Origin of the sequence: Rathayibacter sp. RFBD1 (assembly GCF_002932915.1) — a bacterium.
GTDB lineage: Bacteria > Actinomycetota > Actinomycetes > Actinomycetales > Microbacteriaceae > Rathayibacter.
The window spans coordinates 55788-109400 of record NZ_PSWQ01000019.1; the positions used below are offsets into that span (position 1 = coordinate 55788).

Genomic DNA, 53613 nt, shown 5'->3' on the forward strand with positions numbered 1-53613 from the left:
CTCTCGGCCGCCGCCGACTCCTACTCGTCGGCGACTCCCGCGCCCACCTCCTCCGAGACCCCGGCGCCGAGTGACACGCCCGCCTCGACCGAGGCCCCCGCGTCGACCGAGACCCCCGCTCCCAGCGACGCCCCGGTCTCCACCGAGGCTCCGGCCTCCTCCGAGCCCACTCCGGCCGCCGCGGGCTGAGCCCCGGACGCGCAGGAGCCCCGCGCATGAAGAAGGCCCCGACCGCACACAGCGGTCGGGGCCTTCTTCTCTCCTGAGCCGACGACGGGACTTGAACCCGTAACCGCCCGATTACAAGTCGGGTGCGCTACCAATTGCGCCACGTCGGCAGGTGCGCTCGCGCGCCCGGCCACCCTATCGCGGGCCCCGGATCCGCCCGGATCGGGGCCCACCGCGTCTCACGGTTCGAGGATGCTGAGGTGCCGCTCTGCGGGAGCGGGACGCGTGGGGCCGCCGATCTTCCCGTCGGGACGGCCGACGTAGAGCCAGCCGAGCAGCTCCTCGCCCTTCTCGAGGCGATGCGCCTTCCGCACGGCCTTGTCGCGCGTGTAGGAGCCGGTGCGCCAGAAGACACCCCAGCCCGCCTCGTCGAGCAGCAGGCTCAGGAGGTGGGCGACGCCCGAGGCGACGGCCTCCTGCTCCCAGGCCGGCACCTTCGACTTCTTGACGCTCACCACGACGGCCAGCAGCAGGGAGGCGCGGTGCGTCTTCTCGATGTACTTCCGCGGGTCCTTCTTCGCCCCCGAGGCGACCGCGAAGCTGCGGCCGACCCGGTCGCGGGCGGCGCCGCGGATCTCGATGACCCGCCACGGGCGCAGCGAGCTGTGATCGGCGAGACGCGACGCCGCCGAGACGAACGCCGCGATCTCGTCGTGCCCCGGAGCCTCCGGCGTCACCTTCGAGCGCGATCGGCGCGCGAGGACGGCCTCGAGCACGGGGGAGGAGGACACGGTCACTCGCCCTCGGCCTGGAAGTTCAGGGCGATCGAGTTCATGCAGTAGCGGTCGCCGGTGGGCGTGCCGAAGCCGTCGGGGAAGACGTGTCCCAGGTGGGATCCGCAGTTCGCGCAGCGGACCTCGGTGCGGACCATGCCGAGGGTGCTGTCCTCGATCAGCTGGACCGCGTCCGGGTTCACGGACTCGTAGAAGCTCGGCCAGCCGCAGCCGGAGTCGAACTTGGTGCCGCTCTTGAAGAGCTCGGCGCTGCAGGCGGCACAGGTGTAGAGGCCGGAGCGGTGCTCGTCGAGCAGCTCGCCGGTCCACGGGCGCTCGGTGGCCGCTTCGCGCAGGACCGCGTACTGGTCGCGGTCGAGCTCCTCGCGCCACTCGGCGTCGGACTTGTTCACGGAATACGACGACATGGGTCTCCCTCGGAATCCTCGTCAGTGTACGGGGGCGGTCGCGCCCCTCCACCTGGTCCAACCCCCGGGGCGACGGCTCCATTCCGCCTCCGCGGGCTGTGGAGGAGACTCCCCGCCTCCATGCCGCGACGCGGTCACGAGCCGTTCGGAGCGCCTCCCCGGCGGTGGCATCGCGCCTGCCTACCCTGGGGGGATGAGCAGGACGACGGACCCGAGGCCGGGCACCGGTCTGTCCGAGCGCGAGCTGCGGGTGCTCGCCTTCGAGCGCGAGTGGACGGCCCGCTCCGGGGACAAGGACGACGCGATCCGCTCCCAGTTCGGACTGTCGGCCGCCCGCTACTATCAGGTGCTCAGCGCGGTGCTCGCCTCTCCGGCCGCCCTCGCGCACGACCCGATGCTCGTCACGCGGCTGCAGCGCATCCGCGACCAGCGCGCCGGCGCCCGCGCCTCGCGACGCCTCGGGCGCCTCGAGTAGACGAGCTGCTCGAGTCCACCAACGGAAGGCCGGCCGTACCCCCGATGTCGAACACGCACCCGAGAGACCGCTTCGACGAGGTCCCGGCGACGGAGGCGCGCGTCGGCGCCCACCGCCGGCCGCCGGCCCCTCACGCCCGCGCGGTCGCCCTCGCCTGGGCCGCGCTCGCCACCGGAGTCATCGTCCTGCTCGGCTTCATCGGGCTGCTGGTCATCGACGACCGGGTGCAGTTCACGGACGTCTTCACTCCGCCGACCGCGACCGCGGAGGCGACCCCGACCGCCGCCGCGACGCTCGATCCCGAGCTCGCCGTCGCCGTCCTCAACGGCACCGCCACCGTCGGACTCGCCGCCAGCGCCGGCGACACCCTGACGACGGCCGGATGGAGCGTCCCGACCGTCGCGAACGCGAACACCGAGGACATCGCCGCCACGACCGTCTACTTCAGCGACCCGGCGCTCGAGGGAGCGGCCCTCGGTCTCGTCGACTCGCTCGGAACGGGGACCGTCCTGCTCTCGCAGGACTTCGTCGAGACGGGCTCCGTCGTCGTGGTCCTGGGGGCCGATTACGCCTCCGAGCAGGGCTGATCGGGGCCCTCTGTTACGGGCACGTTTCCTCCGTGTTGAATCCCGGGCAACTCTTCCCCGCGAGGCCCTTTCCAGCCCCTCCCGGGGCCGATAGCCGGATTAGTATTCCTGACCAGGCACCAGCACATCGCTCGTGCCGCGGGCATCACAGCACTGGGGAGTACAGAGATGGCGAACGGAACCGTCAAGTGGTTCAACGCTGAGAAGGGCTACGGCTTCATCACGGTCGACGGCGGCGGACAGGACGTCTTCGTCCACTACTCCGCGATCGACATGTCGGGGTACAAGGTCCTCGAGGAGGGGCAGCAGGTCGCGTTCGAGGTCGGCACGGGGTCGAAGGGCCCCCAGGCCGAATCGGTCCGCCCGGCCTGACCGCCGAGCCTCCCGGGAGCCGTCGTCCGCCTCGTGCGGGCGGCGGCTCCTTCGTGTCGGAGCGCGTGCCGGTCGCTTGCACTCGTCCACCGCGAGTGCCAGAATCGACCTTGGCACTCGCTCCGGTCGAGTGCCAGCACAGACATTTCACGACGTCCGGGAGGGACGAGAAACACACATGGCCAAGATCATTGCTTTTGACGAAGAAGCCCGCCGCGGCCTCGAGCGTGGACTCAACACTCTGGCCGACGCGGTCAAGGTGACCCTCGGCCCGCGCGGCCGCAACGTCGTCCTCGAGAAGAAGTGGGGCGCTCCCACCATCACGAACGACGGCGTCTCCATCGCCAAGGAGATCGAACTCGACGAGCCGTACGAGAAGATCGGCGCCGAGCTCGTCAAGGAGGTCGCCAAGAAGACCGACGACGTCGCCGGCGACGGAACCACCACCGCGACCGTCCTCGCTCAGGCGCTCGTCCGCGAGGGCCTGCGCAACGTCGCGGCCGGCGCCGACCCGATCAGCCTCAAGAAGGGCATCGAGAAGGCCGTCAAGGCCGTCACCGCCGAGCTCATCGCCGGCGCGAAGGCGATCGAGACCAAGGAGGAGATCGCGGCGACCGCCTCCATCTCCGCCGCGGACCCCGAGATCGGCGCGATCATCGCCGAGGCGATCGACAAGGTCGGCAAGGAGGGAGTCGTCACCGTCGAGGAGTCGAACACCTTCGGCACCGAGCTCGAGCTCACCGAGGGCATGCGCTTCGACAAGGGCTACCTGTCGCAGTACTTCGTGACCGACCCCGACCGCCAGGAGGCGGTGTTCGAGGACCCCTACATCCTCATCGTCAACTCCAAGGTCTCGAACATCAAGGACCTGCTCCCGGTCGTCGACAAGGTGATCCAGGCGGGCAAGCAGCTGCTGATCATCGCCGAGGACGTCGACGGCGAGGCGCTGGCGACCCTGGTCGTCAACAAGATCCGCGGCATCTTCAAGTCGGTCGCCGTCAAGGCCCCCGGCTTCGGCGACCGCCGCAAGGCGCAGCTCCAGGACATCGCGATCCTCACCGGCGGCCAGGTCATCTCCGAGGAGGTCGGCCTCAAGCTCGAGAACGTCACCCTCGACCTGCTCGGCTCGGCCCGCAAGGTCGTCATCACCAAGGACGAGACCACGATCGTCGAGGGTGCCGGCGACGCCGAGGCCATCGCCGGCCGCGTCGCGCAGATCCGCGGCGAGATCGAGAACACCGACAGCGACTACGACCGCGAGAAGCTCCAGGAGCGCCTCGCGAAGCTCGCCGGCGGCGTCGCGGTCATCAAGGCCGGAGCGGCGACCGAGGTCGAGCTCAAGGAGCGCAAGCACCGCATCGAGGACGCCGTCCGCAACGCGAAGGCCGCCGTCGAGGAGGGCATCGTCGCCGGTGGTGGCGTCGCCCTCATCCAGGCCGGCAAGCTCGCCTTCGAGAAGCTCGAGCTCGTCGGAGACGAGGCGACCGGCGCGAACATCGTCAAGGTCGCCATCGACGCCCCGCTCAAGCAGATCGCCCTCAACGCGGGCATGGAGCCCGGCGTCGTCGCTGCGAAGGTCCGCGAGCTGCCCACCGGACACGGCCTCAACGCCGCGACCGGCGAGTACGTCGACCTCATCGCCGCGGGCATCATCGACCCGGTCAAGGTCACGCGCTCCGCTCTGCAGAACGCGGCGTCGATCGCCGGTCTCTTCCTCACCACGGAGGCCGTCGTCGCCGACAAGCCCGAGAAGAACCCGGTCGCCGCGGGCGGCGACCCCACCGGAGGCATGGACTTCTAGTCCGGCCCCCCACCACGCAGAAGGCGGTTCCCCTCCGGGGGAGCCGCCTTCGGCGTTTGCGGAGGCATCTGAGCGAGCAGCAGGCGACCGAACCGGCAGGTGGTCCTGGATCCGCTCCGCGACCGCGACGGCGGTCCTCCTGCGGTGGCACCGCCCTCCGCGCCGCCTCGGTCTCCTCAGCGGACACCGGCACCAGAAGCGCGTGGAGTGCGCCGGTGCGGGTCGCGACGTCCGGGGTCGGGGCGGAGATGTCGTCGGCCGAACGGATGCGGACGCGACTCCGCAGGATCCGGCGACGCGGCACCCGTCGAGCGTCGGGTCTCATCTCCAGCGGTCCGGGCGGGCTCGCCGCCCGTTGGTCCCCAAGAGGAGAGAGTGAGCCGTGCGCGGCCGTGCGGGCCGGGTCGGCGAGGTCACGGTCGCTCGAGCGGATCGATCTGTGCCGCTCGCGGACGTCGACGGGAGACCTCGGACCGAAGGGGCCCCCGAGGTAAGACGGACCGCGGTGCGGATCAGACCGAGGCGGGGGAGGTCTCGCCGTTCTGGCCGACCGTGAGCAGCGGCAGCGCGACGCGGAACGTCGCGCCTCCGCCCGGCGTCTCGACGACGTCCACGCGGCCCTTGTGCGCGGCGACGATCGAGGACACGATCGCCAGCCCGAGGCCGCTGCCGCCGGTCTCGCGGGTCCGCGAGGTGTCCGCACGCCAGAAGCGCTGGAAGATCTTCTCGCGGATCTGCGGCGGGATGCCCTCGCCGTGATCGATGACCTCCAGGAGTGCGAGGCGGCGGGAGCGGTCGACGGCGACGCCGATCTCGATCGGAGTGTCCTCGGGCGTGTAGCGGACGGCGTTGCCGATCAGGTTCGTCAGGACCTGGCGGATCTTGTTCTCCTCCGCCATCACCATCGCCGGCACGCCCGGCTCCTCGGGGGCGGTGGCGGTGCCGGCGGCGATCTCCTCGGCGTTGACCCGTCGCGGACGCCGGCGGAATCGGGCGAGCCTCGCTCCTGCAGCGGCGATCGGGCCGGTGAGCCCGGGGTTCGTCAGCTCCATGGTCTGCGTGGCGGAGGCGCCGGCCTCGTCGGGCTCGAGCGCGGGCGTCTCCACGGGGGTGTCGTCGCGGGTCTCGACGCCGAAGTCGCGGTCGGGCCAGGAGGCCATCGCGTCCATCGCGGCGTCGCGGGCGAGCGGCATCAGATCGACGGGCGCGAGTGCGAGAGGCTTCGTCTCGTCGAGGCGGGCGAGCTCGAGGAGGTCCTCGACCAGGCCGCCCATCCGGATCGCCTCCTTCTCGATGCGCTCCATCGCCTGGCCGACGGCCTCGGGCGTCTGCAGAGCGCCCATCCGGTACAGCTCGGCGTAGCCGCGGACGGAGACCAGCGGGGTGCGCAGCTCGTGGCTGGCGTCGCCGACGAAGCGGCGCATCTGGTCGATCGTGCGGGCGCGGTCGCGGAAGGCGGAGTCGATCCGCCCGAGCATCGCGTTCAGGGAGCGGTTGAGGCGCCCGACCTCGGTGTTGGGCGTCGTGCCGTCCAGACGCTGGCTGAAGTCGCCGTCCGCGATGGCGGCGGCGGTCTGCTCGACCTCGCGCAGCGGGGCGAAGGTGGTGGTGACCAGCAGGCGGGTGAGGAGTGCGCCGATCACGACGATCGCGACTCCGAAGCCGAGGAAGATCGTGAGGTACGTCGTCATGATGACGTCGACGCTGCGGGTCGACACCGCGAGCAGGAGCGTCTGGTACTCGGTGCCCCTCGTGAACACCGTCGACATGACGTGGTACTCGACCTTGCCGTTGGAGCTCCAGATCTCCATCGGCTTGTCGCCGCCCTGCAGCGCCTGCTCGAGGGTGAAGGTCTGCGGGAAGGCAGGATCGGCCGCGCCGGACGCGTTCGTGTTGTCGAGCGTGCCGTACTGGTCGTAGACGGCGCCGAAGTCGGCCTTGGACTCATCGATCGCGGCGAGGTCGTTGACGGAGAGGTCGCTCGCCGTCCGCTGGACCTGGTCGGCCAGCTGCGCGTCGAGCTGGGCGACGAGCTGCGGCTTCAGCATCGTCATCGTCCCGATCCCCGAGACGAGGAGTCCCAGCGTGAGCAGGAGGACCGTGACCGCGGTGATCTTGGTGCGCAACGAGATGGAGTTCCACCGCTCGGCCAGACCCTGGTGCATGGCGGTGGAACTCCCTCGGGATCGGCGGGCGCCGCGCCTCCGGCGGGAGGTGGCGCCGAGGTGGCGGAGGCTAGGCCTTCGCGACCTTCAGCATGTATCCGAATCCTCGCTTGGTCTGGATGAGCGATTCCTCCGAATGCGTGTCGAGCTTACGTCGCAGGTACGAGATGTAGGACTCGACGATGCCCGCATCGCCGTTGAAGTCGTACTCCCAGACGTGGTCGAGGATCTGCGCCTTGCTGAGCACCCGGTTCGGGTTGAGCATCAGGTAGCGGAGCAGCTTGAACTCGGTGGGGCTGAGCTCCACCGGCTCGTCGCCGACGAGGACCTCGTGCGTGTCCTGGTCCATCGTCAGCTCGCCGGCCCGGATGACCGCGTCCTCCTCGGCGTGCATGGTGCGGCGGAGGATCGCCTTGATGCGCGCGACGATCTCGTCGAGGCTGAACGGCTTCGTGACGTAGTCGTCACCGCCGACGGTGAGGCCCGTGATCTTGTCCTCGGTGTCGTCCTTCGCCGTGAGGAAGAGGATGGGGGAGGTGTACCCGGCCGAGCGGAGGCGCTTGGTCACGCCGAACCCGTTCATGTCGGGGAGCATCACGTCGAGGATGATCAGGTCCGGCTCCTCCTCGAGGACCGCCGAGATGGCCTGGGCCCCGTTGCCGACCGCACGCACGGCGAAGCCGGCGAAGCGGAGGCTCGTGGTGAGCAGGTCTCTGATGTTGGGCTCGTCGTCGACGATGAGAATGCGGGGTCCGTCCATGCAGGACAGTATCTGGCCGTCGGCTGTACGGAGTCTGGGAGTCGGTTGTCCGGGCGCTCGGTGTCGGCTCGGCGGCGGGGAACGCCGGATCGGAGGCGGTGCGGCAGGAGGAGAGCGCGTCCGATCAGGACTGCGCGCGGCGGCGCCGGACCCCCACGATGAGCATCGCGATCATCATGAGGAACGCGATGGGCAGGCCCACCAGCGGCACGGCGAAGACGAACTGCCAGAACGGGCCGGCGTACTCGCGGATCCCGAGCGCGGGGGCGACCAGGATCGCGAGGAACGCGAGGACCGTCACGACGATGATCGCGATGAACATGTAGGCGAGCGTGCGCTCCGCGCGTCCGACGCCCGCCGGCTCCTGTGGCTTCACCCGTCAAGGATAGGGCGGCCCCGGTCGACTAAACTGATGGCTGCTTCATTTCCAGGAGGGGTCTGCATGCCTACCGGCAAGGTCAAGTTCTACGACGAGGAGAAGGGCTTCGGCTTCATCAGCACTGATGACGGCCAGGAGGTCTTCCTGCACGCTTCCGCGCTGCCCTCCGGGACCGCGGTCAAGGCCGGCACCCGACTCGAGTTCGGCATCGCCGACGGCAAGCGCGGGGCGCAGGCGCTCTCGGCGCGCGTCCTCGACGCCCCGCCGAGCCTGGTGAAGCTCAACCGGAAGTCCGCGGACGACATGTCCGTGATCGTGGAGGACACGGTCAAGCTGCTCGACGGGATCGGCGCGGGGCTCAAGCGCGGCCGCTACCCCGACAAGGCGCACGGGCGCACGATCGCGGCGCTCCTGCGCCGGGTTGCGGACGAGCTGGATGCCTGACGCCGACGGCACGACCGACGAGCAGGGCCCGGTCGAGGAGACCGTCGCCGCTCCGACCCCGGAGGACGCTCGCGTGGAGCAGTCCTCGGGAGAGGGCGACTCCGGCGAGCCGGACACGACTCCTGCCGAGGAGGACTCCTCCGCCGAGGACGCGAGCGGAGCCGACGAGGAGATCGCCGCTGACGAGGCGGCTCCTGTCGACGAGGCACCCTCCGGCGAGGGTGAGAGCGACGCCGCCCTCCCGGTGACCGAGGCTCCTGGCGAGGACTCCGCCTCTGCGGAGGAGACTCCTCCGGCCGACGATGTCGCCGCTGAGGCGGGGGCTCCCGGCGCGGACACGGCTTCTGCTGCAGTGCCGACTCCTGCTGAGGACGCGGCCCTTGCTGACGATGCGGTTCCTGCTGACGACGCGGGAACACCTGAGGGCTCGGCTCCTGCTCAGGACATGGCTCCTGCTGACGACTTGACTCCTGCTGAGGATGCGGCTCCTGCTGAGGACGGGGCTCCTGCTGAGGATGCGACTTCTGCCGAGGATTCCGGCCCCGTCGCCGACGACCGTTCCGAGGCCGACGACGACGCTTCCCCGGGGGAGGCGGACGAGGCCGCTGCGGACGAGGCTCCCGAGCCCGTCTACGAGGCGGACGCCGTGCTCGCGGGGTCTCTCGATGTCGCTCGCGCCGCGCTCGCCGAGATCGCCCCCGAGGGGACGATCGGCGAGCTGGTCACGACTCTGGCGCAGGGCGAGCACGTCGTGTCGCTGCAGTTCGCGAACCTCATGCGCGGGTACCCGGGTTGGCTGTGGACGGCGACGCTCTCCCGGATCGACGAGAACGAGGACGTGAACGTCCTGGAGGTCGAGCTGCTGCCGGGCGAGGGCGCGGTCCTCGCTCCGGACTGGGTGCCGTGGTCCGTGCGTCTGGCCGATTACCAGACCGCGCAGGACGCGCTCGGCGAGGAGGTCGAGGACGCGGACGACGACGAGCTCGAGGACGCCGAGGAAGACGACCTCGACGACGAGTCGGACGACGACTCCGACGAGGACGAGGACGCAGGCGACGACGACGACTCGGATGACGACGACGACTCGGAGGACGATTCCGACGACGACGACTCGGACGATGAGGACTCGGACGAGGACGACTCCGACGACCCGGACGATGACTCCGACGACGAGGACTCCGACGACGTCGAGCACGAGCCCGCTCCCGCCCCGACGACCCGTCGCCGTCGACGTCGCCGCTGATCCGGTCCGGCGCCGCCCGATGAGCATCGACTCCGACACCCGCATCGCCTATCCCGACGGCGCCGTGCGCTCCTCCGGGCGCGTGCAGCACGTGGGCCGGCTGGAGGACGGCCGCTGGGCGGTCGTCCTCGATGCGACCTCCGCTCACCCCGTCGACCCGACCTGGCCCGACCAGGGGCCCGACCGCGGCGCGCTGGTCGTGGCGGGGGAGCGGCATCCCCTCATCGACTGCCGCATCGGGGCGTGGCAGGGCGGCGAGCTGCACGTCGGCGAGCGGCTCCCGGCGCGGCTCGGCACTCCGGAGTGGAGCTTCGTCGTCGTCCACATCGTCGACGACGCCTCCTCACTCCACGTGGACGACGAGGTCGACGTCGAGGTCGACGCGGAGCACCGGCACGAGCTCTCCCGTGGGCACACCGCCTGCCACCTCGCCTCCCTCGCCCTGAACGCCGCTCTGGCCTCGTTCTGGTCGAAGCCGGCGCGCACCGACGCTCTCGGGAACCCGGACTTCGACCAGGCGGCGATCCAGACCTCGCGGATCCGCGAGTCCGGCTCCACCGACGTCTACCGCCTCGGCAAGTCCCTCCGACGCAGCGGAATGGACACCGCCCGCCTACTGGCGGAGATCCTCGAGGTGCAGGAGCGGGTGAACGCCCTCCTCGCCGAGTGGATCGCCTCGGACGCGGAAGTGTTCATCGAGCGCGGTGACGACCTCCTCAGCACGCGGCGGACATGGCGTTGCACCCTCCCCGCGGGGGACGCCGCGATCGCGTGCGGCGGCACCCACGTCGAGCGCCTCGGCGAGTTCACCGGCCTGCGCGTCCGTCTCGAGCCCGAGGCCGACGGCACCGGACTCCGGATGGAGACCGACGCGGTCTAGCGTCGGTTGCGGCTGTAGAACAGCCCGATCGTGCCGAGGACCAGTCCGATCACGACGGTCGACAGAACGACCGGCTCGATGACGGCTCCGACGGCCGTCGCCACGAGCACGGCCACGAGCGCGACCGCCCAGACGACGCACCCGACCAGCAGAGCCGTCGCGTCGTCGCTCGCGTAGGGCGGCGGCGCGGGCCGCCGCTCCTCCTCGCGCAGCCACAGCCGCATGGCGTGCCTCAGACCGCCAGGCGCTCGAGGACGTGGTCGATGCAGCCGAGCAGCGAGCGGACGTCGTCCGGCTCGATCGCGACGAACGTCGCCACGCGCAGCTGGTTGCGGCCGAGCTTGCGGTACGGCTCCGTGTCGACGATCCCGTTCGCGCGGAGGATCTTCGCGACGAGAGCGGCATCGACGGAGGCGTCGAAGTCGACGGTCGCGACGACCTGGGAGCGGTGCTCGGGCACCTCGACGAACGGGGTGGCGAGGCTCGAGGCCTCGGCCCAGTCGTAGATCGCGGAGGAGGACTCGGCCGTGCGCGCCGACGCCCAGGCCAGGCCGCCCGAGGCGTTCATCCACTCGAGCTGCGACTCCATCAGCAGGAGGGTCGAGAGCGCCGGAGTGTTCAGCGTCTGGTTCAGGCGCGAGTTGTCGACGGCGTTCTTGAGGCTGAGGAACTCGGGGATGTAGCGGCCGCTCGCCGCGATGCGCTCGATCCGCTCGATCGCGGCGGGGGAGAAGAGGCCGAACCAGAGTCCGCCGTCGGAGGCGAAGTTCTTCTGCGGGGCGAAGTAGTAGACGTCGGCCTCGGCGATGTCGACGTCGATGCCGCCCGCCGCGCTGGTGGCGTCGATGACGGTGAGCGCGCCCTCGTCGCCGCGGACCCGGCGGACCGGGGCCATCACTCCGGTGCTCGTCTCGTTGTGGGGCCACGCGTACACGTCGATCCCCTCGACGATCTCGACCTCGCTCCGGGACCCCGCGGTGGCGGAGACGACATGGGCCGGCTCGAGGAACGGCGCGGAGGCGGCGGCCGCGAACTTCTGTCCGAACTCGCCGAACGTGAGGTTCTCGGCGCGGCGCTCGATGAGGGAGAAGGCCGCGGCGTCCCAGAAGGCGGTCGAGCCGCCGTTGCCCAGCAGGACCTCGTATCCCTCGGGGATGCGGAACAGCGAGGCGAGGTGCTCGCGCACGCGCCCGACGAGGTCCTTGACGGGCGCCTGGCGGTGCGAGGTCCCGAGGAGGTGCGCGCCCTGCGTCGCGAGGTGGGCGAGCTGGTCGTGCCGCACCTTGGACGGGCCGCAGCCGAACCGTCCGTCGTGGGGGAGCAGCTCGCGAGGAATGGTGAGGTCCGGCATGCGTTAATACTAGGGTTCCCGGCCCGCACCCCTCCTCCGAGCGACGGAGGCCTGAGTCGCGCCGCAGCGCCGATGCTGCGTCGTGGCGACCACTAGGGTGGAGCGCGCCGAGACGGGAAGGCTGAGATGACGGATCTGATCGACACCACCGAGATGTACCTGCGCACCATCCTCGAGCTCGAGGAGGAGAACATCATCCCGCTGCGCGCGCGCATCTCGGAGCGGCTCAGCCACTCCGGGCCGACCGTGTCGCAGACCGTCGGTCGCATGGAGCGCGACGGCCTCGTCGTCGTCTCGGGCGACCGCCACCTCGAGCTCACCTCCGACGGCCGCCGCAAGGCGATCCACGTCATGCGCAAGCACCGCCTCGCCGAGCGGCTCCTCCACGACGTCATCAAGCTCGACTGGGAGTTCGTGCACGAGGAGGCCTGCCGCTGGGAGCACGTGATGAGCGAGCAGGTCGAGCGCCGTCTCCTCGAGATGCTCGACCACCCGACGGAGTCGCCCTACGGCAATCCGATCCCGGGCCTGGACGAGCTCGGCGACACCCCCGCCTCCCGCTTCGCCGACGGCGTCATCAGCCTGCCGCGCTTCGTCGCGGGGTCGAGCGAGCCCCGCCGCGGCGTCGTCCGGCGCCTCGGCGAGCCGGCGCAGGTCGATCCGGAGCTCCTCCTCCAGCTCAAGCAGGCCGGGGTCGTCCCCGGTGCCGAGGGCGAGTTCTCAGCCCTCAACGGCTACGTGCTCGCTCGCATCGACGGCGCCGAGGCGGGCATCGAGCTGCCGAACGAGGTCGCGGCGCACATCTTCCTCGTCGTCTGACCCGCGTCTCCCTGGGAGCGGCCCGTACGGGCCCTTACCGCATCAGGTGATCGGAGGCGAACGGGAGAGCGGTCTCTTCCCGCCGAGAAGGTGACAAATCGGTAACGGTCGCTTACGCTCTGTGGAGCCCTGCGGCCGAGCCTCGGTCCCAGGGCGCGGGATCCGACGCCCCCACACCCGTCTCGGATCCTGTGCACACCGATGCTTCGTGCATGAGACGGGACAGCTGCCTGGGCTGAGGGGACGTCGGAGGATCTCCCCCTTGCCCCAGAACCCCCTCACCCCGAACGAGGACGCCGGCTCACCCGACCGGTTCCGCTCCAACCACCCCGACCGCTCCGGCGACGCGACCTTCGAGAACCGGCCCCCGGTCATCCGCGCCCGGATCCACGGGGACGCACCCGTCTCCCGTCGCGCCGTTCCCGCAGCTCCTGCCCGCCGCGCGGACATCACCGACTTCGTGCCGTCGCCGGCCGGGACCCCGCGCAAGCGCCGAGGCCGTGTCGTCGGCAAGGTCGCGATGGTCGGCTTCGCCGGCGCGCTGGTCGCGACCATGGCGCTCCCCGCCTACGCCTTCACTCCGGGCAGTCAGGACGACGGCCTGTTCGCGGCGTCGCGAGCCGATCTCCTCCGCCAGGGCTCCGCGCAGACCGTCGCCGTCGACGGCGGAGTGGTGCAGGCCGCGATCGCTCGAGACGGCTTCTCGGCCGAGGCGGCGCCCCCGCCGCCCGCACCGGAGCCCGAGCCCGTCGTGGTCGCCGAGCCCGTTGTCGACACGAGCGACGTCGCCGAGGCGCGCGCCGAGACCGCCGAGGAGTTCAACTCCTACTCCGGCGCCTCGGCCAGCGAGATCGCGGCCGCCGCCCCGACCACCAGCTACAGCCTCTCGGCGGTGTTCAACACGGCGATGCAGTACCAGGGCGTGCCCTACGTCTTCGGCGGAGCCGACCCGAGCGGCTTCGACTGCTCCGGCTTCGTGATGTACGTCTTCGCCCAGTACGGCATCTCGATGCCCCACTCGGCCGCGGGCCAGGGCGCCATGGGCACCCCCGTCTCGCTCGCCGACGCGCAGCCCGGCGACCTCGTCATCATGGACGGCCACGACGGCTTCTACGCGGGCAACGGCAACATCCTGCACGCGCCGTACGAGGGCGCGAGCGTCCGCGTGCAGCCGCTGTGGACCTCCGACTACCGGATCGTGCGCATCAACGGCTGACCCGGTCTGTCCGCTCGAGAGCCCGTCCCCTCCTGGAGGGGGCGGGCTCTCGTCGTCCCGCCGTGTGAACGCCGCGTGACGAATCCGGACCGACCCCTGGTGTTCCGGGCGTGAAGGGTTAACCTGAACCCCAGTCCGTTCGCGTGGCGAGCGGATCGATTCGTCGAGGGACGGAGTGCCGGGATGGCCGAGCGGAGCGGGCGCCACAGCGTGGGGCTGCGCTCGTGCGTGCGGCCGGCCGATTCGATACGCGCGCGGGTCCTCACCGCGGCGGTGCACTCCTCCGACACGCGGATACGACTCCACGTCATCGCGCGGCACTCCGCCGCGGCCTCGCAGGGCGCCGTCATCACGACGGCGCCCTTGCTCGTGGTCGCGGCGCCTTCGCGCGACGGCGTGCGACAGCACGGAGGTCACTGATGCGCACTCTGGTTCTCAACGCCGGCTACGAGCCGCTCGCGGTGGTGTCGTTCAAGCGGGCACTGGTCCTGCTGATGACGGAGAAGGCGACCGTGATCGCCGCGGACGAGGGCAATCCGGTGCACAGCGCGCACGGCGACCACGTGCGGCCCTCGGTGATCGTGCTGACCCGGTACGTGCGCATCCCGAGCGGCCGGAGTGTGCCGGTATCGCGCCGGGGCGTGCTCCGCCGGGACAACCACCGCTGCGGCTACTGCGGTCAGCACGCGGCGACGATCGACCACATCCAGCCCAAGTCGCGCGGGGGCCGGGACACGTGGGAGAACCTCGTCGCCTGCTGCCAGCGCTGCAACAACGTCAAGAGCGACCGAACCCCGCACGAGATGGGATGGCGTCTGCGCACCGTCCCCCGGATGCCGCGCGCCGGCTCCTGGCTCGTGCGCGGCGCGGAGCGGACGCAGCCCGACTGGGACGACTACCTGGCTCCCGCCGCCTGACGGGCCGCGGTCGCGTCGCTGGCGGCGTTGTCGTCGGGCGCGATCGCCGGTATCGCTTCCTCCTCCGCCTTGCCAGCGCCTGACGGGCCGCGGTCGCGCCGCTGGCGGCGTTGTCGTCGGGCGCGATACCGCCGGTATCGCTTCCTCCTCCGCCTTGCCAGCGACACGACCGCGACCCGTCAGGAGAGGGGCGTGGGGTGCGGCCCAGCGTTACTCGTTGTCGTTGCCGGTGCTCTGGCTGGCGTTGCCGGAGCGCTCGCCGGCCCAGGTCCAGTTCGCGACCTCGGGGATGTCCTCGCCGTGCTCGCGGGTGTAGGCGCGGGCGCGGATGCGGGCGTCCTGCATCTCCTGGCGGAGACCGGCGGCGCGGGCGCCGAGGCCGGGGGTCCGGTCGATGACGTCGATCACCAGCGAGTAGCGGTCGAGGTCGTTGAGCATCACCATGTCGAACGGAGTGGTGGTGGTGCCGTTCTCCTTGTATCCGCGCACGTGCAGGTTGCCGTGGCCGGTCCGCTTGTAGGTCAGGCGGTGGATGAGCCACGGATAGCCGTGGTACGCGAACACGATCGGGCGGTCGGGGGTGAAGACCGCATCGAACTCGCGGTCGGAGAGGCCGTGCGGGTGCTCCGACTCCGACATCAGACGCATCAGATCGACCACGTTGACCGTGCGGATCGCGAGGTCCGGCAGCTTCTCGCGGAGGATGCTCACCGCCGCGAGGGTCTCGAGGGTCGGCACGTCGCCCGCGCAGGCGAGCACGACGTCCGGGGACTCGCCCTGCCGCTCGCTGCTCGCCCACTCCAGGATGCCGAGTCCGCGCGTGCAGTGGGCGACCGCCTCCGCCATCGTGAGCCACTGGGGCGAGGGCTGCTTGCCGGCGACGACCACGTTGACGTAGTCCACGCTCCGGAGGCAGTGGTCGTAGGTCGAGAGGAGCGTGTTCGCGTCGAAGGGCAGGTAGACGCGCACGACCTCGGGCTTCTTGTTGACGACGTGGTCGATGAAGCCGGGGTCCTGGTGGCTGAAGCCGTTGTGGTCCTGGCGCCAGACGTGGCTCGAGAGCAGGTAGTTGAGGCTCGCGATCGGGCGGCGCCACTCGATGTCGCGGGTGCCGTCCAGCCACTTCGCGTGCTGGTTGAACATCGAGTCGATGATGTGGATGAACGCCTCATAGCAGGTGAAGAGCCCGTGGCGGCCGGTGAGCAGGTAGCCCTCCAGCCAGCCCTGGCACTGGTGCTCCGAGAGCACCTCCATGACCCGCCCGGCGCGAGCCAGGTGGTCGTCGAGGGGGCTGAGCTCGGCGTCCCACTGCTTGTCGGTGGCGGCGTAGACGGACTGCAGCCGGTTGCTCGCGACCTCGTCCGGCCCGAAGAGGCGGAAGTTGGTCGGGTTGGCGCGGATGACGTCGGCGAGCCATTCGCCGAGCACCTTCGTCGCCTCCGCGACGGTGCCACCCGGCTGCTCGACGACGACCTCGTAGCGGCGGAAGTCGGGCAGGTCGAGGGTCTGCCGCAGCAGCCCGCCGTTCGCGTGCGGGGTCGCGCTCATCCGCAGCTCGCCCTCGGGGGCCAGCGAGCGGACGCGGTCGACCACGCCGCCCTCCTCGGTGAAGAGCTCCTCGGGCCGGTAGGAGCGGAGCCAGTCCTCGAGGAGGCGGGTGTGCGCCTCGGTGTCGCGGGCGTTGGGCAGCGGGACCTGGTGCGAGCGGTAGGTGCCCTCCACCTGGACGCCGTCGATCTCGGTCGGGCAGGTCCAGCCCTTCGGGGTCTTCAGCACGATCATCGGCCAGGCCGGGCGTGAGAGGTCGCCGGCGGCGGCGCGCTCCTTGATCGCCGCGATGCGGTCGAGCACCGTGTCCAGGACGTCGGCGAACCGCTCGTGCACGCGCATCGGGTCCTCGCCGTCGAAGCCGCCCTCGACGAGGAACGGCTCGTGGCCGTACCCGCGGAGGAGGCTGTCGAGCTCCTCCTGCGGGATGCGGGCGAGGACGGTCGGGTTCGCGATCTTCCAGCCGTTGAGGTGCAGGATCGGCAGGACGACGCCGTCGGTGAGCGGGTTCACGAACTTGTTGGAGTGCCAGCTGGTGGCGAGCGGGCCGGTCTCGGCCTCGCCGTCGCCGACGACCGCCGCGACCAGGAGGTCCGGGTTGTCGAAGGCCGCTCCGTACGCGTGGCTCAGCGCGTACCCGAGCTCTCCGCCCTCGTGGATGCTGCCCGGAGTCTCGGGGGCGGCGTGGCTGGGGATGCCCCCGGGGAAGCTGAACTGGCGGAAGAGGCGGCGCAGCCCCTCCTCCGACTCGTCGATGTGGGAGTAGATCTCGCTGTAGGTGCCGTCGAGGTAGGCGTTGGCGACCATGCCCGGTCCGCCGTGGCCGGGGCCGGTGATGTAGAGGGTCGGCTGGCGGCGCTCGCGGATCGCGCGGTTCAGGTGCGCGTAGATCAGGTTGAGGCCGGGGGTGGTGCCCCAGTGGCCGAGCAGGCGGGGCTTGATGTCCTCGCGGCTCAGCGGGGTCTTCAGGAGCGGGTTCGCGAGCAGGTAGATCTGCCCGACCGCGAGGTAGTTCGCGGCGCGCCACCAGGCGTCGACCGTGTCGATGGTGTCCTGGGTCAGCTCGGCGTCGGCGGGTCGCGCGATCCAGCTGTGCTCGGGGACGGGCAGGAGGGACGGAGCGGGGGAGTCGGCCATGTGCCCACGCTGGCATCCGGACGCCCGGGGCGGAAGGGCCTTGCAGGCCCGGTTCCGGAGGGGGTCAGCCGCGCGGCGTCGCCCGGCGGAGGACCAGCGAGCCGACCGCCGTCAGGAGCGCGGCGGGGACGAGGAGCAGAGCGGCGGCTCCGGCGGTGCCCGCGCTCTCGAGGACGTCCACCACGACCGGCCGGCCGCCGGCGAGAGCGACGACGACGACCACCGCGAGTGCCGCCGCTCCGAGGACGAGGAGGAAGGCCGTCACTCCGCGCTCCCGCCAGCGGAGGAAGACCGCGCCCGCTGCTCCGCCGAGGGCGAAGGCGGTGAGGAGCGAGCAGAGCAGGACGACGAAGCGCTCGAGCCACGGGCCGTCGAGGGGAGAGGCGAGGAAGAGCGCGCCGCCCAGCCCCCAGCCCCCGGTCGCCTCCTCGATCGCCCCGAGGGCCACGACGATCGCGGACCAGAGCACGGACAGTGCCGCGAAGGCGAGGGCGCTGCCGAGGACGTGGTCGCGTCGGGTCGCTCCGTAGCTCAGCGCCAGCCCGAAGGTGGCTGTCGTGGCCTGGATGGAGCCGATGAAGAGAAAGACGACGATCAGCATCCCCGGCCCCACGAGGAGGATGCCGGAGTCGCCGCCGCCCCGCTCGGCCCCGATCCCGCGGAGGACGAGCCACCAGATCACGAGGTTGCCGGCGAGGACGGCGAGCAGGACGAGCAGTGGCCAGCCGAGGACCGTCCCGGGGTGGGCGAGGTGGAGTCTCAGAACGGAGAGGATCCTCCGCGAGGAGGCGGAGCTGCGGGCGGGGGCGGTCATGGTCGGTCCTCTCGGATCGGTGGCGGTGGTGTCAGCTGCTGCGCGGGGTGGCGCGGCGGAGGATCGCCCAGCCCGCGACTCCGGCGATCGCGGTCGGGATGAGCGAGAGGGAGTAGCCGCCCGCGTATCCGACGCTGCCGAAGAAGGAGCCGACGGCGGGCCAGTTCTCGGTGAGCGTGAGGAGGGTGATCACGGCCAGCAGGAGGGCGCCGAGGATCCCGAAGAAGAGGAGCATCCCGCGCTGGCGCCAGCGCACGTAGACCGCCGCCGTCGCCGCTCCGATGAAGAAGAAGAAGAGCAGGGCGCAGAGCACCGCGACGGCCTGCTCGCCCACGGAGTCCCCGCCGAAGTAGATCGAGCGGAAGAAGCTGCCGCCGAAGCCCCAGCCGTCGGTCGCCCGCTCCACGATCCCGAGGACCACGAAGACGCCGGTGTAGAAGACCGAGAGGGCGACGAAGGTGAGGGCCGTGCCGAGGGAGAAGTCGCGGCGGGTGGCGCCGTAGCCGAGGGCGAGGCCGAAGGTGACGTTCACCGACTGGACGGCCACGACCATCATGTAGACGAAGAGGAAGAAGGACGCGCCGGAGTAGGTCATCCCCTCCTGCGCCTCGAGGCGCTCGCCGGAGTCGAGCCCGCGGAGGATCAGCCACCAGACGACCAGGTTGCCCGACAGGATGACGGCCGTGATGATCAGCGGCGTGTAGAGGATGGTGGCGGGGTTCGCGAAGTGCAGGCGGACGATGCTGCCGAGGCGGCCGGCGGCGGTGTCGTGGCGCGCGGGGGCGCCGGTGAGGGCGGTCATTCCGAGGCCTTCCCGGTGGTGAGCTGGACGACGAGCTGCTGGAGGGGGACGGACTCGAGCTCGAGCCCGTGGCGGGCGGCGGAGGCGCGGCCCGCGTCGTCGAGCCGGGGGAGCGTGGCCGAGGCGCGGCTGCCGAGAGCGGAGCGGGCTATGACCTCGCGGCCGGCGGTGAACGACTCGACGGCCTGCCGGGGTCCGATGACCGTTGCCGCAGCACCCCGCAGCTCCTCCGCGTCACTGTCGACGACGAGGCGGCCCTGATCGATGACGAGGACGTGCTCGAGCAGACTGCTGACCTCGTCGATGAGGTGGGTGGAGAGGACGACCGTGCGCGGGTGCTCGGCGAAGTCCTGGAGGAGGCGGTCGTAGAACAGCTGCCGGGCGACGGCGTCCAGCCCCAGGTACGGCTCGTCGAAGAACGTGAGCGGGGCGCGGGAGGCCAGGCCGACGATCACTCCGATCGCCGAGAGCTGTCCGCGGGAGAGCTTCTTGATCTTGCGGTCGACCGGGAGGCGGAAGTCCTCGACGAGCTCGCGGGCGAACGCCTCGTCCCAGCCGTCGAAGAACCAGGGAGCGCTGCGCAGGACGTGCTTCACCTTGAAGTCGTCCGGGTACTTCTGGCTCTCCTTGATGAAGCAGGTGCGGGAGAGGACGGCGGCGTTCTCCACCGGCGACTGCCCGAAGACGCGGATCTCGCCCGAGCTGGCGAACTCCTGGCCGGTGAGCAGCGACATCAGCGTCGTCTTGCCCGCGCCGTTGCGGCCGAGGAGGCCGTGGATGCGGTTCTCCTCCAGCGCGAAGCCGACGCCGTCGACGGCGCGCATGCGTCCGTAGTGCTTGGTGAGGTCGTGGACCTCGATGACCGCGCTCATCGCGATCCCCCTTCTGTGATCATGTCGGCGAGCTGCTCGGTGCTGAGGCCGAGCTTGGCGGCCTCGGCGAGCAGCGGAGCGACGAACTGGTCGCGGAACTGCGTGCGGCGCTTCTCGACCAGCCGGTCGCGCGCCCCCTCGGCGACGAACATGCCGATCCCCCTCTTCTTGTAGAGCACCCCGTCGTCGACGAGCAGGTTCACGCCCTTGCCGGCGGTGGCCGGGTTTATGCGGTGGAACGCGGCGAACTCGTTGGTCGACGGGACCTGCGACTCCTCCGGCAGTGCGCCGTCGATGATGTCGTTCTCGATCTGCTCGGCGATCTGCAGGAAGAGCGGGCGGGAGTCGTCCACGCGGGCTCCTTCGGTGCTGGGTTGGGTGGTTAGTTGGTGTTGTAACTAACCATGGAGGCGGGAGGCGTCCGTGTCAAGAGGTGCGTGCCGCTCGGTCAGCGCGACGAGGCCCGCGGCGTGCTTCGCTGGCGTTGTGGTGAGGCCCTGTCGTCGCTTCGCGGGGGGCGGGGCACGGCGGGTACACTGGCTCGGCCAGCCTCTGTAGCTCAATGGAAGAGCGACTCCGTCCTAAGGAGCAGGTTGGGGGTTCGAGTCCCTCCAGGGGCACCACCACTAAAAGTCCTCTGACCAGCCTTTTCGTCCCGGCATCAGGGAGCCCTGACTCAGGTTTGTGCCGAACGGTGTGCCTAAGCGCCCGCCATGATGGCTGCGAGCCGATCAACGGCGTCTCTCTGCGCCCGGATCGCAGACCTCACTCACGGCCGCCTCGTCGGCGATGTCCGAACTCCAGCCGACGCCCTGATTGTTGGCCCGGAGGACGACTGGAGTGCCGTCATGGTGCCTCGGCTCGTCGCGGCCGGCGCCGACCTAGAGCGAGTTCACCGTTTCGAGGTGCGGACGACCTATGAAGGCGGGGAGTCATCGACGAGCTCGCCGGTCATGCCTCTTGACGTCGACCGACTACGCGAGGCGATCGAGGTCACGAAGGCCGGACTAGTGATGCTCGACCCTGCAGGCAGCAGCCAAGGCCCAGTTCGACGCGACCGGCAGCACCGAGGGATACCGCGCCGCCCTCGAGGCCAGCCGCCAGGCTGTGTACAACCGCGCCCTCGCTCTCACCGGGAACGCCGACGCAGCGCAGGCCCTCGCGGACAACATCGCGGCAATCCCATCCGAGACAGATTGGAAGGTGATCGCGCAGACGGCGGCGGCTCAGGCCCAGCTTGAGACGTTCATCGACCGCAACTCCGGCCGCACGATCACCGTCAACACGGTGCTCAACGAGCGAGTCGCGGGCTTCAACTCTGCTGGTGGCATCACGTCCGCGAACGGCAATCTCGTCGCCTACGCGAACGGCGGCTTCGCTCCGGGGATCTACGCCGGCCGTCCTGGCGCGATCCACAAGTTCGCCGAGCCGGAGACCCGGTGGGAGGCGTACATCTCCGGGAAGCCTGGGCAAGAGACGCGGAACCTTGCGATATGGGAGGCCGCAGGAGAACGTCTCGGAGCGTTCTCCGCCCCGCTCTATGCCCGCCTGGCCGCGTCAGGGACAGCGTTCGCGGACGGAGGCATGGCCAACTACGAGTGGGCGAAGGCGTACCAAGAGCAGCAGAGCTTCGACCCGCGCGCCCTCTCGCCGATGTCGACGCACTACTCAACAACCACGGTCGACAACAGCAAGACCGTGGCACCGACCGTCTCACTCGGATCAGGGAACACGTTTTACAGCTACGACCCCGAAGAGATCGCGCGGAGGCAGTCGAGGGAGCTGCGCCGGTCGATGACGCTCGCGGGCTTCTGAGGCCCCTGGGGCAGGTCCACCCTCAGCGGCCTGCCCCAGGACCCACCACCGTCAGCACCACCCTCCGCGGTGTGGTGTACCCGAACGCGAAAGTGAAGGAGAATACGAGGATGGTTGAACAGGTCGTCATGCGTTCCGTGGACGGGGGTGAGCCACGGATCGAGACTCAAAACAACCCGCAACTGCTTCCTCCGATCTCCTTCGAGGACGTGCCACACGGAGTCGTCGTGCCGCGGTTCGGTTCACAAGACCTGTTGCGGATAGCGAAGTATGCGCTCGACAACGGCTTGCTTGTCGACGAACTCGTGATCGCAGACGCGTCTCAGTCCCAGTTGCCCGACGACGAGAACGTTGGATATTCGGAAGCGATTCTTCAGGCTCTTCGAAAAGACGGCGCGCAAGCAGCGGAACAGTATATGCGAGAGAACCTGCCTCACTACGCGGTGATTACCGTAAATCTCACACTGCCCAACTTTCGGTCGTTCAGTCTCCGTCGCCACGGCGTGGCGCTTGCTGAGAAGGGCGTCTCGGTGGCGACCTTTCTCTCGGACGCATGGCGTTCTGTGCATTTCACGTGACACCAGTAAAAGAGTCGGTTGTTCGCGCGCTAGAACTAGGCCTCATCTACATCACAACTGCGTGGCTCCTCCCGTACTTCGAGAAGGAAATTGCGGATCTTGACGACTGGGTCAGTTCAGGGATTCTGGGAATTGCCATCGCGCTCGTATGCGAACTCACACTGCAGTCACTCTTTGGAAGGCCCTATCTCTCGGTTTCGTGGGTGCAACCCGGAAATCCGCACCAGTTGTCGGAGTTATTGATGCAGGTAGATCCCGCTCGATTAGAGGGGGGGCGCTTCCAAATCGAAGTAGCGGCGCGAGCTAACGGGTTCGCTCAGCGTCGCCTTCTGTCGTCATTGTCCAAGAAAGGCTTCCGGCTAAACGTGGCGCTAGCTGATGCGCCGGTCTTCAGTACGGTTGACTATTCGCCTCGAGATGAAAACGACCGGGCTCTAGCAGTGGTGAACTCGGGCAACGGTTTTGATATGCAACTGAGGCACCCACCCAGCAAGGAGGCCTGGATTTACGTCGAGGGCACACTCACGGCGAGGTCCGCGCCGACAGCGAACGTCTTCGCGATCGACTATGAGTTGAGTGCGGAGGGGCGCTGGTATAGCTCTCTCTCAAGGGTAGTTCGGATCGATGCAGAAGTCCGCAAGTTGAAAATGTACATGTAGGGGGCACCATGCCAACATTCACCTCCAAGCGCCTCAATGTCTTGCCGGCATCGGCCATAGCACGCACCGATCTAGCGACTCTGCTCCGAGCTATGAGCGCGCAGCCTCCGAGTCACTCCAGCTTGCGAGGCGGCTGGGCAAGCACGGTCGACTTGCAGTCGAATCTAGGTGTGCTGAACGCTGCACCACCGCCTTCTGTGCCGGAAATCGTGCCTGCTACTGCTCAGTATCCAGAGCGATTGCTCGCGCGGTACTACTACTTCGTGGAGAACGCGAAAGCTCGTGAGGCTCGCCCCACCGCATCCGCGCAAGAAATTAGTGTCTTGCAGGCAATTGACGTTCTGATTAGTGCGGAGGGGCCCAATAAATTTCTGGTTCTTTTCTCGTCGCGCACGATGGCCGAGCTTGCGCCCAAGATATTCAAAAGCCTTCGACAGCTCTTCCTGGAAGCCGATGAAGACGCGTTACTTACGACGCGGACGTCCTCGCTCGACTTCGACCAGCCGGATCTATTCCTATGGTTGGCGAGGAGAGCAAGGGATAATCCCTCTCTCGATGGCGACACTGAACTTCGCATGATTGAGGCGATGAGTGGCCAGGATCATTCCTCTCGCCTGACAGTCATTAGCAATGGGGTTGACTTCGATCGACCAGCATTTCTCACTGCCGTGGCAGAGGTAGAGCAGCTTGGGCCAGCAAAGATCGCAATGGTCGACACTCGACTTGACGCTCGCCTACACTTGGAGCTGTGGCCGAATGGAAGCTTCAGTGTGATCACCTCGAAAACGCACTATCGCAATATAGTTGATAGCCGGACGGAGCGACTGCAGTCTGTCTTTGACCTCGCTTACACAATCATCCCTAAAGTGGTGTCGATATATAGAGGGGATGAAGAGTGGCAGCGTTCGGGTAGAAGTCAGGAGATTCTAGCTGCTGCCCGTGCCTTAATTGAGAGGTACCAACGCATGTACCCGGATATTGTCTTGTAAGCCCTAGCAGGGGCTTTCGACGCCGACTAAAGGCCGCCGCTACGGCCATCAATTGAGTACGGGCACGCACACGGCACGAGGAGACCTGAATGACCAGTCCGAAGACCGTGCATGTCTGGCTCCCTTCCGGGAGGTCGCTGTGTGACCTCCACGATCTGCCCGATGAGCCCCGCGGTGAGAATGAGATCCGAGCAGCGAGAGCGGAGAATGCTGCCGCACCCGCGTGCGGGTCTTGCGCAGTACTCATCGCCGCCCTCTACCAGGACGTACGGCGCGACGTCGCTGCGCGTGATGCCGTGTGGCCAGCCAAAATCGAACAAGCGATTACCAGGCTCCAAGGTACCGGGTGGGATCAGACGGGGATTGTCGATCAGCTAGTGACGCTGGCTGACGGCGCGGCGTCAACGGTGACCGGGATCTGGGGACAACCGCCGGCCAGCCTCGATTTTGAGTCGATAGCTGCGCGTCGCGCGGCGCTGAAGAAGTACCTGTAGAGGCCTCCAGTTCTCTGTGTCCATGGCGACCCTCAACCTCTGCCCCTGGGGACCAGCTTCGACCCGAACCACCTCGCTGGCCCTCGAGACGTAACGGTGTATGAACAGGCCTACCGTGACCCCCCCCTCCGAAGAGGTCTCCGGGCTGATGGCGTAGAGGGGTGGCGAGGTCATGATCAACCCCGCGACCGAGCGGCACATCTACGGGAACGACCAGCGTGGGCGGGTGGCCGGCGGTGATGGATCGCGTCGTCCAATACGATCACGGGCATGGCTACAGAGTGGGAGTGGGTCCCGTACGTGTCCGGCGGCGTTGGTGCGGTAACGGGCCTTTACGGCACGTGGCGAGCTCACCGCAACAGCCGCGAGGCGCAGATACTCCGGGGCAAGTGGCGGTTCGAGCCGCAGATGACAGACAGAAGCTCCTACCTGCTGCGGAACCTCATGCTGCGCAGTGTGACTGCGGTAAAGGTCTCCGCGCCCAAGGGCTGCACCGTCCTTGAGAACATCGGAGATCGAGTTGTGAGCCCCGGTGAGGCCGTGCAGATCAACGTCCTCATCTTTCCCCAGTCGGCCCCTGGTCCTCTAATGGTCGAGTGAACCGAGCGAGTGCTAGGTCGAACAAGACGTCGAGTCTGGCGCGATCAGTTACCTGCCCCAGTGGCGCCGATGCTCTACTAGAACAGGGCACCCGATTCCTCTCAATCGACGACAGTGAGGACGCCGTCCGTGCCGCGGTCCGGGTGGTACGACCACGACATCTCGAGGTTGTCCCACTCGTCACTCTGGCGCCCGTCCATCGATGTGGTCTGCTCAAGGTGAGAGATGACCGCTTGCGGGGCTTTCGTCGCGCTCAGGATGCACTCGAGCTCGGAGTATGTGAGGCCAGCGAGGTCGTCTTCGCCTTCGCTGTCGATCGTCAGCGTCTGATCTCCGTCTGAGAGCTCGGCTCCCTCCGGGTTTCTGACGCATGCACGGAACGCCGTCGCTAGGATCGCGTCCGCTTTTGACTCGGCCTCGGTGGATGCCGCCGCAGACGCTTCGTCCTGCTTCGCCTCGTTCGACGCGGCGATGCCGGCAACGATCCCGCCGACAAGCAAGCCACCGAGCGCGAAGCCCGCTCCGGCGCCGATCCACACGGACGGCCAACTAAGACGCGATCGCGGAGTCGGCCTCGAGGTCGGCGGCAGAAGAGGAGTCTCGGTCACCCCCTCACCGTAGCGATCCGGCGCGTGTCAGTGGTCCCAACAACCATCGGCGCATGTCGCACCACTGGACGCCGCTCTCCATGGTTTCCCGCTCCGTCCGCCCCCTCGAGTGGCGGATGGGCGACAAGCGCGAGGAGCTCGGCTGGATTCGTCTCGTCGAGTACCAGGGCCGACCGACGTTCGTGTGCGTCACGCGAGACGAGTGGATCGTCGGGTGTGGGGACACGCTGCAAGACGCTGCAGAGGCGTTCCTGACATGGAAGCGCAGCAGAAAGTAAGTGCTCGTCTGCGTTGCTAAGGAAACCAGATGAGCCATATCTGGACTAATTCCGGCCACTTATGGACGTGTTTTCTATCCGTGCGGGCAGATAATACGCCCATACGGAGAGGGCAGCCTCTTTTCCAACTCCTGACTCAAGGTTCGATCAGTCATGCTCTACAGGTGACTGAGAGTGAGCGCTTAGATGTCGGAACCCCACGCCTTTACGGGTCAGTGCACTTCGCACGAACGAGTGGGCTCTGGACGGCGACTGTGGACCTTCCGCCAGTGGACGGCAAGCGACGCAGGAAGACCGGACGCAGCAAGAACGAGGCGGTCGCCAGGGAGGCGCTCCGCGTCATGTCGGAGCAGATCGCGTCCGATCGCCTCGCCCGGAAGCTAGCTGCAGCGCGGGCGGCCGTAGCCGCAACGGACCTGCCCTGGACGGTCGCAACATGGTCCGCGCATTGGCTCCGGTCGATCGCCGGACGCCGTATAAAGCCGATGACGTACTCCGCCTACGAGGGTGCCATCCGGCTGCATGTGGTCCCTGTGATCGGGGACGTCCCTCTCGCGGCCGTGGCGCCCTCCCACCTTGGGCTGGTCGAGACGGTGATGCTCGACCGTGGACTTTCGTCTAGCAGCGCACTCCACACGCACCGGGTGCTCGCTATCTGCTTCGGTGACGCAGTCCGTGAGGAGATGTTGGAGCGAAACCCGACTGAACGTATGCGGCCCCCGAGAAAGGCGCCGGGGTCTCTTGCGGCCCTGACTACACGCGAGGCCCGCCGAGTCTTCCACGAACTCAGCGCTCGTCCCGATGGAGCGCTGTGGCTGACGTCCCTTCTTACGGGGGCGCGTCGTGGTGAAGTGCTCGGCCTCGAGCTCGGCCGAGTGGGGGAGGTGCTCGAGCTGTCGTGGCAGTTGCAGCGCTTCCCCTGGCTTCACGGCTGTGAGTCCCGCACCTGCAGAACCGCCCGACGAGGAACCGACCGCCTCGAGCGGCACGTCGACTTTCCCGCAACCATTGAGCACCGTCACATTTACGGAGCGCTGTATCTCACTCGGCCGAAATCAGTAGCCGGCGTGCGTCTCGTTCCCCTCGTCGAGCCCCTCCGAGGGATCGTGCTCAAGCACATCCGCAGCAGCCCCATCCCGCGCAACGGACTCGTGTTCGTCAACGAGCTCGGCAACCCGATCGACCCCGACTGGATGTCCCACCGTTGGACCACCCTGCGCAAGGAACTGGGCATCACGGGCAACGTTCGGCTGCACGGCCTTCGTCACGCCGCGGTCGACATGCTCTACGAAGCTGGCGTTGCTGAGGATGCCATCGTTGAGCTCCTTGGACACTCCACCAACCGCATGACCCGCAGCTACAAGGCAGGCCCCTCCGTAGCTCGCCTGCGAGCCGCCATGGAGCAAGTATCGGAGCTGTACGAGTGACCTGCGGCCGGCCCGTGTCGCGCCCTCGACGCGCAGCAAGCTGTCGGTTTACCGCCGGTAAGTCCGCGCTGCCGTCGCGCAGCAAGCTGTCGACTTAGGCCCCCTAAGTCTGGGACGGCCCGCGCGGAGCAAGCTATAGACATACCCGGGGTAAGTCGGCTTGGTCCCCTCCGACGGACGCCGTCGGGTTCGGTTGCACCTGGGCGGAGGGGCGGACGAGTTCAGCCGCGGACCACGTCGCAGACGTCAATCCAGCGGACCAGCATGCTGAGCGCGGCGAGTTGCTCGAATGCATCCTGCCGCGGTAGCTCGTCAGTGGAGTGTGTGCGGGGATTACGGATGGCGAGGAAGCAGCCGGCAGCAAACTGGCGGAGCCCGCTACGCATCGCTTTCACGGTGAGATCATCGTCCGGCCCGCGCCACTTCAAGCGAGGGCTTCCTGCCGAGGCTGCGCCCTCGCCGAATACCTGATTCATGAGAGCGACGTCAGAGACGTCGTGGCGTGCCACGCGGGCCTGGACGTCAGCGTTGACGAACGTAGCCGCCCGTTGAACGGCTGCTGCATAGTGGCCGTCAGACCAGAGTGCCGCTGCTGAGCCCCACACCAAGGGATGGAGTGCGTCGGCAGCCATCCGCGGCGAGGACGAGCCGAGCTGGGCACGGGTTTCCGCTTCCGTCGCCAAGCGGCCGAGGGAATACTGCACGGTCTGACGGCCCTGCTTGAGGTCGTAGTAATGCTTCCCCGCGTAGACGACCAAGGCGGGAGCTTCCGGCAGCTGCAGGACGCGCTGCACAACCCGCTTTGTCTGGTCCTCCACGGCCAGGAGGGCGTCAAGCGAGGGGCCGGGGACCGCAAACACCTGCCTATCGCCCATTGCTGAGTTGACCAGCCCGATCCAGCGATCCAGGACGCTGCGAGCCCATTCCTCATCCATACGGTCAGCGTAGGTCCGGAAGGACGGCCGGCGATGCTCCGCTTCGTGTGCTAAACCGTGTGCCTCCGAAAACGTCCGTCGGGGTAGTGCGACGTTGTCGGACGTACTGGTGGACCAATAGGCGGCCCTACATAAAGCGCCTCAAGGTACCTGTCGGTGTGCTACTGACGGTAGCAGCGAGAGAGTTCGAGTCCCTCCAGGGGCACCACAGTGTCGTCACCAAGACCCTTGCCAGAGAAAAACGCCGAGACGGCGCCGATCTCGGCTTCCAGGAAGCTGCTGAGGCTCCGAGCACCACTCTTTCGAGTGGTGCTTTTTTCGTGTGCTGCGAGCTGAACGGCGGTTGAGACGGTCGTGGCGAAGGGTTCGTTCAACTCGACGGTGATGGTCTCGTTCGCGTGAACGAGAACACGCGCCAGGAAGACCTGATTGACGAGCTTCTTAACGTGGTCGGGTGCCCCGCCGTAAGCGCTGGCACACTCCGCGGTCGACGCACGCCGGGCGAACGGCCCTGATAGTGGCTGGTCCTGCGTGCGGAAGCTTCGGTGCCCCGGGCTGCCGGCCCTTGCTGCCGCCCGTGTCGGGAAGCAGGGCCTGCGCTAGCGTCGCTCCATGACCACACGTGAGTTGCGCGGCGAGCTCGCCGCGTTCGTCGCCGAGCGGGAGTGGGCGCAGTTCCACTCGGAGGAGAACCTGGCGAAGAGCATCGCCATCGAGGCGGGGGAACTGCTCGAATGCTTCCAGTGGGGCCCCGACGCCGACCGGGATGCCGTCCGATCCGAGCTGGCGGACGTCCTCACCTATTGCCTGCTGCTCGCGGACAGGATCGGCGCCGACCCCGAGGACCTGGTGCGGTCGAAGCTCGTGCGGACGCGCGAGAAGTACCCGGTGGACAGGGCTCGGGGAAGCAGCGCCCGGTATGACGCCCTCTGACATCGAGCGGATCGTCTTCGACGGGCCGTCCGTCAAGGTCTGGGCGATGACGGACGACCGCCGCTCGAACTGGCCGGTCGTCTACGTCCTGGACGAGAGCAAGCGCCGCGCGAGGCGTCTTCCGCGGGTCTACGTCGGAGAGACGAGGAGCGCGGCGAGCCGGCTGCGGCAGCACCTGGGCTCGATCGACAAGGTAGATCTCCAGACGGCGCGCGTGATCGTCGATCCGAGGTTCAACAAGTCGGTCTGCCTCGATCTCGAGTCCTTCCTGATCAAGCTGCTCTTCGCGGAAGGTCGATTCGCCGTCCTCAATCGCAATGAGGGAATCGTCGACTCCGACTACTACGACCGGGCGGCCTACCAGGACCGTTTCGCCGAGATCTTCGAGCAGCTGCGCCTGGAAGGCCTGTTCACTCGGAGCATCGCCGAGATCGAGAACAGCGACCTGTTCAAACTTTCACCCTTCAAGACGCTCACCTCCGAGCAGGCGGCGGTGGTCGTCGGAATCGTTGACGCGCTCGTCGAGGACCTCGGGAAGCAGACGCGGTCCACGTCGATCGTTCAGGGAGAGCCGGGGACGGGCAAGACGATCGTCGCCGTCTACCTCCTCAAGCTCCTCGCGGACGTCCGGCTGTTCGCGGAGAGGATAGACAGAGCCGAGGAGGCTCCCGGCGAGGACCGGCTGGACGACCTCGTCGAGGGCGACTCCGTCTTCTCGGACTTCTTCTTCGCCGACACCCGCGAACTGCTGCGCGGGCTGCGGGTCGGGATCGTCGTGCCGCAGCAGTCTCTGCGCTCCTCGATCAAGAAGGTCTTCGCCAAGACCACAGGGCTCGACGAGAAGATGGTGCTCACTCCCTTCCAGGTCGGTGAGGACCCGGGACGCTGGGACCTCCTCGTCGTCGACGAGTCGCACCGCCTCAATCAGCGGGCCAACCAGCCGTCGGGCTCCCTCAACAAGAAGTTCACGGACATCACCACTGCGCTGTTCGGCTCCGACGATCACGCCCGGACTCAGCTCGACTGGATCCGCGCGAAGAGCGATCACCAGATCCTCCTTCTCGACGCGGCGCAGTCGGTCCGACCGGCAGACCTTCCGCGGCCCGCGATCGACGCGTTGATCCGATCCGCTCAGGAGGACGGCCGCCTGCACCGTCTGACCTCGCAGATGCGAGTGCGCGCCGGAACGGACTACGTCGGCTGGGTGCGCGCCGTCCTCGATCCGACGGCAGCAGACCTCCCCCGGCGACCGGACCTCGGCGAGTACGACCTCCGCTTCTACGACGACTTCGGAGCCCTGCGGCGCGACCTGCGGCAGCGGGAGGAGGAGACCGGTCTGGCGCGGCTGGTCGCCGGCTACGCGTGGCGCTGGACGTCGCGGAAGGATCCGTCAGCCGCCGACATCGAGATCCAGGGAGAGCGGCTCCGCTGGAACAGCACGCAGGTCGACTGGATCGCGTCGCCCGGCTCCGCCGATGAGATGGGCTCGATCCACACCGTGCAGGGGTACGACCTGAACTACGCGGGCGTGGTCATCGGCCCGGACCTGAGGTGGGACAGCGAGAAGGGCCGGCTGAGGGTCTCCCGCTCGGATTACCACGATAAGAAGGGCAAGGAGAACAACCCGGGACGGATGGGCCGCGACTACACCGACGACGAGCTCCTGCAGTACATCGTCAACATCTACGCGGTGCTGCTGACCCGCGGGATGCTCGGCACGTACGTGTACGTCTGCGACGACGCCCTCCGGGAAAGACTCCGGACGGCCTTCGGCCGACCGCTCACGGCCTTCTGAGGGCGTCTCGCGGGCCATCGCTCAGGCGGCGCCGTCATGATCGAGGCTGGTACTCGACGGAAGGTTCTCTGTGAGCATGTTCAAGCGCGTTCTCGGCATGGCGTCGAAGGCGCTCGATTCGAAGAGCGGCTCGGGGTCGTCCTCGAGCGGGACGACCGATTGGCGCGACATGGTGCGCTCCGCCGCCGACAAGGTGACTGGCGACTCGCGGAGCGGGCAGGCCCAGCCGCCTCAGCAGTACGGCTCACCGCGGCGACCCTCCGCGCGCCCGCAGGACGCCCGGCCCGGGCAGCAGCCGGTGGTCACGCAGGAGGACCGCGCGGCGATCGCGCGCTACGACTACCTCCTCCGCACCGCCGACCCGGAGCAGCTCGAGCAGGTGCACCGGGACGCGTTCGCGAAGCTGACGACGGCGCAGCGCACACAGGTCGAGGCGCGGCTCCGCGACGAGCTGCCCGCGAACGAGCAGCCGCGGTCGTCCGCACCCGAGGACCTGGCGCGCGCGGCGACGCGCGGCGAGGCGAACGACCCGGGGTTCCTCAAGAAGATGTTCTCGAAGCCGGGGACCCGCGGCGCCCTCGCGGGTGCCGGCGTCGGAGCGGCGGCGGGCATCGGGCTCGGCGCGGCGGGCGGACTGCTCGCGGCGGTCGCGGGCGGTGCCGTGATCAGCAGCGTCGCCGGTCCGCTGCTCGCGCAGGCGTCCGGCCTCGGCGTGGACTTCGAGAACCTCGCCGGCGGGTTCGGCGATCTGGGCGACTTCGGTGACATCACGGGCGGCGCGGGAGAGTTCGTCTCCGGTGCGGGTGAGCACGTGTCCGGGCTGGGGGAGCAGGTGTCGGAGTTCGGCTCCGACTTCAAGTTGCCGGGGCTCGGCGACCTCGGGAACCTCTTCGACCGCTAGACGGACGGGACCGGAGCGCGCCTGCGGAGGAGCGGCGACGCGATCGCGAGTGCCGCGCCGACGACGAGCAGCACGGCCCCCACGATCGCGACGGCGGTCGTCGACCAGTCGGGGAGGTCGACAACCGTCGTGCCGTCGAGCAGCGTCCATTCGCAGGCCGCGCCCAGCGGCCACCACGACCAGAAGCCGCGGACCAGGTCGCCTGCCTCGGGCGGGACGCCGCCCAGGCTGACGCTGCACACGTCGTCGAAGCCCTGACGGTCGATGTTCGCGAACTGCAGAGGCACGAGCGCGAGGGCCGCGAGTCCGGCGACGGCGAGGGCGAGGCCGGCGAGCAGGGCGAGACGCGCGGCGGTCAGGCGCTTCCTCGCCGGCGTCGAGGCGGGGGCGGGAGGCGTCTCGGTCATCGTCCGATGGTGGCACGCGTTCGTGGGGAGCAGGCGTGTGCGCGGGATCGGCGCCGAACAGCGCGGAGGCACGGGGCGGATGCGTCGGAGCCGCTCCTCGACCGCAGGCGCCACGGACGTCGGCCGACACAGCGGCGACGGGGAGCCCTCGGCGTCGTACCCTCGACTGCATGGGGTTCGTCTTCTCGCTGGTGATCATCGTCCTGACCGTGCTCGCGCTGGTCGACGTCGTACGGCAGCCGGACAACGTCATCAAGAACCTGCCCAAGATCGTGTGGATCCTGCTGATCTTCTTCCTCCCGCTCATCGGCGTCTCGCTGTGGTTCCTGCTCGGGCACGACTGGAAGCGCGGCGACCGCGGATCCTTCGTGCCGGGCGGCCGAGTGCCCCGCCGCCGGAAGCAGGCGCCGCCGCCGATGGTGGTGCGGCCGGCTCCGAAGAGCACCGAGGAGCAGCTCGCCGACCTCGAGCGCGAGGAGGCGCACTACGCGCGGCTCGCCGAGGAGCAGCGTCGCCGCCGCGAGGGTGAGCGACCGCTCGACGCGTGAGCGGCCGCTCCGGAGGCCGCTACTTCGAGAAGTTCGACGCCGCCCACTGGATCGAGGCGATCTTCGCCTGACCCGCGACGCTCGGGTGGAAGTAGTCGGTGGTCCCGATCAGGCCCTTGGTGACCGGGGTCGCGGTGAGCGCTCCGCCGTCCCAGTCGCAGAGCTGACCGGCAGCGCTGCACGCCGTCTGCAGCGCGGTGTTGTACTGCGTCGTCCGCGTCTTCGCGGCAGCGGCGGAGGCGGCAGCGGCGGTGCTGCTGAGCCTGCGGCCGGTGGAGCTGACGCCGCGCGTGGTCCGGCAGAGGTCGCCGCCCGCCCAGACGAGCGCGCCGACTCCGGTCTTGACGACCGACCACTCGGAGGCCACGTTCGGCATCGACGAGAGGACGATGCGGGCGGAGGGCCACGTGGTGCGGATCTTCGTGATCGCGGCGGAGGCTCCGGTGCGGAACGTGCTCGCCGGGGTCATCGTGTAGCCGTCGGAGGCGACGCGGTTGTCGGGAGAGCAGAGGTCGTTGCCGCCGATGAGCAGGGTGACGACGTCCGGCCGCACGCCGGCGGCGATCGCGGCGTCGATCCGCGAGGGGACCTGCGCGACGACGTCGCCGGTGGTGGCGAAGTTCGCGGTCGTGACGGTGGTGCCGGGGAGCGCGGTCCGCAGGCGGGAGGCGAAGGAGTTCACCGAGGAGCTGGTGCCGGTGGACCAGTTGTTGCGGGGGCAGTCCACGAAGGAGCCGCAGGTCCCGTAGGCCTGGGTGATGGAGTCGCCGAGGCTCAGCACCGAGAGGGTGGCGGGAGTGGCGGCGGCGGCGGCCTGCGCCGGGAGCAGCGCGGCGGCTAGGGCGAGCGCGGCTCCGACTGCGAGGGCGCGGACGCGGCGGCTCGGGGTCGGCGGGCGGGAGGAGGAGAGGCTCATGGGGGACCGTTCTCGAGGGGGAGGACGGTGGGGGAGCCGTCGGTGCTGACGCTAGGGGAGCGGCGCCCCGGATGACCCCGAACGGGTGACCCCAGAACGGGCCGGATGTGCGCGACGGCAGCGGATCCGGTCGTCCGGCGGGCGGAACCGACTGGAAGGCGAGCGTCCTCTCAGCCTCCCGCCACCGGCACGATCCGCAGCCGGCTCATCGCCCAGACCAGCGCACCCGACGCGAGGAACGCGACCGCGATCCCGACGACGAACACCGACACCTGCCCGTACCCGGTCGCGGGATCCAGGAACGGATAGGGCACCCAGCCGTCCGTCGCTCCGCGGATCAGCACCACGACGAGCCAGACGATCGGGTAGACCACGACCAGCCAGAGCCTCCGCCACGGCAGCGGAGGGCGATCCGCGAGCAGCAGCCAGTCGAGCAGTCCGTAGACGGGGAACAGCACGTGCATGACGGTGTTGGCCCACGGCAGCGCCACTCCGCCCGCCACATCGGTGAGGAGGGTGTTGTAGACGAGGCCGACGACGATGATGTAGCCGGTGAAGGCACCCCGCACCAGTACGAGCCCGCCGGGCGCGGGACGGCGGCGGAGCGCGAGCACGGCGGTGGCTCCGAGCACGACGGCCAGCACGATGTTGCTCTGGATGGTGAAGAAGCCGAAGAAGTTCAACGGGTTGAGCGGCGCCCGAGAGGCGGCGTCGACGGCCGTCGCGATCACGGCTGCCAGGACGGCGGCGGCCACGAGGAGGCGGAGGAGCGCGACCGGCACGCGGGCCGACTCCGCCCGGGAGGAGGGAGCGGGCGGCGTCATCGCTCGAGCGTAGCGCCGGAGCGCCTACCCTGTCCCCGTGCTCACGATCGGTGTCGACCTCGCTGCGGAGCCGGTGCGCACCGCTCTCGCCGCCCTCGAGTTCTCCGGCGGTCGGGCCGTCGTCCGCTCGCTCGCCCTCGGCGCCGAGGACGCGATGATCGTCGAGGCGTCACGGGACGCGGCGGTCATCGGGATCGACTGCGCGTTCGGCTGGCCGGTGGAGTTCGCGGCGTTCGTCTCCGCGCACACGCGGCGGGAGGTCTCGCCGCGGACGCTCGCGGGACGCGACTGGCGCCGCCGCCTCGCGTACCGCGAGACGGACCGGGTGGCGCGCGAGGTCACGGGTCGGTGGCCGCTCAGCGTCTCGACCGACCGGCTCGGGATGACCGCGATGCGCTGCGCGGAGCTGCTCGACGCCTTCGCCGCGAGCGGGGAGGACGTCGACCGCTCCGGGCGCGGACGGCTCGTCGAGGCGTACCCGGCGGCGGCGCTGCGGCTCTGGGGAGTGGACACCACGGGGTACAAGACGCGACCGGAGGCCGTGGCGCTCGCCGTGGAGTCGCTGCGACGGGCCGCGCCCTGGCTCGATGTGCCGGCGCCCGCGCTCGCGCTGATGAGCCGCTCCGACGACGCGTTCGACGCCGTCGTCGCCGCTCTCAACGCCCGCGCCCACGCCCTGGGCGCGACCATGCCGGTGCCTCCCGAACTGCAGGAGGCGGCGGAGGCCGAGGGGTGGATCGCGGTCCCGACCGGATCGCTCGCGGAGCTCGCGGGCTGATCCGGCCGTCTCGACGGGTGTGCGCTCAGGCCGGGATCTTCGCCCCCAGCAGGCCGGCGGCGACCTCGGCGGCCCGCTCGGCCTCCTCGACGGTCGAGAAGGGTCCGGTGGGGACGAGGGAGGGCGCGGTGGTCAGTCGGGCGTCGATCTCGAGTCGGAACCGGGGCAGCTCCGCCCCGGGAACGACGACGATCCTGACTCCGTTCCGGCTCCATCGCGCGGGTTGGATAGAAGAAATCTGTGTCATGGTGCTCTCCGCTTTCGCGATCATCCGCACGGGTGGCTGACGCCTCGACCGTGCACGCTTCACGCTACGTCCGGTGCCCGTCTCTCCGAACGGGCTTGACCTCTCAGGCTCGTCGGGCGTAGCGCGTCACTGCAGTCGGTCGAGGGTGTCGCTGATCCGCCGCAGGCACTCGATGAGGACCGACACCTGCGCGGCGTCCAGGTCGGCGAGCACCTCGCCCTCGGCGGCGACGAGATTCCGCATCGCCTCGTCGACCCGCTTCGTGCCCCGCGGGGTGAGCGAGACGATCTTGCTGCGCGAGTCGGCGGCGTTCTGCTCGCGGACCACGAGCCCGCGGGCCCCGAGGCGGTCGACGCGGCTGGCGAGGTTGCCGCTGGACAGCGCGAGGTGCGTGGCCAGGGCCGAGGGCGTCATCCCGCCCTCCCCGCGCTGCCGCAGCAGCGAGAGGAGCTCGAACTCCCACGGGGCGAGATCGCTGACGGCGAAGGACTGCCGCCGCACCTCCTGCACGCGCGGGCTGAGGCGGCGGAGGCGGGAGACGACGTCCAGAGGCGCGAGATCGAGGTCGGGCAGGGCCCCGGCCCACGCGTCGATCACCAGATCGACATCGTCGTCTTCGCGCATGCCCCGATTATCCCCGGACGGCGCGGGCGCCGACGACGGGTGGTCCGGGGAGGCCGGCGGGCCTAGCCTGTGCGGACGACGGGCGGACCGGTCAGGCGCGGGCGGCCCGGACGTAGGCGACGATCGCGTTGGCGTGGCCGTGGCCCAGGCCGTGCTCGGTCTTCAGCCAGGTGACGACCTGCATGTGCGGCTCGGAGCGCAGCCGCTCGTCGGCGAGATCGAGCCAGTCCTGGACGGGACGGCCGTAGGTCTTCTCGATGCTCGGGAAGTACGAGGCCGGTCCCTTCGGCTTCGCGCCGTCGGCGGGCGGTTCGGGAGCGAGCACACGGTCGGTCATGCGGTCACGATAGCGAGCCGCGGTCAGGTCGTGTAGGCCGAGGGGTCGAACCGGCCGAGCTCCTCGCGGAAGGCGAAGGCGAAGTCGGGCCAGAGCAGCGTGAGTCGCCGGTTGTCGTCCAGGTACCAGCTCTCGCAGCCGCCGTTGGTCCAGACGGTGTCGGCGCTGAGGGCGTCGAGGCGGGCGACGGAGGCGGCCTCGGCCTCGGCGGTGACCTCGAGCCGGTCGGCGCCGGAGACCGCGAGGTGGTCGAGCGCGGCGAGCACGTAGGCGATCTGCGTCTCGATCATGTGCACCGCGGAGTTGTGGCCGAGGCTCGCGTTGGGGCCGTTGACGACGAAGAGGCTCGGGAACCCGTGGACCGCGGTCGACTCGTAGGCGACCATGCCGTCGGCCCAGCGGTCGGCGAGGAGGACGCCGCCGCGGCCGCGGATGCGCCGGGCGAAGGGCGGCCGCGTGGAGTGGAAGCCGGTCGCGAAGACGAGCACGTCGACCCTGTGCGGGACGCCGTCGTCGCCGAGCGCGGCGCCCTCCTCGATGCGCCGGAGCGGACCGGGGACGACGCGGACGTGCGGCTGCGCGAGAGCGGGGTAGTAGTCGTCCGAGAGGAGCACGCGCTTGCAGCCGATCTCGTAGTCCGGAGTCAGCACGGCGCGGAGCGCGGGATCGATGATCTGCGCCTCGAGGTGGCCGAGCGCCTCCGCCCGCAGCCGGTCGATGGCCTCGGGCACGGCGACGCGGCCGGCGAAGCCGAGCTCGGCGCGCCAGAACAGCTCCTCGCGGAGCCTCGCCAGGGCCCCGGGCGCGCGGGAGAGGGTTCGGCGCTCCTCCGGCGGGTACGGGCGGTTCCGGCGGGGGACGACGTACGGGGCCGAGCGCTGGAAGAGCACCACCTCGGCGGCGCGCTCGGCGAGGTGCGGCACGATCTGCACGGCGGAGGCGCCCGAGCCGACGATGCCGATGCGCTTCCCGTCGAGATCGACGTCGTCCCGCCAGCGTGCGGAGTGGAAGGCGGGACCCGCGAACGAATCCAGGCCCGGGACGGCCGGGAGGCGGGGCTCGGAGAGGCGCCCCGCGCAGACGAGGAGGACCGCGGCGGAGTAGTCGCCCCGGGAGGTGCGCACCCGCCAGCGGTGCGCCTCCTCGTCGAAGACCGCCTCGAGCACCTCGGTCCCCAGCCGGAGACGGGGCGCCAGGCCCTCCTTCTCGACGACGCGCTCGAGGTAGGCCTGGATCTCGGCCCCGGGGGCGTAGAACGCCGACCAGTCGGCCTCGGGGGCGAAGGAGTAGGAGTAGAGGTGCGAGGGGATGTCGCAGGAGACCCCGGGGTAGACGTTGTCCCGCCAGGTCCCGCCGATCCGCTCGGCGCGCTCCAGCACGACGAACGAGGTCCCGCCGCGGCGCTCCAGGCGGACCGCGGCTCCGAGCCCGGCGAACCCGGCGCCGATCACGACGACGTCGACGTCCATCAGACCGTCGTCCTCGCCAGGACGCTGCCCGCCGGGTCGCGGTGCGGATCGGCGAGGAAGTGCTCGAGGACGGCGAGGAGCTCGGCGGGCCGCTCGGCGAGCACCGCGTGACCGGCGTCGAGGACGGCGTAGCGGGCGCCGTCGATCGCGCCGAGCAGGGCCTCGGCGCCCTCGACTCCTGCGACGGCGTCGGCGGAGCAGCCGACCACGAGGGCGGGAACCCGGCAGTCCGAGGCGGCCGCAGCGACGTCGGCCCGGGCGGAGGCGGCGAGCATCCGCGCGACGTCGGCGCCCCACGGGGAGGAGGCGGTGGCCGAGCGGACGGCGAGGAGCCGAGCGGCCTCCTCCTGCGCGTCGGGCGGCAGCATCGGCCAGAGGCGCGCCGTGCGGAGGAGGCGCTCCGTCGGGCGCAGCCATCCGGCCACGAGGGCGAGGGCGCGCACCCGCCGATCGCCCGCGGCGAGGGCCACGGCGGCTCCGAGCGAGTGGCCGATCAGGACGGCCTCCTCGGCGCCGAGCGCGTCCAGGGAGGCGCGGACCGCGGCGGGTCCGTCGAGCCAGGGGTCGCCGAGATCGGCGAGTCCGAGCGCGGCGACGCGGTGGCGCCGCGCCAGCATCGGCAGCAGCAGCCCGGTGTCGCTCCGCGCGCCCCGGCCGACGCCGGTCAGCAGCAGGACCGCGCGCGGGCTCTCGGCGCCCGCGGTCAGCAGCCGCACGGTGGCGCTGTCCGACTCGATCCGCTCCTCCCGGACCAGCTCGGCCTGGCGCCGCAGGTACTCGGAGCGGGTCATGACGCCCGGCGGGTCCCGCGGACCGGGAGGCGCATCCGCTGCGGACCCGCCGCTGCGACGGGCTCCGCCCGCAGCGCCCTCTCCGGCGCGACCACGCCGTACGTCGTGGTGCGCTGGCGCCAGCCGCGGCCGATCTCGCCGCTCAGCCGGGCGACGGTCGCGATGTCGAGCGAGCGGTAGGCCTCCGCTCCGGCCTCGGGCCGCAGGGCGCCGTCGAGCAGCAGACCGCCGAGGTCGTCCGCCCCGCCGCGGAGGAGGACCTGCGCCGCGTGCAGTCCGAGCTTGGTCCAGGCGGTCTGCACGTGGGCGATCCGGCCGTGGAGGACGAGCCGTGCGACGGCGTGCACGGCGCGGGTCTCGCGGAGGGTCGGCCCGCCCCGGCTCGCGCGCACCACGGCCGGAGGCGCCTCCGCCGGGACGAAGGGCATCGCGATGAACTCGGTGAAGCCGCCCGTCTCGTCCTGGATCGCCGCGAGCGTGCGCAGGTGCGCGAGCTGCTGCTCGGGGGTCTCGACGTGTCCGTAGACCATGGTCGAGGTGGAGCGGAGGCCGCTGCGGTGCGCGGCCGTGATCGCCTCCCGCCACTCGGCCACGGTCGGGTCCGTCCCCTCGCTCAGGACGGCGCGGACGTCGTCGTCGAGGATGCGGGCGGCGGTCCCCGGGACGGAGTCCACGCCGGCCTCGCGCAGAGCGTCGAGCATCTCGGGCAGGGTTCGGCCCGTGCGCCGGGCGACCTCGAGGATCTCGCCGGGCCGGTAGGCGTGCAGGTGCAGCGAGGGCTGCCGCTGCTTCAGCGTGCGGACGATCAGCAGCAGATCGTCGCCCGGGTGCTCCGGTCCGATCGCGCCCTGGAGGCAGAGCTCGGTGGCGCCGAGCGCGACCGCCTCGTCGGCGAGCTCCTCCAGCCGCTCGACGGTCAGCCCGCCGACTCCCCAGAGCGAGGTGTCGATGTTGCGGTTGACGACGACCGAGACCTCGTCGCCGGCGGCGTCGTGCCGCAGGTCGTCCGCCAGAGCGGAGAGGGCGTCGAGGTCGTCGCCGACGGCTGCGAGCAGGGCGAGGTAGTCGGCGTCCTCGAGACCGGCGGGGTCCGTCTCCGCCCGGGCGAGCACGGCGCCGAGGGCGGGCGCGACCGGTCGGGGCAGGGGGTCGAGCGAGTCGCGGTAGGGCCGGGGGAGGACCGCCGCCGCCTCGTCGGCGAGCCAGGTCCCGCGGTCGGCGAGTGCCTCGACGTAGGGAGCGACGCGCGGATCGATCCAGGTGGCCGAGTCGCGGAGGTACTGCGGGTGGGCGGTCAGCCGCTCGTGCAGCCGGTAGCCGGCCGCCGCGGTGAGCCGCGCGAGGTCGTCGATGTTCGGCCAGGGGCGCTCCGGATTCACGTGATCCGCCGTGAGCGGGCTGACACCGCCCCAGTCGTCGACCCCGGCGCGCAGCAGCAGCCCGAGCTCCTGCTCGTCGGTGAGGTTCGGCGGCGCCTGGATCGTCGCCTCAGCGCCCAGCACGAGGCGCGCGACCGCGACGTTGGCCACGTACTCCTGCAGCTCGAGGTCGACCTCGTTCTGCATGGCCGTCCGCGGCTTCGCGCGGAAGTTCTGGACGATGCACTCCTGCACATGGCCCCACCGCTCGTGGGACTCGCGGATCGCGAAGAGGGCGTCCGCCCGCTCCGCCGCGTTCTCGCCGATGCCCAGCAGCACGCCGGTGGTGAAGGGGATGCGGCTGCGTCCCGCGTCCTCGAGCACGCGCAGGCGCAGCGCCGGGTCCTTGTCCGGGGAGCCGTAGTGCACGCCGCCCTTCTCGGACCAGAGGCGCTCGGCGGTCGTCTCGAGCATCATGCCCATCGAGGGCGCGACCGGGCGGAGCCGCTGCAGCTCGGCCCACGACATCACGCCGGGGTTCAGGTGCGTGACCATGCCCGTCTCGCTCATGACCAGGACGGCCATCGCGCGCACGTACTCGAGCGTCGAGGCGTAGCCGTGCTCGGCGAGCCAGGCGCGGGCGACCGGCCACCGGTCCTCCGGGCGGTCGCCGAGCGTGAACAGGGCCTCCTTGCAGCCCAGCGCGGCACCGGCGCGGGCGACCTCGAGGATCTCCTCCGGCTCCATGAAGGTCGACTCGCGCTTGGCCGCGAGCCCGCCCGGTGTCTCCACGAAGACGCAGTAGTGGCACCGATCGCGGCAGAGCTTGGTCAGCGGGACGAAGACCTTCCGCGAGTAGGTGACGACTCCGGGCCGTCCGCGGCGGGCGAGTCCGTCGTCGCGCAGGCGGCCGGCGGCCTCCAGCAGCAGGTCGAGGTCGTCGCCGCGCGCGCCGAGGAGCTCCTCGGCGGTCTCGCGCGTCAGCGCCTCGCCGCGGTCGAGCCGGGCGAGCAGGGTGGCCGTGGTCATGCGGGAGCGGCCCTTCCGAAGGGGGTCGTGGCGGAGGCGGAGGTCAGAGCGCGCGCAGCCGCGGCGCGAGGTCGCGCTCGAAGGCGTCGAAGAAGCGCTGCTGGTCGTCGCCCGGGGCGTGGAAGACCAGGTGGGTGAAGCCCGCGTCGACGTAGGGCTTGATCTGCGCGACCGTCTCCTCGGGGTCGGAGCCGACGATCCAGCGCTTCGCGACCTGCTCGATCGGCAGCTCGTCGGCGGCGCGCTCCATGTCGACCGGATCGGTCAGCGAGTGCTTCTGCTCCGGCGACAGCGAGAGCGGCGCCCAGAAGCGCGTGTTCTCGAGCGCGAGCGCCGGATCGGGATCGTAGGAGAGCTTGATCTCGATCATGCGGTCGATGGTCGAGGAGTCGCGATCGGCCGCCGCGGCGCCCTCCTCGACGGCGGGGAGCAGCTTCTCGGTGTAGAGCTCCATGCCCTTGCCCGACGTGCAGATGAAGCCGTCGCCCGCGCGGCCGGCGTACTTCGCGACGACGGGGCCGCCCGCCGCGATGTAGACCGGCACGCCGCTCTCGGGCTTGTCGTAGATCGACGCCTCGTGCGTGGAGTAGTACTCGCCGTCGAAGGTGACGCGGTCGCCCGCCCAGAGCGCGCGCATGAGCCGCACGGCCTCGCGCAGGCGGGCGAAGCGCTCCTTGAAGTCGGGCCAGGTCTGCTCGCCCGCGCCCTGGTAGCCGGTGGCGACCTCGTTCAGCGCCTCGCCGGTGCCGACGCCGAGCATGATCCGCTCGGGGTAGAGCACGCCGAGCGTGCCGAACGCCTGGGCGATGACGGCGGGATTGTAGCGGTAGTGCGGGGTCATCACGGAGGTGCCGAGGGTGATGGTGGAGGTGCGCTCACCGGCCGCGGCGAGCCAGGCGAGGGAGAACGGCGCGTGCCCGCCCGTGTGCCGCCATGGCTGGAAGTGGTCCGAGACGACCGCGGTCTCGAAGCCGTGCCGCTCTGCGCCGACCGCGAGCTCGACGAGCTCCCGGGCGCCGAACTGCTCCGCCGATGCCTTGTACCCGAGCGTGATCGTCATCTGCAGCCTTCGTGAGAGGTGGGACGGCCCCCGGAGCGGGAGCGGCCCCTCCATTCTGCGCCCGCCGCGGCGTCCAGCGGGACGGGTGGACGCACCCGGGGGAGGCGTGCCCCGATCCCGTGCTGGGGAGGAGCCTCAGGCCGGCGGAGCGGCGATGTTCACCATCCAGCCGACGCCGTAGCGGTCGACCAGCATCCCGAAGCGGTCGCCCCAGGGTGAGGCGACCAGCGGCTCGACGACCGTGCCGCCCTCGGCCAGGCCGTCCCAGTAGCCGCTCAGCTCGGCGTCGTCGTCGCCGAAGAGCGCGATCGTGATGCGGGCGCCGCTCTCGGCCGGGCTCGAGGAGGGGGAGTCGGAGCCCATCAGGATCATCCCGCTCGGCGTGACGAGCTGGGCGTGCATGATCCGGTCCTGGTCGGCCGGATCCGCGCTCATCCCGAAGTCGCCGAAGCGGCTGGAGCTGAGCTCGCCGCCGAGGACGTCCCGGTAGAACTCCATCGCCTCCTGCGCGGAGCCGTCGAAGCCGATGTAGGGGCTCAGTGAAGTGGGCACGGCACGCCTTTCCGTCGAGGTGCGCCCAGTATCTCCGCGTCCCGACGCGAGCACCAGGGGCGTCCTGCAGAAGGTCCGCCCCCGGCCCTCAGAGCTCGTCGCGGGTGGGCGGGTTCGCGCCGGAGCGGGAGGTCGTGATGCCGGCGACGTGCGCGGCGTGACGGCCGATCGCGTGCAGGGCGGGGCCGTCGAGGAGCATCCCGTTCGCGGCGCCGAGGCCCTGGCGGAACGCCTCGTCGAGGATCGCGCCCATCGCGGAGTCGCCGGCGCCGATCGTGTCCGCCACCACGATCCGGGCGGCGGGCACGGTCACCCGCGTGACGGCCGAGGCCAGCAGCAGTCCCTCCGCGCCGCGGGTGACGACCGCGAGCTGCGACCCGAGGGAGAGCAGCCGGCTGAGGACCTCGTCGAGCTGCATCGTCGGGTAGAGCCACTCCGCGTCCTCGTCGCTGAGCTTCACGACCTCGCACGCGGCGGCGATCCGCTCGAAGCGCGCGAGCGCCTCGGCGTGCGCGCCGACCAGAGCCGGACGGATGTTCGCGTCGACGCTCGCCGTCACTCCGGCGGGCAGAGCCTCGAGGAGCCCGAGCACGGCGGATCCGCCCGGCTCGAGGAAGATCGCGATGGAGCCGGTGTGGACGTGGGAGGCGCCCTCCGGGTCCGCCGCCGGCGGGTTCCAGGAGAGGTCGAAGACGTAGCGGGCCGACCCGTCCGCGGCGAGGACCGCCCGAGCGGTGCTGGTGCGCTCCGAGTCGCCGTGCCGGACCTCCACGCCGGAGGCCTCGAGGTGGGCGCTGATGCGGCGGCCGCGCTCGTCGTCGGCGATGTCGGTGACGAGGGTCGCGGGCCGCCCGAGTCGGGCGAGCGTGAGGGCGACGTTGGCCGGGGAGCCGCCGACGTGCTCCGTGGCGCTGCCGTCGCGCTCGACGATGTCGATCAGCGCCTCGCCGATGACCAGGGTGCGGGAAGCCGGGCTGACGCGCTCGTCGGTGGAGGACATGCCGACATCATGCCGGGTGACGGGGTCGCCCCGCGACGCGCGGGGCCGACCGGCGCGAGCGGCTCGCGTCCCGCCCGCGGTCTCAGACCCGGTCGCGCAGGTCCGCCAGCACCGCGTCCACGGTCGTGATCTCGATCAGCGGCGCGTACAGGGACATGGCGTCGAGCGCGCGCTGGTGGTCGGCCTCGGAGGCGCCCGCGCAGGCGTCCGCGGCGACCCTGACCCGCACTCCGGCGTCCGCGGCCGCCAGCGCCGTCGAGAGCACGCAGCAGTCGGTCGAGACGCCGGTGAGCACGAGCTCGCGGGAGTCGTCGAGCTCGGCCTCGAGCTCGGGCCCCCACTTGCCGAAGGTCGTCGCGGTGATCGTGCGGTGGCCCTCGAACCCGGCCACGAGCTCGTAGAGCCGGTCGCTCTCGGGGACGAGCGCGAACGGCCACTCGCGGTAGTAGGGGATCCACGCGCCGGCGGGCCGCTCCGGGGCGACGAAGCGGGTGGTCACGATCCGCTCGCCGAACGCCGGGAGGAGCCGGCGGGTCCCGTCGGCCGCGCGCTCGAACCCGCCGGATCCCCACGGCGACTCGGCGTCGGCGAAGACGTGCTGCAGGTCGATCGCGACGAGCAGGCTCACGCCGAGGCCTCCTGGCGGTGGACGGCCCCGCGCGAGAGGGCGAGCGTTCCCGCGAAGCCGATCACGAGCGCCACGAGGACGCCGAGGTTGGCGCCGGCCCAGTCGCCGTCGCGGCCGCCGAGCGGGCCGAGGAGGTAGCCCTCCCACTCGAACCCGGGGGAGTAGTTGACCACCAGGCCCCAGCCGACGACCGCGCCGATCAGCACGAGGGCCACGGGGACCGCCGACACGCTGCCGTAGCGGCCCCGGGAGTCGTACAGGGCCTCCTGGTCGTAGTCGCGCCGACGGAGGAGGAGATCGGCGAGGAACACGCCGAGCCAGGCCGCGATCGGCACGCCGAGGGTGATCAGGAAGCCCTGGAACGGGCCGAGGAAGTCGCCCGCGACGAACACGACGTAGACCGCTCCGAGGACCATCAGCACGCCGTCGATCCCTGCGGCCACCGGCCGCGAGACCTTGAGCCCCGTGCTGAGCAGTGCCAGGCCCGAGGAGTAGATGTCCATCACGGCCCCGCCGATCAGGCCGAGCAGCGCGACGACGATGAAGGGGAGCAGGAACCAGGTCGGCAGGATCCCGGCGAGGGCTCCGATCGGGTCCGCGGCGATCGCGTCCGAGAGCTCCTGCGAGGAGCCGGCCAGCAGCAGGCCGACCACCACCAGCACGACAGGCGCGACCGCTCCGCCGATCGTCGTCCACGCGATCACTCCGCTCGTGCGGGCACCGCGGGGGAGGTAGCGGGAGTAGTCGGCCGCGGCGTTCACCCAGCCCAGCCCGAAGCCGGTCATCATGAACACGAGCCCGCCGATGACCGCGGCGGCCGAGCCCGCGGGCAGGGCGCCGACGGCGGCGAGGTCGATCCGGTCGAGGACGAGCACGACGTAGACCACGGTCAGCACGGCGGTCGCGACGGTGATCGCGAGCTGGAGCCGCATGATCAGGCGGAAGCCCGCGATCCCGGCGATCACGATGAGCGCGGCGACCACGATCAGCGCGACCACCTTGGTGAGCACGCCCCCGTCCCAGCCGAACTCCTCGAACACCGTCGCCGTCGCGAGCACCGCGAGGGAGGCCAGCACCGTCTCCCAGCCCACCGTGAGCAGCCAGGAGATCACCGAGATCAGGCGGTTGCCGTCGACCCCGAAGGCCGCCCGGCTGAGCACCATCGTGGGGGCGGAGCCGCGCTTGCCGGCGACGGCGACCAGACCGCAGAAGAGGAACGAGACGACGATCCCGATCACGCTGACGAGCGTCGCCTGTCCGAAGGAGAGGCCGAAGCCGAGGAGGAAGGAGCCGTAGCTCAGCCCGAGCACGGACACGTTCGCGGCGAACCACGGCCAGAAGAGGTCGCGAGGGCGGCCGTGCCGCTCCGACTCCTGGATCGTGTCGAGGCCGTTGAGCTCGATGCCGCTTGCGGGGCGGGTGCTCGGACGATCGGGGGAGGTCATCGCGTCCTCGTTCTCACGGGTGCCGGCCCTGCGCCGGAGCTGTGACGAACCTACAGCGCCCCGCGCTCGAACAGCAGCCGGAGCGATTCGAGGTCGTCCGCGACCCGCGCGCAGTCCTCGTCCCAGTCGTCGAGGCTCATCCCGGGGCGCCGCCGCACGGTGAAGGCCACCTCGGCGCCGTCCCCGTTCACGAGCACCCGGAGCGGATTGTCCACCACCGTCCCGTCGGGGAGCGTGACCTCGTGGTCCGCGACGCCGAACGGGTTCTGCGGGGCGAAGCGCACCTCGACCCGGCCCATCGGCGAGTCGGCGAACCAGCGTCCGTCGAACTGCTCGAGCGCGGAGGAGGCGAGGCCCGCGGCCCACCGCGGGAGGTTCGCCGGGTCGGAGACGAAGGCGTACACCTCCGCGGCCGGAGCCTCGATCACGACGCCCACGGGGCGCGATTCGTACAGGGTCATCCGCTCGTCCTTCCTCTGCAGCCGGTCAGTGCTCGTCGCCGAAGCTGGCGACCAGCAGCGCGGCCAGCGCCGTCCGCTCCAGCATGCCCTCGATGCCGATCGCCTCGCTGCGCGCGTGCGCACCCTCGCCCGGGGCGCCGAGCCCGTCGAGGACCGGCAGGCCCAGCGCGGCGACGAGGTTGCCGTCGCTCGCCCCGCCGACCGCGATCTCGCGGAGGGGGACGTCGATCCGCTTCGCGACCCGCTCGGCCCTGCGGTAGAGCGCGGCGACGGAGGCGGTCCGCTCGAAGACGGGCCGCTCCCAGGAGCCGCGCACCTCCAGCCGGATGCGCGGGTCGGCGGCGGCGAGCGCGTCGAGCTCGGCCTCGACGCGGGCGGCCTCGGCGGATCCGCGGATCCGCGCCTCCAGCTCCAGGCGCACGCGGGCCGTCGTCACGTTGACCCGCGAGCCGCCGGAGACCACTCCGATGTTGACCGAGGTGCCCTCCTCCTCCCGCGCGATCGCCAGCACCCGCGGGATCAGCGAGCCGAGCTCGTGGATCGCGCTCGCCCCCTTCTCCGGCTCGACCCCGGCGTGCGCCTCGACTCCGACCACGTCGATCACGAAGCGCCCGATGCCCTTGCGCGCCGTCTTGACCGCGTCGCCGATCGCGCCCTCGAACACCAGGACCGCGTCGGCGCCCGCGCACTGCCGCTCCAGGAACGGGCGGGAGGCGGCGCTGCCGATCTCCTCGTCCCCGCTCATCACCAGGCGGACGGCCGGATGCGGGACGCCGGCGTGGCGGAGCGCGGCCACCAGCCACACCATCTGCACCAGCCCGGCCTTCATGTCGTAGCTGCCCGGTCCGCTCAGGCGGTCGCCGTCGACGGCGAAGGGCCAGGAGCGGGTCGTGCCCAGGGGCCACACCGTGTCGTAGTGGCCGAGCAGCGCCACGAACGGACGCGTGCCCCGGTGCGGTCTCGCGCCGCCGCTCGCCGGGACGGTCCAGCTGGTCGCGGTCGGAGCGTCCTGCGCACGCCGGTGCTGCACGTCGGCGTCGTGCCCGAGCCGCTCTCCCACCCAGTGCACGAGGAAGGCGTGCAGCTCGCCGAGCGCCTCGAGGGAGTCGCTGGGGCTCTCGATCATCACGAGGTGCCGGACGTCGTCGAGCATCCGCGAGCGGTTGTCGCGGAGGAAGGAGCGCACGCGGGCGGCGTCGTCGGCATCGGGGAAGGTCATCGACTCCGGAGTACCAGAGTGCGGCCGCTCGCGCGAACCGGCTGAACCGTTCGGGCCCCCGTTACGTTGGTGCAGGAAGAGGTGGAGATGTCCGAGGATCAGGCCCAGATGCTGCGTGCGCTGCACGACGAGCACGCCAGCGCGCTCTGGCGGTTCGTGCTGCGCCTGACCGGCGACCGCCAGATGGCGGAGGACGTCGTGCAGGAGGCGCTGCTGCGCGCCTGGAAGCACCCCGAGATCCTCGCCCAGGGCGAGGCCGCCGCCCGCTCCTGGCTCTACACCGTGGCCCGGAACCTCGTCATCGACGACCGCCGCAGCGCCCGCTACGCCCGGGAGCTGGGCACGGACGAGGTCCCCGAGCGCCCGACCACCGACCGCACCGACCAGGTGCTCGACGCCTGGCTGCTCTCGGACGCGCTCAGCGGACTGAGCCACGACCACCGCGCCGTCATCGTGCACGCCTACTACGGCGGCCGCACGGTCACCGAGATCGCCGCGCTGCTGGGGATCGCCCCGGGCACCGTCAAGTCTCGGATGCACTACGGGATGCGGGCCCTCAAGCTCGCACTGCAGGAGCGGGGGGTGACGGAGCTGTGAACCGCGACCCCTCCTCCGACGACCGGCACGACGACCCCTTCCGCGACTGGGACGCCGCGTACCTCCTCGGATCCCTGACCGCCGCCGACCGCCGCGAGTACGAGCTGCACCTGCGCGCCTGCCCCGGCTGCCGCGAGTCCCTCGCCGAGTTCGTCCCGCTGCCGGGCCTGCTGGCCCACCTGCCCCAGGACGAGGCGATGCGCCTGGTCGAGGAGCCGGAGGCTGCCGGCGATCCGGCTCCGGCGGCACTGCTGACCCGCCTCGCCGCGGCCACCGACTCCGTCCGCCGCCGGACGCGGCTGCGCATCGCGGGCCTGGTGCTCGCCGCCGCGGGCGTCTCGGCCGCCGCCGCCGTCGCCCTGCCGCTCGCGATCGGCCCGTCCCTCGCCCCCGTCGAGACCGTCGGCTCGACCGTCTCGCTCGCCGCGGCTCCGGGCGTCCCCGTCGAGGCCTCCGTGCGGTTCGTGCCGCAGCAGTGGGGCACGCGGATCGATATGGACTGCAGCTGGGCCGACACGGCCGAGCAGTACGCGGGCTCGGCCGGCTACGTCCTCTACGTCACGGACACCTCAGGCGGCACCGAGGCCGTCGGATCGTGGACGAGCGCGCCGGGGACGACGATGGAGCCCAGCCTCGCCACCGGGCTCCCGCTCTCCGAGATCGCCTCGGTCGAGGTGCGGCTGCAGGGATCGGACACCGTCGTGCTCACCGGCCGCCCCTGAGCGGGCCGCCGGATTCCCAGGTGCGCGCGCGGCGGACTGAGTAGCTTCTCAGTCATGACGATCGCGACCCTCGCCCTCGCCCCCGCCTCCGTGGCGACCGCCTCCTCCTCCGACAGCATCGACGAGCTCTCCGGGCTCGTCGGCGTCGCCGCGCGGGTGATCGCCGCGCTCGGAGAGGCGGGCGTCGGCCTGCTGACGCTGATCGAGACGGTGTTCCCGCCGATCCCGAGCGAGCTCGTGCTGCCGCTGGCCGGCTTCCTCGCCCAGCAGGGCCGGATGAACCTGGTGCTGGTCGTGATCACGGCGACCCTCGGCGCCTACCTCGGCGGCCTGATCCTCTACGCGCTCGGCCACCGCATCGGCACGGAGCGCTCGATCCGCCTGCTCTCCAAGCTCCCTCTGGTCGACCGCGAGGACTTCGAGAAGGCGGTCGGCTGGTTCCGCCGGCACGGCACCTGGGCGGTCCTCTTCGGTCGCCTCATCCCGGGCGTGCGCAGCCTCATCTCGCTCCCCGCAGGGGCCGAGCGGATGAACCTGCTGCTGTTCTCGGGACTGACGATCCTCGGCTCCGGCGTCTGGAACGGCCTGCTGATCGGCCTCGGCGCGGCCCTCGGCACGCAGTACGAGCTCGTCGACCAGTACGCCGGCGTGCTCGACGCGATCATCTACAGCGCGTTCGGCGTGCTGCTGCTCGCGCTCGTTGTGCGCCGCGTGCGGCGGCACCGTGCCGCGGCGCGCACCGGATCGCGCCACTGACCTTCGTCCTCGGGCGGGCGGGCGCAAGGCCCCGCGCCACCCCGCCCCGGTGCCCTAACGTTCGAGGGGTCCGCACTCCCGACGCGAAGGAACGCCATGTCCGAGACCGCCGCGCCCACGATGTCCCGCACCTCCGTCGAGCGCTGGTGGATCATCGCCGTCTCGCTGATCGCGATCGTGCTCGGCGTCATCGCCGTCCTGATCCCCGGCCCGACGCTGCTGACCGTCGCCATCGTCTTCGGCATCCACCTGATCGCCGCGGGCGTCTTCCGCCTGCTGCTGGCCTTCACCGCCTCGCGGCTCGATGCCCGGGTGCGCTGGCTCGCGGGCCTGCTCGGCGCCCTGATCCTGGTCGCGGGCATCCTGTGCCTGTCGAACCCGTTCGAGTCGCTGAGCGTCCTGGGCCTCGTGATCGGCGCGGGCTGGATCCTCGACGGCGTCTCGAGCATCACCAGCGGCCGCACCGTCGCCGGCCCCGCGTGGCTGCCGATCGCGGCAGGGATCGCCTCGGTCATCGCGGGCGTCCTGACGATCATCATGCCCGTGCTGGCGCTGGCCTCCTTCGTGACGGTCGCGGCCATCCTGCTGATCGTCGTGGGCGTCTCGGGCCTGCTCCTGCTCCCGGGCCGCACGAAGCGCCCCGAGAGCGCCGAGGCGTAGACCGCGCGGATGGCCGATCCCGATCTCGTCCCCGAGCTGCTCGTCGCCGACCTCGACCGGAGCCTGGGATTCTGGTGCGGTCCCTGCGGGTTCCGGATCCACTACGCCCGGCCCGAGGAGGGCTTCGCGTACCTGGTCCTAGGCTCCGCGCACGTGATGCTCGAAGAGGCGGGGCGGGGCCGCAACTGGATCGCTGCACCGCTGGAGCGCCCGCTCGGCCGGGGGATGAACCTGCAGCTGCACGTCGACGACGCCGACCGGACGGCAGCGGCGCTCGCCGAGGCCGGGACGCCGCTGTTCTCGCCGCTCGAGACCCGCTGGTACCGGGTCGGAGCGGAGGAGGCGGGCGTCCGTCAGCTGGTGGTGGCCGATCCGGACGGGTACCTGCTGCGGTTCCAGTCGTCGCTCGGACGCCGACCGGCTCGAGCGGACGTCCCCGTCGCTCCCTGACCGGCCGACCGCGCCACCATCCGCTCGGCTCAGGACGTCATGCCAGCGAGTGACGACCGTGACACCGCGCGGCTGGTTCCCTCGAGACATGACGCAGCACCCCGCCACCGCGACCCTCCCGCAGGTCTCGGCCGCCGCCCTCTCCGAGCCCGCGATCGAGCAGGCCGCCTCGGCGGAGCACGAGCCCCTCGTCCGTCCGGCAGACCTGGTGTCGGCGCTCACGGGCGTCGCGCTCTGCTTCTTCTCCCTCTTCGTCTACGCCATCGCGCACTGGCAGTACTTCGGCACGGACGTCGACGAGGTGAGCGTCCTCGGCTGGCTCGCGCCGCTGATCGCCGGCGTGGCCTGCCTGCTGTCGGCCGTCGTGTCCGTCGGGGTCCGCGCCTCCGGGCGCCGCGCCGAGCGGACCGCGGCATGATCCCCGTCCTCGCCGGGCCCGGCCTCGAGGCCGCGGAGCAGCTCCTCGTCCGCGCCGGATGCCTCCGCCCCGAGCACCCGTGGGCGGCCGGTGCCGCCACGGAGGCCTCGCCGCGGATCGACTTCGCCGTCCTCGCCGAGCAGGCGTGCCTCCTCGACCTCTCGGAGGAGGCGGTCGCGCGCATCGCCGTGTCGCTCGCCACCGGCCGCCCCGTCGATCTGCGGAGCGCCTTCGGGCATCTCACGCGCGACCACGCCCGGCTCGTCATGACCGCGGTCGCCGCGGCCGCCGGGCACGACCGCGTGAGCAGCCGGATCCGCGTGGTCGGCGACGAGCGCCGGGTCGAGACGGCGCCGCCCCTGGCCGTCTGGCCCTCCTGACCCCCGCCCGCCCCGATCGGGCGGGCGCGCTCGCCGATCCGACCCGGCGCTCCGCGTGCCTCCGATGCTCCAGGCAGGTGAGCCGTTCGGAGGTGCCGTGCCGCCGACCCGCGTCGCTACGGCCTTTCGGAGGTGCCCGGTTTAGGGTGTCCGTGTGCAACGAGTCGACGATTTCCCAGGAGCCGGACCGGTGGCGACCTCACCCGAATCCGGTGACCAGGGGGAGGCGTCCGCGCATCGGCTCTCCCCGACGGCGACCTCTCCCGTGCAGGTGACGAGCGGCGAGGCCGGCTACCAGGGCGGCAACGTGGCCGATCCGGTGTGGCAGTCGTGGCGCGACGAGCTCGCCAAGGTCGGCGGTCCGTCGCCCCTGCTCCACTTCGTGGACTCGCCCCGGACGCGCATCGAGCTCTCGACCACGCACCCCGGCGGGCTGCCCCCGTTCATCTCGGGCAAGACGACGCTCCTCTCCTCGCTCATCCGCGACGAGCTCGCCCTGCGCACCGCGAAGAACGCCGCGGGTGCGATCACCGACAAGGGGATCGAGCTGCGCTCGGTCCGCGGCATCGAGGGCGTCCACCTCGCCATCGGCCTCGCCCAGTGGCGCGCCGGCGACACGGAGTTCACCGCACCCGTGCTCCTGCGCCCGCTCGCCATCCGCCGCTACGGCCGCGACTTCGAGCTCAAGCTCAAGGGCCAGCCCTACTTCAATCCGCAGCTCGCGCGCGCCCTCAAGCAGCAGTTCGGCATCACGATCGACCCCGAGCAGTTCGTCGAGCTGGCCGTGCAGAACGGCGTCTTCAAGCCGCAGCCGGTCATCGACCAGCTGCGCGGCCTGACCTCGCACCTGCCGTGGTTCGCCGTGCACCCGCGCCTCGTGGTCTCGAGCTTCGCCGACGTGGCGGGCGACATGCTCCGCGACGCCCGGATGCTCGAGCACCCCGTCCTCGACGCCGTCGCCGGGAACCCGGCCGCCAAGCGGGCGCTGCAGCAGTCGCAGAAGGTGGCGTCGATCATCCCGCAGGACGAGCGTCCTCCGGCGACCGACAACCTCCTCCTCGACGCGGACGCCGAGCAGGAGCAGGTGATCGCGAACATCGCGGCCGGCAACTCGCTCGTCGTGAAGACCCTCCCCGGCACGGGCGGCACCCAGACCATCGTCAACGCGATCGGCGCCCTGGCCGCCCAGCACAAGCGCGTGCTGGTCGTCAGCGCCCGCCGGTCGAGCCTCGACAGCATCCACCAGCGCCTGCTCTCGGCGGGCCTGGGCGGCATCGCGGTCGGGCCCCGCACGCTCCGCCGCGACCTCATCCAGTCGATCGGCCGCAACGAGAAGGCCGCGCGCCCCTCCGTCAGCGAGATCGACGACGCCCTACTCCGGCTGCGGAAGGTGCTGCTCGACTACCGCGGCGCGCTCTCCCGGCGCGACGAGAGCTTCGGCGTCTCGGCGCTGCAGGCCCTCGAGGAGCTCGCCCGCCTCTCGCAGCTGCGGACGCCCCCGTCGACCGCCGCCCGCCTCGACCGCCGCTCCGTCACCGCTCTCGCGCACAGCCGCCCCGAGGCGACCCGGATGCTGATCGAGTCGGCGCGCCTGGGCGAGTTCCGCTACGGCCCGGGCGACTCGCCCTGGTACGGGGCCCAGTTCGACTCCACCGCCGACGCCGAGATCGCCCACGAGCTGGCCAAGCGACTGCACCTGCGCGACCTGCCGCGCCTGCTCGACCGCGCCCAGGACGTCATCGGCCAGACGCGGATGCGCCCGTTCGAGTCGGTCGCCGAGCTCGGCATCTACCTGCGCCTGCTGCAGGACGTCCGCGAGACGCTGGACAAGTTCCAGCCGGCCGTCTTCGACCGCTCTATCCAGGACCTCATCGTCGCCACCTCGCCGCGCCGCGAGGCAGCCGAGATGTCGTCCACCAACCGCCGGCGCCTGAAGAAGCTCGCGCGCGAGTACCTGCGTCCCGGCGCGCACGT

Annotated in this window: 62 protein-coding genes and 2 tRNA genes (2 of these 64 running past the window's edge); 33 read left to right on the top strand and 31 right to left on the bottom strand. The window is 70.6% G+C overall.

The features are described from left to right. Nucleotides 1–189, top strand: the 3' portion of a protein-coding gene (locus C5D50_RS08630) for a thioredoxin domain-containing protein (protein WP_104283280.1). Its footprint begins 843 nt before the window's first position; only the last 189 of its 1032 coding nucleotides appear in the window; its start codon lies beyond the left edge, outside the window; the stop codon is at nt 187–189. Between the two features lie 76 nt (nt 190–265). On the opposite strand, the gene C5D50_RS08635 is transcribed toward C5D50_RS08630, so the two are convergent. From C5D50_RS08635 to msrB, 3 genes are all read right to left on the bottom strand, one after another. Beyond that, a tRNA-Thr gene (locus C5D50_RS08635) sits at nt 266–338 on the bottom strand. 69 nt (nt 339–407) lie between these two features. Beyond that, nucleotides 408–965, bottom strand: coding sequence for a nitroreductase family protein (locus C5D50_RS08640; protein WP_104283281.1), 558 nt, complete (start codon nt 963–965; stop codon nt 408–410). Further along, nucleotides 962–1369 carry a peptide-methionine (R)-S-oxide reductase MsrB gene (gene msrB, locus C5D50_RS08645; protein ID WP_104224596.1) on the bottom strand — a complete coding sequence of 136 codons (408 nt, stop codon included), beginning with the start codon at nt 1367–1369 and terminating at the stop codon, nt 962–964. Before msrB ends, C5D50_RS08640 begins: the two co-directional genes overlap by 4 nt. Before the next feature lie 193 nt (nt 1370–1562). Here msrB and C5D50_RS08650 point away from each other — a divergent pair, with 193 nt between their 5' ends. From C5D50_RS08650 to groL, 4 genes are all read left to right on the top strand, one after another. Beyond that, nucleotides 1563–1844: a DUF3263 domain-containing protein gene (locus tag C5D50_RS08650; RefSeq protein ID WP_104224597.1), complete on the top strand. Its 282-nt coding sequence runs from the start codon at nt 1563–1565 to the stop codon at nt 1842–1844. 44 nt (nt 1845–1888) lie between these two features. Continuing rightward, complete coding sequence (locus C5D50_RS08655) at nt 1889–2431, top strand: LytR C-terminal domain-containing protein (protein ID WP_104283282.1); 543 nt, start codon at nt 1889–1891, stop codon at nt 2429–2431. 168 nt (nt 2432–2599) lie between these two features. Next, nucleotides 2600–2803, top strand: coding sequence for a cold-shock protein (locus tag C5D50_RS08660; protein ID WP_104224599.1), 204 nt, complete (start codon nt 2600–2602; stop codon nt 2801–2803). Between the two features lie 178 nt (nt 2804–2981). Continuing rightward, entirely contained in the window at nt 2982–4604 is a 1623-nt protein-coding gene (gene groL / locus C5D50_RS08665; protein WP_104224600.1) for a chaperonin GroEL, read from the top strand. 512 nt (nt 4605–5116) lie between these two features. On the opposite strand, the gene C5D50_RS08670 is transcribed toward groL, so the two are convergent. From C5D50_RS08670 to C5D50_RS08680, 3 genes are all read right to left on the bottom strand, one after another. Then, complete coding sequence (locus C5D50_RS08670; protein WP_104224601.1) at nt 5117–6769, bottom strand: HAMP domain-containing sensor histidine kinase; 1653 nt, start codon at nt 6767–6769, stop codon at nt 5117–5119. Nucleotides 6770–6839: 70 nt separating this feature from the next. After that, nucleotides 6840–7529 (bottom strand): response regulator transcription factor, encoded by a 690-nt coding sequence (locus C5D50_RS08675; RefSeq protein ID WP_055787731.1) that lies wholly within the window; start codon nt 7527–7529, stop codon nt 6840–6842. A 124-nt stretch (nt 7530–7653) separates the two neighbouring features. After that, nucleotides 7654–7905 carry a hypothetical protein gene (locus tag C5D50_RS08680; RefSeq protein WP_244229474.1) on the bottom strand — a complete coding sequence of 84 codons (252 nt, stop codon included), beginning with the start codon at nt 7903–7905 and terminating at the stop codon, nt 7654–7656. Between the two features lie 66 nt (nt 7906–7971). Here C5D50_RS08680 and C5D50_RS08685 point away from each other — a divergent pair, with 66 nt between their 5' ends. Genes C5D50_RS08685 through C5D50_RS08695 form a run of 3 tightly spaced genes read left to right on the top strand, consistent with a single transcriptional unit; the run spans nt 7972 to nt 10475 of the window. Then, a complete protein-coding gene (locus tag C5D50_RS08685) occupies nt 7972–8352 on the top strand; it encodes a cold-shock protein (RefSeq protein ID WP_104224602.1) in 381 nt (126 codons plus the stop codon). Continuing rightward, nucleotides 8345–9595, top strand: a complete 1251-nt coding sequence (locus C5D50_RS16860) for a DUF3027 domain-containing protein (RefSeq protein ID WP_258069585.1) — start codon at nt 8345–8347, stop codon at nt 9593–9595. Before C5D50_RS08685 ends, C5D50_RS16860 begins: the two co-directional genes overlap by 8 nt. A 19-nt stretch (nt 9596–9614) precedes the next feature. Next, nucleotides 9615–10475, top strand: a complete 861-nt coding sequence (locus tag C5D50_RS08695; RefSeq protein ID WP_104283285.1) for a metal-dependent hydrolase — start codon at nt 9615–9617, stop codon at nt 10473–10475. Here the strand turns inward: C5D50_RS08695 and C5D50_RS08700 are convergent. Continuing rightward, entirely contained in the window at nt 10472–10699 is a 228-nt protein-coding gene (locus tag C5D50_RS08700) for a DUF2530 domain-containing protein (protein ID WP_104224604.1), read from the bottom strand. The two genes, C5D50_RS08695 and C5D50_RS08700, sit on opposite strands and share 4 nt — an antisense overlap. Before the next feature lie 8 nt (nt 10700–10707). After that, nucleotides 10708–11826, bottom strand: coding sequence for a phosphoserine transaminase (serC, locus tag C5D50_RS08705; protein ID WP_104283283.1), 1119 nt, complete (start codon nt 11824–11826; stop codon nt 10708–10710). Nucleotides 11827–11952: 126 nt separating this feature from the next. On the opposite strand from serC, the gene C5D50_RS08710 reads away from it, so the two are divergent. The 3 genes from C5D50_RS08710 (at nt 11953) to C5D50_RS08725 (ending at nt 14778) form a co-directional block, all read left to right on the top strand. After that, nucleotides 11953–12645: a metal-dependent transcriptional regulator gene (locus C5D50_RS08710; protein WP_104224606.1), complete on the top strand. Its 693-nt coding sequence runs from the start codon at nt 11953–11955 to the stop codon at nt 12643–12645. 262 nt (nt 12646–12907) lie between these two features. Next, nucleotides 12908–13861, top strand: a complete 954-nt coding sequence (locus C5D50_RS16700) for a C40 family peptidase (protein ID WP_244229473.1) — start codon at nt 12908–12910, stop codon at nt 13859–13861. A gap of 419 nt (nt 13862–14280) precedes the next feature. After that, a complete protein-coding gene (locus tag C5D50_RS08725) occupies nt 14281–14778 on the top strand; it encodes an HNH endonuclease (protein WP_104224608.1) in 498 nt (165 codons plus the stop codon). 210 nt (nt 14779–14988) lie between these two features. Here the strand turns inward: C5D50_RS08725 and C5D50_RS08730 are convergent, their stop codons facing one another. From C5D50_RS08730 to C5D50_RS08750, 5 genes are all read right to left on the bottom strand, one after another. Further along, on the bottom strand, nt 14989–17463 hold the full coding sequence (locus tag C5D50_RS08730) for a phosphoketolase (protein ID WP_104283286.1): 2475 nt from the start codon (nt 17461–17463) through the stop codon (nt 14989–14991). Between the two features lie 64 nt (nt 17464–17527). Further along, the gene (locus C5D50_RS08735) at nt 17528–18277 is read right to left on the bottom strand and encodes a hypothetical protein (protein ID WP_104283287.1); all 750 of its coding nucleotides are present in this window, start codon (nt 18275–18277) and stop codon (nt 17528–17530) included. Nucleotides 18278–18308: 31 nt separating this feature from the next. Next, complete coding sequence (locus C5D50_RS08740) at nt 18309–19079, bottom strand: ABC transporter permease (protein ID WP_104255431.1); 771 nt, start codon at nt 19077–19079, stop codon at nt 18309–18311. Beyond that, nucleotides 19076–19951, bottom strand: a complete 876-nt coding sequence (locus C5D50_RS08745; RefSeq protein WP_104283288.1) for an ABC transporter ATP-binding protein — start codon at nt 19949–19951, stop codon at nt 19076–19078. Before C5D50_RS08745 ends, C5D50_RS08740 begins: the two co-directional genes overlap by 4 nt. After that, entirely contained in the window at nt 19948–20304 is a 357-nt protein-coding gene (locus tag C5D50_RS08750) for a GntR family transcriptional regulator (RefSeq protein ID WP_104224613.1), read from the bottom strand. The genes C5D50_RS08745 and C5D50_RS08750 overlap by 4 nt, the downstream gene beginning before the upstream one ends. 195 nt (nt 20305–20499) lie before the next feature. Here C5D50_RS08750 and C5D50_RS08755 point away from each other — a divergent pair. The 7 genes from C5D50_RS08755 to C5D50_RS08775 all read left to right on the top strand — a co-directional run bounded on the left by C5D50_RS08755 (nt 20500) and on the right by C5D50_RS08775 (nt 25086). Beyond that, nucleotides 20500–20574, top strand: a tRNA-Arg gene (locus tag C5D50_RS08755). A 484-nt stretch (nt 20575–21058) separates the two neighbouring features. Further along, on the top strand, nt 21059–21766 hold the full coding sequence (locus C5D50_RS08760; RefSeq protein WP_104283289.1) for a hypothetical protein: 708 nt from the start codon (nt 21059–21061) through the stop codon (nt 21764–21766). A 110-nt stretch (nt 21767–21876) separates the two neighbouring features. Beyond that, nucleotides 21877–22344 (top strand): hypothetical protein, encoded by a 468-nt coding sequence (locus tag C5D50_RS08765; RefSeq protein WP_104283290.1) that lies wholly within the window; start codon nt 21877–21879, stop codon nt 22342–22344. Next, a complete protein-coding gene (locus tag C5D50_RS16350) occupies nt 22320–23003 on the top strand; it encodes a hypothetical protein (protein ID WP_146086906.1) in 684 nt (227 codons plus the stop codon). Before C5D50_RS08765 ends, C5D50_RS16350 begins: the two co-directional genes overlap by 25 nt. 8 nt (nt 23004–23011) lie before the next feature. Then, the gene (locus tag C5D50_RS16355; RefSeq protein WP_146086907.1) at nt 23012–23992 is read left to right on the top strand and encodes a hypothetical protein; all 981 of its coding nucleotides are present in this window, start codon (nt 23012–23014) and stop codon (nt 23990–23992) included. Between the two features lie 89 nt (nt 23993–24081). Then, nucleotides 24082–24486, top strand: coding sequence for a hypothetical protein (locus C5D50_RS16360; RefSeq protein ID WP_146086908.1), 405 nt, complete (start codon nt 24082–24084; stop codon nt 24484–24486). A gap of 270 nt (nt 24487–24756) precedes the next feature. After that, on the top strand, nt 24757–25086 hold the full coding sequence (locus C5D50_RS08775) for a hypothetical protein (RefSeq protein WP_104283292.1): 330 nt from the start codon (nt 24757–24759) through the stop codon (nt 25084–25086). Nucleotides 25087–25187: 101 nt separating this feature from the next. Here C5D50_RS08775 and C5D50_RS08780 read toward each other — a convergent pair whose 3' ends face one another. Beyond that, nucleotides 25188–25625, bottom strand: coding sequence for a hypothetical protein (locus C5D50_RS08780; protein ID WP_104283293.1), 438 nt, complete (start codon nt 25623–25625; stop codon nt 25188–25190). Nucleotides 25626–25747: 122 nt separating this feature from the next. Here C5D50_RS08780 and C5D50_RS08785 point away from each other — a divergent pair, with 122 nt between their 5' ends. Both C5D50_RS08785 and C5D50_RS08790 read left to right on the top strand, forming a co-directional pair. Then, the gene (locus C5D50_RS08785; protein ID WP_104283294.1) at nt 25748–25972 is read left to right on the top strand and encodes a hypothetical protein; all 225 of its coding nucleotides are present in this window, start codon (nt 25748–25750) and stop codon (nt 25970–25972) included. 341 nt (nt 25973–26313) lie between these two features. Then, the gene (locus tag C5D50_RS08790; protein ID WP_181137325.1) at nt 26314–27399 is read left to right on the top strand and encodes a tyrosine-type recombinase/integrase; all 1086 of its coding nucleotides are present in this window, start codon (nt 26314–26316) and stop codon (nt 27397–27399) included. A 221-nt stretch (nt 27400–27620) separates the two neighbouring features. On the opposite strand, the gene C5D50_RS08795 is transcribed toward C5D50_RS08790, so the two are convergent. Beyond that, the gene (locus tag C5D50_RS08795; protein ID WP_104283296.1) at nt 27621–28334 is read right to left on the bottom strand and encodes a TIGR02391 family protein; all 714 of its coding nucleotides are present in this window, start codon (nt 28332–28334) and stop codon (nt 27621–27623) included. A gap of 612 nt (nt 28335–28946) precedes the next feature. Between C5D50_RS08795 and C5D50_RS08800 the strand changes: the two genes are divergently transcribed. From C5D50_RS08800 to C5D50_RS08810, 3 genes are all read left to right on the top strand, one after another. Next, nucleotides 28947–29267: a nucleotide pyrophosphohydrolase gene (locus tag C5D50_RS08800; RefSeq protein WP_104283297.1), complete on the top strand. Its 321-nt coding sequence runs from the start codon at nt 28947–28949 to the stop codon at nt 29265–29267. Further along, on the top strand, nt 29254–31062 hold the full coding sequence (locus C5D50_RS08805) for a DUF2075 domain-containing protein (RefSeq protein ID WP_104283298.1): 1809 nt from the start codon (nt 29254–29256) through the stop codon (nt 31060–31062). The genes C5D50_RS08800 and C5D50_RS08805 overlap by 14 nt, the downstream gene beginning before the upstream one ends. Nucleotides 31063–31138: 76 nt before the next feature. Beyond that, entirely contained in the window at nt 31139–31963 is an 825-nt protein-coding gene (locus tag C5D50_RS08810) for a hypothetical protein (RefSeq protein ID WP_258069586.1), read from the top strand. On the opposite strand, the gene C5D50_RS08815 is transcribed toward C5D50_RS08810, so the two are convergent. Beyond that, nucleotides 31960–32370, bottom strand: a complete 411-nt coding sequence (locus C5D50_RS08815) for a hypothetical protein (protein WP_104283300.1) — start codon at nt 32368–32370, stop codon at nt 31960–31962. The genes C5D50_RS08810 and C5D50_RS08815 overlap by 4 nt on opposite strands. Before the next feature lie 170 nt (nt 32371–32540). On the opposite strand from C5D50_RS08815, the gene C5D50_RS08820 reads away from it, so the two are divergent. Further along, nucleotides 32541–32918: a PLD nuclease N-terminal domain-containing protein gene (locus tag C5D50_RS08820; protein WP_104283301.1), complete on the top strand. Its 378-nt coding sequence runs from the start codon at nt 32541–32543 to the stop codon at nt 32916–32918. Between the two features lie 19 nt (nt 32919–32937). Here the strand turns inward: C5D50_RS08820 and C5D50_RS08825 are convergent, their stop codons facing one another. Beyond that, a complete protein-coding gene (locus C5D50_RS08825) occupies nt 32938–33834 on the bottom strand; it encodes a GDSL-type esterase/lipase family protein (RefSeq protein WP_104288988.1) in 897 nt (298 codons plus the stop codon). A 170-nt stretch (nt 33835–34004) separates the two neighbouring features. Then, a complete protein-coding gene (locus C5D50_RS08830; RefSeq protein WP_104283303.1) occupies nt 34005–34658 on the bottom strand; it encodes a Pr6Pr family membrane protein in 654 nt (217 codons plus the stop codon). A 37-nt stretch (nt 34659–34695) separates the two neighbouring features. Between C5D50_RS08830 and C5D50_RS08835 the strand changes: the two genes are divergently transcribed. Further along, entirely contained in the window at nt 34696–35436 is a 741-nt protein-coding gene (locus C5D50_RS08835; RefSeq protein ID WP_104283304.1) for a DUF429 domain-containing protein, read from the top strand. Between the two features lie 25 nt (nt 35437–35461). On the opposite strand, the gene C5D50_RS08840 is transcribed toward C5D50_RS08835, so the two are convergent. From C5D50_RS08840 to C5D50_RS08900, 13 genes are all read right to left on the bottom strand, one after another. Beyond that, the gene (locus tag C5D50_RS08840; protein ID WP_146076606.1) at nt 35462–35683 is read right to left on the bottom strand and encodes a hypothetical protein; all 222 of its coding nucleotides are present in this window, start codon (nt 35681–35683) and stop codon (nt 35462–35464) included. Nucleotides 35684–35809: 126 nt separating this feature from the next. Next, nucleotides 35810–36307: a MarR family winged helix-turn-helix transcriptional regulator gene (locus C5D50_RS08845; protein ID WP_104283305.1), complete on the bottom strand. Its 498-nt coding sequence runs from the start codon at nt 36305–36307 to the stop codon at nt 35810–35812. Between the two features lie 91 nt (nt 36308–36398). After that, nucleotides 36399–36644, bottom strand: a complete 246-nt coding sequence (locus C5D50_RS08850) for a DUF4287 domain-containing protein (protein ID WP_104225060.1) — start codon at nt 36642–36644, stop codon at nt 36399–36401. Between the two features lie 23 nt (nt 36645–36667). Further along, nucleotides 36668–38113, bottom strand: coding sequence for an NAD(P)/FAD-dependent oxidoreductase (locus tag C5D50_RS08855; RefSeq protein WP_104283306.1), 1446 nt, complete (start codon nt 38111–38113; stop codon nt 36668–36670). Further along, on the bottom strand, nt 38113–38904 hold the full coding sequence (locus tag C5D50_RS08860) for an alpha/beta fold hydrolase (protein WP_104283307.1): 792 nt from the start codon (nt 38902–38904) through the stop codon (nt 38113–38115). Before C5D50_RS08860 ends, C5D50_RS08855 begins: the two co-directional genes overlap by 1 nt. Beyond that, a complete protein-coding gene (gene cofG, locus C5D50_RS08865) occupies nt 38901–41291 on the bottom strand; it encodes a 7,8-didemethyl-8-hydroxy-5-deazariboflavin synthase CofG (RefSeq protein WP_104283308.1) in 2391 nt (796 codons plus the stop codon). The genes C5D50_RS08860 and cofG overlap by 4 nt, the downstream gene beginning before the upstream one ends. 43 nt (nt 41292–41334) lie before the next feature. After that, nucleotides 41335–42351, bottom strand: coding sequence for a glucose-6-phosphate dehydrogenase (coenzyme-F420) (gene fgd / locus C5D50_RS08870; protein ID WP_181067747.1), 1017 nt, complete (start codon nt 42349–42351; stop codon nt 41335–41337). Nucleotides 42352–42486: 135 nt separating this feature from the next. Continuing rightward, nucleotides 42487–42903, bottom strand: a complete 417-nt coding sequence (locus C5D50_RS08875; protein WP_104246718.1) for a VOC family protein — start codon at nt 42901–42903, stop codon at nt 42487–42489. An 88-nt stretch (nt 42904–42991) separates the two neighbouring features. After that, a complete protein-coding gene (locus C5D50_RS08880) occupies nt 42992–43903 on the bottom strand; it encodes a carbohydrate kinase (RefSeq protein ID WP_104225065.1) in 912 nt (303 codons plus the stop codon). 82 nt (nt 43904–43985) lie between these two features. Next, complete coding sequence (locus C5D50_RS08885; protein ID WP_104288989.1) at nt 43986–44531, bottom strand: cysteine hydrolase family protein; 546 nt, start codon at nt 44529–44531, stop codon at nt 43986–43988. Then, a complete protein-coding gene (locus C5D50_RS08890; protein WP_104283310.1) occupies nt 44528–45976 on the bottom strand; it encodes a cytosine permease in 1449 nt (482 codons plus the stop codon). Before C5D50_RS08890 ends, C5D50_RS08885 begins: the two co-directional genes overlap by 4 nt. 50 nt (nt 45977–46026) lie before the next feature. Continuing rightward, the gene (locus tag C5D50_RS08895; protein ID WP_104283311.1) at nt 46027–46437 is read right to left on the bottom strand and encodes an SRPBCC family protein; all 411 of its coding nucleotides are present in this window, start codon (nt 46435–46437) and stop codon (nt 46027–46029) included. A gap of 25 nt (nt 46438–46462) precedes the next feature. Beyond that, on the bottom strand, nt 46463–47656 hold the full coding sequence (locus tag C5D50_RS08900) for a M20/M25/M40 family metallo-hydrolase (protein WP_104225069.1): 1194 nt from the start codon (nt 47654–47656) through the stop codon (nt 46463–46465). 87 nt (nt 47657–47743) lie between these two features. Here C5D50_RS08900 and C5D50_RS08905 point away from each other — a divergent pair, with 87 nt between their 5' ends. From C5D50_RS08905 to C5D50_RS08940, 8 genes are all read left to right on the top strand, one after another. Next, entirely contained in the window at nt 47744–48253 is a 510-nt protein-coding gene (locus C5D50_RS08905; RefSeq protein WP_104283312.1) for a sigma-70 family RNA polymerase sigma factor, read from the top strand. Beyond that, nucleotides 48250–48975, top strand: coding sequence for an anti-sigma factor (locus C5D50_RS08910; protein ID WP_104232863.1), 726 nt, complete (start codon nt 48250–48252; stop codon nt 48973–48975). The genes C5D50_RS08905 and C5D50_RS08910 overlap by 4 nt, the downstream gene beginning before the upstream one ends. A gap of 54 nt (nt 48976–49029) precedes the next feature. Next, nucleotides 49030–49731 (top strand): DedA family protein, encoded by a 702-nt coding sequence (locus C5D50_RS08915; RefSeq protein WP_104225072.1) that lies wholly within the window; start codon nt 49030–49032, stop codon nt 49729–49731. Between the two features lie 96 nt (nt 49732–49827). Next, nucleotides 49828–50391 (top strand): HdeD family acid-resistance protein, encoded by a 564-nt coding sequence (locus tag C5D50_RS08920; protein ID WP_104225073.1) that lies wholly within the window; start codon nt 49828–49830, stop codon nt 50389–50391. A gap of 9 nt (nt 50392–50400) precedes the next feature. After that, complete coding sequence (locus C5D50_RS08925; RefSeq protein ID WP_104225074.1) at nt 50401–50841, top strand: VOC family protein; 441 nt, start codon at nt 50401–50403, stop codon at nt 50839–50841. A gap of 88 nt (nt 50842–50929) precedes the next feature. Further along, the gene (locus tag C5D50_RS08930; protein ID WP_104283313.1) at nt 50930–51259 is read left to right on the top strand and encodes a hypothetical protein; all 330 of its coding nucleotides are present in this window, start codon (nt 50930–50932) and stop codon (nt 51257–51259) included. Further along, nucleotides 51256–51639: a hypothetical protein gene (locus tag C5D50_RS08935; protein WP_104283314.1), complete on the top strand. Its 384-nt coding sequence runs from the start codon at nt 51256–51258 to the stop codon at nt 51637–51639. Before C5D50_RS08930 ends, C5D50_RS08935 begins: the two co-directional genes overlap by 4 nt. A 190-nt stretch (nt 51640–51829) precedes the next feature. Beyond that, nucleotides 51830–53613, top strand: partial view of a DEAD/DEAH box helicase gene (locus C5D50_RS08940; RefSeq protein WP_374954349.1) — the start only. The gene runs 2053 nt beyond the window's last position; only the first 1784 of its 3837 coding nucleotides appear in the window; its start codon is at nt 51830–51832; its stop codon lies off the right edge, out of view.

Bases quoted from the DNA above. Each gene is read 5' to 3' on its own strand.
- serC (WP_104283283.1), bottom strand. From the start codon at position 11,826: ATGCCGGACCTCACCATTCCTCGCGAGCTGCTCCCCCACGACGGACGG.
- C5D50_RS08710 (WP_104224606.1), top strand. From the start codon at position 11,953: ATGACGGATCTGATCGACACCACCGAGATGTACCTGCGCACCATCCTC.
- C5D50_RS08820 (WP_104283301.1), top strand. From the start codon at position 32,541: ATGGGGTTCGTCTTCTCGCTGGTGATCATCGTCCTGACCGTGCTCGCG.
- C5D50_RS08895 (WP_104283311.1), bottom strand. From the start codon at position 46,437: ATGACCCTGTACGAATCGCGCCCCGTGGGCGTCGTGATCGAGGCTCCG.
- C5D50_RS08775 (WP_104283292.1), top strand. From the start codon at position 24,757: ATGGCTACAGAGTGGGAGTGGGTCCCGTACGTGTCCGGCGGCGTTGGT.
- C5D50_RS08700 (WP_104224604.1), bottom strand. From the start codon at position 10,699: ATGCGGCTGTGGCTGCGCGAGGAGGAGCGGCGGCCCGCGCCGCCGCCC.
- C5D50_RS08785 (WP_104283294.1), top strand. From the start codon at position 25,748: ATGTCGCACCACTGGACGCCGCTCTCCATGGTTTCCCGCTCCGTCCGC.
- C5D50_RS08815 (WP_104283300.1), bottom strand. From the start codon at position 32,370: ATGACCGAGACGCCTCCCGCCCCCGCCTCGACGCCGGCGAGGAAGCGC.
- C5D50_RS08660 (WP_104224599.1), top strand. From the start codon at position 2,600: ATGGCGAACGGAACCGTCAAGTGGTTCAACGCTGAGAAGGGCTACGGC.
- C5D50_RS08695 (WP_104283285.1), top strand. From the start codon at position 9,615: ATGAGCATCGACTCCGACACCCGCATCGCCTATCCCGACGGCGCCGTG.
- C5D50_RS08825 (WP_104288988.1), bottom strand. From the start codon at position 33,834: ATGAGCCTCTCCTCCTCCCGCCCGCCGACCCCGAGCCGCCGCGTCCGC.
- cofG (WP_104283308.1), bottom strand. From the start codon at position 41,291: ATGACCACGGCCACCCTGCTCGCCCGGCTCGACCGCGGCGAGGCGCTG.
- C5D50_RS16355 (WP_146086907.1), top strand. From the start codon at position 23,012: ATGCCAACATTCACCTCCAAGCGCCTCAATGTCTTGCCGGCATCGGCC.
- C5D50_RS08800 (WP_104283297.1), top strand. From the start codon at position 28,947: ATGACCACACGTGAGTTGCGCGGCGAGCTCGCCGCGTTCGTCGCCGAG.
- C5D50_RS08730 (WP_104283286.1), bottom strand. From the start codon at position 17,463: ATGGCCGACTCCCCCGCTCCGTCCCTCCTGCCCGTCCCCGAGCACAGC.
- C5D50_RS08725 (WP_104224608.1), top strand. From the start codon at position 14,281: ATGCGCACTCTGGTTCTCAACGCCGGCTACGAGCCGCTCGCGGTGGTG.
- C5D50_RS16360 (WP_146086908.1), top strand. From the start codon at position 24,082: ATGACCAGTCCGAAGACCGTGCATGTCTGGCTCCCTTCCGGGAGGTCG.
- C5D50_RS08935 (WP_104283314.1), top strand. From the start codon at position 51,256: ATGATCCCCGTCCTCGCCGGGCCCGGCCTCGAGGCCGCGGAGCAGCTC.
- C5D50_RS08685 (WP_104224602.1), top strand. From the start codon at position 7,972: ATGCCTACCGGCAAGGTCAAGTTCTACGACGAGGAGAAGGGCTTCGGC.
- C5D50_RS08740 (WP_104255431.1), bottom strand. From the start codon at position 19,079: ATGACCGCCCTCACCGGCGCCCCCGCGCGCCACGACACCGCCGCCGGC.
- C5D50_RS08890 (WP_104283310.1), bottom strand. From the start codon at position 45,976: ATGACCTCCCCCGATCGTCCGAGCACCCGCCCCGCAAGCGGCATCGAG.
- C5D50_RS16350 (WP_146086906.1), top strand. From the start codon at position 22,320: ATGGCGTTCTGTGCATTTCACGTGACACCAGTAAAAGAGTCGGTTGTT.
- C5D50_RS08790 (WP_181137325.1), top strand. From the start codon at position 26,314: ATGTCGGAGCAGATCGCGTCCGATCGCCTCGCCCGGAAGCTAGCTGCA.
- C5D50_RS08855 (WP_104283306.1), bottom strand. From the start codon at position 38,113: ATGGACGTCGACGTCGTCGTGATCGGCGCCGGGTTCGCCGGGCTCGGA.
- C5D50_RS08670 (WP_104224601.1), bottom strand. From the start codon at position 6,769: ATGCACCAGGGTCTGGCCGAGCGGTGGAACTCCATCTCGTTGCGCACC.
- C5D50_RS08905 (WP_104283312.1), top strand. From the start codon at position 47,744: ATGTCCGAGGATCAGGCCCAGATGCTGCGTGCGCTGCACGACGAGCAC.
- C5D50_RS16860 (WP_258069585.1), top strand. From the start codon at position 8,345: ATGCCTGACGCCGACGGCACGACCGACGAGCAGGGCCCGGTCGAGGAG.
- msrB (WP_104224596.1), bottom strand. From the start codon at position 1,369: ATGTCGTCGTATTCCGTGAACAAGTCCGACGCCGAGTGGCGCGAGGAG.
- C5D50_RS08795 (WP_104283296.1), bottom strand. From the start codon at position 28,334: ATGGATGAGGAATGGGCTCGCAGCGTCCTGGATCGCTGGATCGGGCTG.
- C5D50_RS08925 (WP_104225074.1), top strand. From the start codon at position 50,401: ATGGCCGATCCCGATCTCGTCCCCGAGCTGCTCGTCGCCGACCTCGAC.
- C5D50_RS08650 (WP_104224597.1), top strand. From the start codon at position 1,563: ATGAGCAGGACGACGGACCCGAGGCCGGGCACCGGTCTGTCCGAGCGC.
- C5D50_RS08860 (WP_104283307.1), bottom strand. From the start codon at position 38,904: ATGACCCGCTCCGAGTACCTGCGGCGCCAGGCCGAGCTGGTCCGGGAG.
- C5D50_RS08900 (WP_104225069.1), bottom strand. From the start codon at position 47,656: ATGACCTTCCCCGATGCCGACGACGCCGCCCGCGTGCGCTCCTTCCTC.
- C5D50_RS08920 (WP_104225073.1), top strand. From the start codon at position 49,828: ATGTCCGAGACCGCCGCGCCCACGATGTCCCGCACCTCCGTCGAGCGC.
- groL (WP_104224600.1), top strand. From the start codon at position 2,982: ATGGCCAAGATCATTGCTTTTGACGAAGAAGCCCGCCGCGGCCTCGAG.
- C5D50_RS08915 (WP_104225072.1), top strand. From the start codon at position 49,030: ATGACGATCGCGACCCTCGCCCTCGCCCCCGCCTCCGTGGCGACCGCC.
- C5D50_RS08880 (WP_104225065.1), bottom strand. From the start codon at position 43,903: ATGTCCTCCACCGACGAGCGCGTCAGCCCGGCTTCCCGCACCCTGGTC.
- C5D50_RS08735 (WP_104283287.1), bottom strand. From the start codon at position 18,277: ATGACCGCCCCCGCCCGCAGCTCCGCCTCCTCGCGGAGGATCCTCTCC.
- C5D50_RS08930 (WP_104283313.1), top strand. From the start codon at position 50,930: ATGACGCAGCACCCCGCCACCGCGACCCTCCCGCAGGTCTCGGCCGCC.
- C5D50_RS08805 (WP_104283298.1), top strand. From the start codon at position 29,254: ATGACGCCCTCTGACATCGAGCGGATCGTCTTCGACGGGCCGTCCGTC.
- C5D50_RS08655 (WP_104283282.1), top strand. From the start codon at position 1,889: ATGTCGAACACGCACCCGAGAGACCGCTTCGACGAGGTCCCGGCGACG.
- C5D50_RS08840 (WP_146076606.1), bottom strand. From the start codon at position 35,683: ATGACACAGATTTCTTCTATCCAACCCGCGCGATGGAGCCGGAACGGA.
- fgd (WP_181067747.1), bottom strand. From the start codon at position 42,351: ATGACGATCACGCTCGGGTACAAGGCATCGGCGGAGCAGTTCGGCGCC.
- C5D50_RS08675 (WP_055787731.1), bottom strand. From the start codon at position 7,529: ATGGACGGACCCCGCATTCTCATCGTCGACGACGAGCCCAACATCAGA.
- C5D50_RS08830 (WP_104283303.1), bottom strand. From the start codon at position 34,658: ATGACGCCGCCCGCTCCCTCCTCCCGGGCGGAGTCGGCCCGCGTGCCG.
- C5D50_RS08745 (WP_104283288.1), bottom strand. From the start codon at position 19,951: ATGAGCGCGGTCATCGAGGTCCACGACCTCACCAAGCACTACGGACGC.
- C5D50_RS08845 (WP_104283305.1), bottom strand. From the start codon at position 36,307: ATGCGCGAAGACGACGATGTCGATCTGGTGATCGACGCGTGGGCCGGG.
- C5D50_RS08765 (WP_104283290.1), top strand. From the start codon at position 21,877: ATGGTTGAACAGGTCGTCATGCGTTCCGTGGACGGGGGTGAGCCACGG.
- C5D50_RS08850 (WP_104225060.1), bottom strand. From the start codon at position 36,644: ATGACCGACCGTGTGCTCGCTCCCGAACCGCCCGCCGACGGCGCGAAG.
- C5D50_RS08810 (WP_258069586.1), top strand. From the start codon at position 31,139: ATGTTCAAGCGCGTTCTCGGCATGGCGTCGAAGGCGCTCGATTCGAAG.